General features: G+C 58.2%; 42 protein-coding genes. 9 read left to right on the top strand and 33 right to left on the bottom strand.

The window, feature by feature from the left end; all coding sequences use genetic code 11:
• Positions 1-399: 399 nt before the first annotated feature.
• From hisIE to GTO91_RS15230, 10 genes are all read right to left on the bottom strand, one after another.
• Positions 400-1,086: a bifunctional phosphoribosyl-AMP cyclohydrolase/phosphoribosyl-ATP diphosphatase HisIE gene (gene hisIE, locus GTO91_RS15275; protein WP_161259599.1), complete on the bottom strand. Its 687-nt coding sequence runs from the start codon at positions 1,084-1,086 to the stop codon at positions 400-402.
• Positions 1,074-1,859, bottom strand: a complete 786-nt coding sequence (gene hisF / locus GTO91_RS15270; protein ID WP_161259598.1) for an imidazole glycerol phosphate synthase subunit HisF — start codon at positions 1,857-1,859, stop codon at positions 1,074-1,076. The genes hisIE and hisF overlap by 13 nt, the downstream gene beginning before the upstream one ends.
• Complete coding sequence (gene hisA, locus GTO91_RS15265) at positions 1,853-2,590, bottom strand: 1-(5-phosphoribosyl)-5-[(5-phosphoribosylamino)methylideneamino]imidazole-4-carboxamide isomerase (protein ID WP_161259597.1); 738 nt, start codon at positions 2,588-2,590, stop codon at positions 1,853-1,855. Before hisA ends, hisF begins: the two co-directional genes overlap by 7 nt.
• The gene (hisH, locus tag GTO91_RS15260; protein WP_161259596.1) at positions 2,584-3,198 is read right to left on the bottom strand and encodes an imidazole glycerol phosphate synthase subunit HisH; all 615 of its coding nucleotides are present in this window, start codon (positions 3,196-3,198) and stop codon (positions 2,584-2,586) included. The genes hisA and hisH overlap by 7 nt, the downstream gene beginning before the upstream one ends.
• A 53-nt stretch (positions 3,199-3,251) precedes the next feature.
• A complete protein-coding gene (gene hisB / locus GTO91_RS15255; RefSeq protein WP_161259601.1) occupies positions 3,252-3,839 on the bottom strand; it encodes an imidazoleglycerol-phosphate dehydratase HisB in 588 nt (195 codons plus the stop codon).
• A gap of 10 nt (positions 3,840-3,849) precedes the next feature.
• Positions 3,850-5,127: a histidinol-phosphate transaminase gene (gene hisC / locus GTO91_RS15250; protein WP_161259595.1), complete on the bottom strand. Its 1,278-nt coding sequence runs from the start codon at positions 5,125-5,127 to the stop codon at positions 3,850-3,852.
• 157 nt (positions 5,128-5,284) lie between these two features.
• On the bottom strand, positions 5,285-6,574 hold the full coding sequence (gene hisD, locus GTO91_RS15245) for a histidinol dehydrogenase (RefSeq protein WP_161259594.1): 1,290 nt from the start codon (positions 6,572-6,574) through the stop codon (positions 5,285-5,287).
• A gap of 1 nt (position 6,575) precedes the next feature.
• Positions 6,576-7,235, bottom strand: coding sequence for an ATP phosphoribosyltransferase (hisG, locus tag GTO91_RS15240; RefSeq protein ID WP_161259593.1), 660 nt, complete (start codon positions 7,233-7,235; stop codon positions 6,576-6,578).
• A 14-nt stretch (positions 7,236-7,249) separates the two neighbouring features.
• Positions 7,250-8,743, bottom strand: coding sequence for an ATP phosphoribosyltransferase regulatory subunit (gene hisZ, locus GTO91_RS15235; protein WP_235919633.1), 1,494 nt, complete (start codon positions 8,741-8,743; stop codon positions 7,250-7,252).
• Between the two features lie 90 nt (positions 8,744-8,833).
• On the bottom strand, positions 8,834-9,154 hold the full coding sequence (locus GTO91_RS15230; protein ID WP_161259592.1) for a YerC/YecD family TrpR-related protein: 321 nt from the start codon (positions 9,152-9,154) through the stop codon (positions 8,834-8,836).
• Positions 9,155-9,371: 217 nt separating this feature from the next.
• Between GTO91_RS15230 and tatA the strand changes: the two genes are divergently transcribed.
• Positions 9,372-9,587 carry a twin-arginine translocase TatA/TatE family subunit gene (gene tatA / locus GTO91_RS15225; protein ID WP_161259591.1) on the top strand — a complete coding sequence of 72 codons (216 nt, stop codon included), beginning with the start codon at positions 9,372-9,374 and terminating at the stop codon, positions 9,585-9,587.
• 237 nt (positions 9,588-9,824) lie between these two features.
• Here the strand turns inward: tatA and GTO91_RS15220 are convergent, their stop codons facing one another.
• The 6 genes from GTO91_RS15220 to GTO91_RS15195 form a co-directional block, all read right to left on the bottom strand.
• Positions 9,825-11,342 carry a LysM peptidoglycan-binding domain-containing protein gene (locus GTO91_RS15220; protein WP_161259590.1) on the bottom strand — a complete coding sequence of 506 codons (1,518 nt, stop codon included), beginning with the start codon at positions 11,340-11,342 and terminating at the stop codon, positions 9,825-9,827.
• A 235-nt stretch (positions 11,343-11,577) separates the two neighbouring features.
• Positions 11,578-12,957 (bottom strand): TrpB-like pyridoxal phosphate-dependent enzyme, encoded by a 1,380-nt coding sequence (locus GTO91_RS15215; protein WP_161259589.1) that lies wholly within the window; start codon positions 12,955-12,957, stop codon positions 11,578-11,580.
• A 234-nt stretch (positions 12,958-13,191) separates the two neighbouring features.
• Positions 13,192-13,389, bottom strand: coding sequence for a hypothetical protein (locus GTO91_RS15210; RefSeq protein WP_161259588.1), 198 nt, complete (start codon positions 13,387-13,389; stop codon positions 13,192-13,194).
• A gap of 109 nt (positions 13,390-13,498) precedes the next feature.
• Positions 13,499-14,020, bottom strand: coding sequence for a hypothetical protein (locus tag GTO91_RS15205; RefSeq protein WP_161259587.1), 522 nt, complete (start codon positions 14,018-14,020; stop codon positions 13,499-13,501).
• Positions 14,017-14,160 carry a hypothetical protein gene (locus GTO91_RS15200; RefSeq protein WP_161259586.1) on the bottom strand — a complete coding sequence of 48 codons (144 nt, stop codon included), beginning with the start codon at positions 14,158-14,160 and terminating at the stop codon, positions 14,017-14,019. Before GTO91_RS15200 ends, GTO91_RS15205 begins: the two co-directional genes overlap by 4 nt.
• 168 nt (positions 14,161-14,328) lie before the next feature.
• Positions 14,329-14,757, bottom strand: a complete 429-nt coding sequence (locus tag GTO91_RS15195; RefSeq protein WP_328793823.1) for a YcdB/YcdC domain-containing protein — start codon at positions 14,755-14,757, stop codon at positions 14,329-14,331.
• Between the two features lie 423 nt (positions 14,758-15,180).
• On the opposite strand from GTO91_RS15195, the gene GTO91_RS15190 reads away from it, so the two are divergent.
• Positions 15,181-16,482, top strand: a complete 1,302-nt coding sequence (locus GTO91_RS15190) for a uracil-xanthine permease family protein (RefSeq protein ID WP_235919632.1) — start codon at positions 15,181-15,183, stop codon at positions 16,480-16,482.
• A 141-nt stretch (positions 16,483-16,623) separates the two neighbouring features.
• On the opposite strand, the gene GTO91_RS15185 is transcribed toward GTO91_RS15190, so the two are convergent.
• The 11 genes from GTO91_RS15185 to GTO91_RS15135 form a co-directional block, all read right to left on the bottom strand.
• Positions 16,624-18,627, bottom strand: a complete 2,004-nt coding sequence (locus GTO91_RS15185; protein ID WP_161259583.1) for a coiled-coil domain-containing protein — start codon at positions 18,625-18,627, stop codon at positions 16,624-16,626.
• 138 nt (positions 18,628-18,765) lie between these two features.
• Positions 18,766-19,884, bottom strand: coding sequence for an HD-GYP domain-containing protein (locus GTO91_RS15180; protein WP_161259582.1), 1,119 nt, complete (start codon positions 19,882-19,884; stop codon positions 18,766-18,768).
• Positions 19,885-20,166: 282 nt separating this feature from the next.
• A complete protein-coding gene (locus tag GTO91_RS15175; RefSeq protein WP_161259581.1) occupies positions 20,167-21,357 on the bottom strand; it encodes an ABC transporter permease in 1,191 nt (396 codons plus the stop codon).
• A complete protein-coding gene (locus tag GTO91_RS15170) occupies positions 21,357-22,034 on the bottom strand; it encodes an ABC transporter ATP-binding protein (RefSeq protein ID WP_456318573.1) in 678 nt (225 codons plus the stop codon). The genes GTO91_RS15175 and GTO91_RS15170 overlap by 1 nt, the downstream gene beginning before the upstream one ends.
• Positions 22,035-22,096: 62 nt before the next feature.
• A complete protein-coding gene (locus GTO91_RS15165; protein WP_161259579.1) occupies positions 22,097-23,383 on the bottom strand; it encodes an efflux RND transporter periplasmic adaptor subunit in 1,287 nt (428 codons plus the stop codon).
• Positions 23,384-23,462: 79 nt separating this feature from the next.
• Complete coding sequence (locus tag GTO91_RS15160) at positions 23,463-24,767, bottom strand: amidohydrolase (RefSeq protein WP_161259578.1); 1,305 nt, start codon at positions 24,765-24,767, stop codon at positions 23,463-23,465.
• Between the two features lie 207 nt (positions 24,768-24,974).
• Positions 24,975-25,649: an ABC-2 transporter permease gene (locus GTO91_RS15155; protein WP_161259577.1), complete on the bottom strand. Its 675-nt coding sequence runs from the start codon at positions 25,647-25,649 to the stop codon at positions 24,975-24,977.
• 25 nt (positions 25,650-25,674) lie between these two features.
• Positions 25,675-26,556: an ABC transporter ATP-binding protein gene (locus GTO91_RS15150; protein ID WP_161259576.1), complete on the bottom strand. Its 882-nt coding sequence runs from the start codon at positions 26,554-26,556 to the stop codon at positions 25,675-25,677.
• A complete protein-coding gene (locus tag GTO91_RS15145) occupies positions 26,553-26,936 on the bottom strand; it encodes a GntR family transcriptional regulator (RefSeq protein WP_170294277.1) in 384 nt (127 codons plus the stop codon). The genes GTO91_RS15150 and GTO91_RS15145 overlap by 4 nt, the downstream gene beginning before the upstream one ends.
• 209 nt (positions 26,937-27,145) lie before the next feature.
• Positions 27,146-30,151 (bottom strand): DEAD/DEAH box helicase, encoded by a 3,006-nt coding sequence (locus tag GTO91_RS15140; RefSeq protein WP_161259575.1) that lies wholly within the window; start codon positions 30,149-30,151, stop codon positions 27,146-27,148.
• The gene (locus GTO91_RS15135) at positions 30,148-31,413 is read right to left on the bottom strand and encodes a hypothetical protein (RefSeq protein ID WP_161259574.1); all 1,266 of its coding nucleotides are present in this window, start codon (positions 31,411-31,413) and stop codon (positions 30,148-30,150) included. The genes GTO91_RS15140 and GTO91_RS15135 overlap by 4 nt, the downstream gene beginning before the upstream one ends.
• A 226-nt stretch (positions 31,414-31,639) precedes the next feature.
• On the opposite strand from GTO91_RS15135, the gene GTO91_RS15130 reads away from it, so the two are divergent.
• From GTO91_RS15130 to GTO91_RS15115, 4 genes are all read left to right on the top strand, one after another.
• The gene (locus tag GTO91_RS15130) at positions 31,640-32,179 is read left to right on the top strand and encodes a nitroreductase family protein (protein ID WP_161259573.1); all 540 of its coding nucleotides are present in this window, start codon (positions 31,640-31,642) and stop codon (positions 32,177-32,179) included.
• Positions 32,180-32,612: 433 nt separating this feature from the next.
• Positions 32,613-32,837: a DUF1659 domain-containing protein gene (locus GTO91_RS15125; protein ID WP_161259572.1), complete on the top strand. Its 225-nt coding sequence runs from the start codon at positions 32,613-32,615 to the stop codon at positions 32,835-32,837.
• 81 nt (positions 32,838-32,918) lie between these two features.
• Positions 32,919-33,143, top strand: a complete 225-nt coding sequence (locus tag GTO91_RS15120; protein WP_161259571.1) for a DUF2922 domain-containing protein — start codon at positions 32,919-32,921, stop codon at positions 33,141-33,143.
• A gap of 84 nt (positions 33,144-33,227) precedes the next feature.
• Entirely contained in the window at positions 33,228-33,380 is a 153-nt protein-coding gene (locus GTO91_RS15115) for a YvrJ family protein (RefSeq protein ID WP_161259570.1), read from the top strand.
• Positions 33,381-33,480: 100 nt separating this feature from the next.
• On the opposite strand, the gene GTO91_RS15110 is transcribed toward GTO91_RS15115, so the two are convergent.
• The 6 genes from GTO91_RS15110 to GTO91_RS15085 all read right to left on the bottom strand — a co-directional run bounded on the left by GTO91_RS15110 (position 33,481) and on the right by GTO91_RS15085 (position 39,596).
• Positions 33,481-33,777: a PD40 domain-containing protein gene (locus tag GTO91_RS15110; RefSeq protein ID WP_161259569.1), complete on the bottom strand. Its 297-nt coding sequence runs from the start codon at positions 33,775-33,777 to the stop codon at positions 33,481-33,483.
• Positions 33,778-33,959: 182 nt separating this feature from the next.
• Complete coding sequence (locus tag GTO91_RS15105; RefSeq protein WP_161259568.1) at positions 33,960-34,628, bottom strand: hypothetical protein; 669 nt, start codon at positions 34,626-34,628, stop codon at positions 33,960-33,962.
• Positions 34,629-34,648: 20 nt separating this feature from the next.
• Positions 34,649-35,725 carry a DUF1858 domain-containing protein gene (locus tag GTO91_RS15100; protein ID WP_161259567.1) on the bottom strand — a complete coding sequence of 359 codons (1,077 nt, stop codon included), beginning with the start codon at positions 35,723-35,725 and terminating at the stop codon, positions 34,649-34,651.
• Positions 35,726-35,988: 263 nt separating this feature from the next.
• Positions 35,989-37,305 (bottom strand): FtsW/RodA/SpoVE family cell cycle protein, encoded by a 1,317-nt coding sequence (locus GTO91_RS15095; protein ID WP_161259566.1) that lies wholly within the window; start codon positions 37,303-37,305, stop codon positions 35,989-35,991.
• Positions 37,302-37,637 (bottom strand): PadR family transcriptional regulator, encoded by a 336-nt coding sequence (locus tag GTO91_RS15090; protein WP_161259565.1) that lies wholly within the window; start codon positions 37,635-37,637, stop codon positions 37,302-37,304. The genes GTO91_RS15095 and GTO91_RS15090 overlap by 4 nt, the downstream gene beginning before the upstream one ends.
• Before the next feature lie 282 nt (positions 37,638-37,919).
• Positions 37,920-39,596: an AMP-binding protein gene (locus GTO91_RS15085; RefSeq protein ID WP_161259564.1), complete on the bottom strand. Its 1,677-nt coding sequence runs from the start codon at positions 39,594-39,596 to the stop codon at positions 37,920-37,922.
• Between the two features lie 279 nt (positions 39,597-39,875).
• On the opposite strand from GTO91_RS15085, the gene GTO91_RS15080 reads away from it, so the two are divergent.
• The 3 genes from GTO91_RS15080 (at position 39,876) to GTO91_RS18720 (ending at position 42,135) form a co-directional block, all read left to right on the top strand.
• Positions 39,876-40,388, top strand: a complete 513-nt coding sequence (locus tag GTO91_RS15080; RefSeq protein WP_161259563.1) for a DUF6125 family protein — start codon at positions 39,876-39,878, stop codon at positions 40,386-40,388.
• A 144-nt stretch (positions 40,389-40,532) separates the two neighbouring features.
• A complete protein-coding gene (locus GTO91_RS15075; RefSeq protein ID WP_161259562.1) occupies positions 40,533-40,946 on the top strand; it encodes a hypothetical protein in 414 nt (137 codons plus the stop codon).
• 37 nt (positions 40,947-40,983) lie between these two features.
• Positions 40,984-42,135: a radical SAM/SPASM domain-containing protein gene (locus GTO91_RS18720; RefSeq protein ID WP_328793822.1), complete on the top strand. Its 1,152-nt coding sequence runs from the start codon at positions 40,984-40,986 to the stop codon at positions 42,133-42,135.
• Positions 42,136-42,289 lie beyond the last annotated feature (154 nt).

Genomic DNA, 42,289 nt, shown 5'->3' with positions numbered 1-42,289 from the left:
ATACAAACCTTCAATTTTTAATTCTTTGAGCTTCATTCGAAAACCTCCTTTTTTCATTTACTGTTCCTAAGCGCTTACGGCATCTCTAACCTGACATTAACTGACCGAATAACTGTTAAATGAATTAACGGTAGAGATTTAAATCAAATTCTGCTTCTCCATAAAATTCCTTCATTAAAACATTTCTAGTGATTCAATTAACATTTTACATTTCGACGGGTAAAATTTCAATACTAATATTTTAATTCATAGGAATTATTTCAATGTCCCTCCTTTTCTGTTCTTAAACACAAATCTTGATTAATGAGATGTTATTATTTTCTCAATCTAATAATTAATTTAAAAATAAAAAGCAAGACTAGCAATGTATACTAGTCCTACTTTTATGAATCAAACTAATTATCTCCGGCGCTGTAATTCCTTAGCGATTTCGTCCAACTCAATCCCATGGTTCCGCAGTAGAACCAGCAGGTGATAGATTAAGTCAGACGCCTCATAGACAATCTCGCCCCGTGCATTATTCTTCGAAGCGATGATCACCTCGGCTGCCTCTTCCCCAACCTTCTTTAGGATCTTGTCCTGTCCCTTGGTAAAGAGGTAGGTCGTATAGGATCCTTCCGGCAATTCCTTTTTGCGGGTGGCGATGACGGCGGCTAACTCTTCCAGGGTGGCACCGATTCCGCAGCCGCCCGTAGCCACTTTCTCGACCACGCTTTCAACTTTATCAACACCTGATTTCCCCGCCGCTTCCCCAATCCCCCGGAAGCAGGAGAAAGACCCCTCATGGCAGGCCGCCCCAGCCTGTTCCACTTGAAAGAGCAGGCAGTCGCGGTCACAGTCGTACTCGACGGCGGTCACCTGCTGGAAGTGACCCGAGGTGGCCCCTTTATGCCACAGTTCCTTGCGGCTGCGGCTGTAGAAGTGGGTCTGTCCCGTCTCCAGAGTCTTTTCGATCGATTCCCGGTTCATGTAGGCCACCATCAGGACGCGGCCCGAAGCGGCGTCCTGGATAACGGCCGGGATCAGGCCGTGGGCGTCAAACTTCAGTTCATCGATAAAGGAAGGGGCAACGTTTAGTCCCGCCATTGCCGCACATGCACTCCCCTCTCCCGCAAGTAATCCTTCGTCTCGCGGATGGTGTATTCCTTGTAGTGGAAGATCGAGGCGGCCAGGGCGGCGTCGGCCTTGCCCGCTGTCAGCCCCTCCACGATATGGTCCAGGTTCCCGACCCCACCGGAGGCGATGACCGGGATGGTGACGGCTTCGCTGACGGCTGAGGTCAAAGGGATGTCATAGCCGTCCTTGGTGCCGTCCTTGTCCATGCTGGTCAGCAGGATCTCGCCGGCGCCCAGTTCCTCAACGCGGCGCGCCCATTCGAGCACATCAATGCCGGTCGGTTTGCGGCCGCCATGGGTGTAGACCTCCCAGCCCTCCACCGGGTTTCCTTCGGCGTCACGGCGGCGGCGGGCGTCGATGGCGACGACGATGCACTGGGAACCGAACTTCCAAGCGCCATCGCCGATCAGCTTTGGCGTCTGGACAGCGGAGGTGTTCAAGGAAATCTTGTCGGCGCCCGCCTTGAGCATCTCCCGGATGTCCTCGACGGAGCGGAGGCCGCCGCCGACGGTGAAGGGGATGAAGACCTTCTCGGCGGTGCGGCGGACCACGTCGAGCATGATCGCCCGGCCGTCTGAAGAAGCGGTAATGTCGAGGAAGACCACCTCGTCGGCGCCTTCCTTGTCATAGGCGGCGGCCAGTTCGACCGGGTCGCCGGCGTCGCGCAGGTTGACAAAGTTGGTCCCTTTGACGACGCGGCCGCCATGGACATCGAGGCAGGGGATGATCCGTTTGGCTAGCATGACCTTCCCTCCCTGGCGACGGCGATGGCTTCCGCCACATCGATGGAGCCGGTGTAAATCGATTTGCCCAGGATAGCGCCTTCAATACCGTCACTTTCCAAGGCAGCGGCCGCCTTCACATCATCGATGGTGGCGAAGCCGCCCGAGGCGATGACCTTCAGCCCGGTCGCACGCGCCAATTCGGCTGTCGCCGCCAGGTTCGGGCCGGCCAGGGTGCCGTCTTTGGAGATGTCCGTATAGACGACGCGGCGCACGCCCCGCCCTTTCATCTCCAGGGCCAGTTCCAGCGCCGTCACCTGGGACGTGCCGGCCCAGCCGTCGGTGGCCACCTTGCCGTCGCGGGCGTCGAGGCCGAGGACGATGCGCTGGCCGTACTCCATGCAGGCGGCAGAGAGCAGTTCGGGGTTTTTGATCGCCGCCGTCCCCAGGATCACCCGGGCGACGCCCATGCGCAGGTAGCGATCGATGATGTTCAAGTCGCGGATGCCGCCGCCGAGTTGGACAGCGACGGTCACGGCCTCCAGGATGGCCTGGATGACAGGGAGGTTTTTTGGCTCCCCTTCAAAAGCGCCGTCCAGGTCGACGAGGTGGATCATCTGGGCGCCCTTGGCCTGCCAGGCGAGGGCTTGGCTGACGGGGTCGTCGTTGTAGACGGTGGCGTCTTCCATCCGCCCCTGGTAGAGGCGGACACAACGGCCGCCTTTTAAGTCGATGGCCGGAAAAATCAGCATGAGCCTTCCACCTGCTTTCCGAAGTTCTGAAGGATGCGCAGTCCCAGGTCGCTCGATTTTTCCGGGTGGAACTGGGCGCCGGAGACGCTGCCCCGGCCGGCGACGGCGCAGAAGTCGAAGCCGTAGTCGGCGGTGGCGATCACCAGGTCCGGCTCGGCCGGGTCAACGTAGTAGGAGTGGACGAAGTAGTACTCCGCCCCCGAGGGGATCCCCGCGAGGATGGCGCTTTCGCGGCGCACGGTCAGTTCGTTCCAGCCCATGTGGGGAACTTTGAGGCCCGGCGGCAGGCGGCGCACCATGCCGGGGAAGATGCCGAGGCCCTCAAAATGGCCGCCCTCTTCGCTGGCGTCGAACATCAATTGAAAGCCGAGGCAGATGCCCAAGAAGGGCTTGCCGGCGGCGACGGTTTCCATGATGGGCGGGATCATGCCCGATTGGCGCAGGTTCTCCATGGCGTCGGCAAAAGCGCCGACACCGGGCAGGATGACGCCGGGGGCGCTGCGCACCGCCTCGGGATCGTTGGTGACGAAACCGGCGTAGCCGGCCTTCTCCAGCCCCTTTTGGACGCTTCGCAGGTTTCCCATGCCGTAGTCGATGATGGCGATCATGCCCTTCGCCCCCCCTTTTTGGTCGCTATGTTTGGCAAAGCTAAAACGCTAGATTATAAAACACCCTTCGTCGACAGCACACGGCCCGCGTTGTCCGGGTCGATGGCGATGGCCTGGCGCAAAGCGCGGCCAAAGGCCTTAAAGATGGCTTCGATGATGTGGTGGCCGTTCCCGCCTTCGAGCAGGTGGATGTGCAGGTTCATCCCTGCCGTATTGGAGAGCGCCCGGAAAAACTCTTCCACCATCTCCGTCTCTAGTTGGCCGACCCGCTCCACGGGAATCTTGGCCTTGTAGACGAGAAAAGGACGGCCGCTCAAGTCCAGGCAGACGCGGACCAGCGTCTCGTCCATGGGCACATAGGCGTGGCCGTAGCGGCAGATGCCTTTTTTGTCGCCCAAAGCCTGCGCCAATGCGTTACCTAGGCAGATCCCCAGATCCTCTACCGTGTGGTGGGTGTCCACTTCCAGGTCGCCCTGGCAGCCGATGGCCAGATCAATCTGGCCGTGACGGGCCAGCAGGGTGAACATATGATCGAGAAAGCCGATGCCGGTCGTCCCGTCGAAGACCCCTTTTCCATCAAGAAAAAGGTCGATGGAGATCCGCGTCTCGGCTGTGTTGCGGACATACGATGCGCCTCTCATCGCCGTCATCTTAAACCCTCCATCCCCGAACCAGAGTTGCGGACCCTAAGGACGCAGCAGACCCCGCTGACTCCGGTGATACTGCGGAAGCCGCCAATGCCGGCGATGCTACGGAAGCAGCTAACCCTTCCGACGCAGATACTGACTCAGCTACCGATGCAGCTACCGCCCCAACTGCCGACCCCTCCGCCGCCTCACTCATCTCCTCCAGCGCCGCGATCAAGCGCAGGTTCTCCTCCGGTTGTCCCACGGTGATGCGCAAGGTGCCGTCAAGGCTCGGCCCGCCGCCGAGCTTGCGGATCAGCACGCCCCGGTCCATCAATCCCTGATGGATCGACGCCGCCAGGGCGGCACGGGCTTCCGGCGATTCGCCGCGCAGGCGCAGGAAGACGTAGTTGGCGTCGGTGAGAAAGACGTCCCAGTCGAAGCGCTTCAGTTGCGGGATCAAGGTCTCCCGCTCGGCCAGGATGGTTTCCACCTGATTCTCGAAGGCCGCCCTTTCTTCCAAGGCGATAGCGGCGGATCGCTGGGAGAAGGCGTTCACGTTGAAGGGCTGGCGGACCTTGTGGATCTCGTTGATGATCGCCCGGGAGGCCATCGTGTAACCGACACGCAGGCCGGCCAGGGCGAAAGCCTTCGAAAAGGTGCGCATGACGATCAGGTTCGGGAACTCGCCGATCCGCCCCGCCATCGATTTTCCGTAAAACTCGTAATAGGCCTCGTCGACGATGACGATCTTGTCGGTGCCGCGCAGAACCGCTTCGATGTCCGCTTCGGCGAAGCTGTTGCCTGTCGGGTTGTTGGGGTTGCAGATGATGATTACCCGCGACTCCTCCCGGTTGGCGGCGGCGATCAGCCCTTCCACATCGAGGCGGAAGGTTCCGGCCTCTTCCATCAGGGGTACGTCAATCACCTGACCGCCCATGTAGCGGGTGGCCATGGCGTACATGACAAAGGTGGGGTTGGAGATGACCGTCGCTAGGCCGGGGCCGCCGAAGGTCAGCAGGATCAGTTGGATCGCCTCGTCAGAGCCGTTGCTGACAAGGATCTCGGCGGGGTCGCGCCCCGTGTAGGCGCTCAAGGCCTGGCGCAGGTCTTTCGCCTCCCCGTCGGGGTAACGGGAAAAGGGGTAGGCGGCCAGGTCTGTTTGCAGCTTTTCTACATAAGAGGCCGGCCAGGGGAAGGGGTTTTCGTTGGCGTCCACCTTGACCCCTTCCGGATAGACCTTGGCCTGGTAGGGCACGATGTCGCGGATGTCTTGCCGCACCCAGCGCAACGGATCGTTCATTTGGCGGACGTCCTTTCTACATTACTTTTAAGCGGCTCTACATTGAACGACGTGCTTTTTCAGCCGCGAATCCTTTTCAGCCTGTTACCCTTCAACGCCTGATTTCGGTGAGCGTTCGGCCAAATCAGACGTTAGCGGGATTGATATTCTTGATTTTCTAGCCTTCTTTATTTTCCAGCCGCACCGCCACCGCGTTCGCGTGGGCGTCCAGCCCCTCCGCCTTCGCCAGGGCGATGATATCCCGTGCGTCCCGGTCGAAGCGCGCCTTCGAGTAGGCGATGACGCTCGTCTTTTTCTGGAAGGTGTCCACGTTCAAGGGCGAGTAGAAACGGGCGGTGCCGCCCGTGGGCAGGACGTGGTTGGGGCCGGCGAAGTAGTCGCCCACCGGCTCAGGCGAGTAGGGGCCGAGGAAGATGGCGCCGGCCTGGGTCAGCTTGCCCAGGAGGGCGAAGGGCGTCTCCGTCAGCACCTCCAGATGCTCCGGCGCGAATCGGTTCGACACCTCGCAAGCCTCTTCCAGGTCCTGGACGATGAAGATGGCGCCGTTATCGCGAAGGGCCTGCTCCATGATCTCCCGGCGCGGCAGGACCGCCAGTTGGCGCTCGATCTCCGCCTCGACGGCCTCGGCCAGGGCGGCTGACGGGGTGACCAGGACGGTGGCCGCCCGCACGTCGTGCTCGGCCTGGGAGAGGAAGTCGGCGGCCACATAGGCCGGCGTTGCGCTCTCGTCGGCGATGACGAGGACCTCCGAGGGACCGGCGAGCATATCGATGTCCACAGTGCCGTAGACCTGTTTTTTCGCCAGGGTGACATAGATGTTGCCGGGTCCGGTGATCTTGTCCACCGCCTTCAACCCGACGCCGAAGGCCATGGCAGCCACTGCCTGAGCGCCGCCCATGCGGTAAACCTCGTCGACGCCGGCCTCCTTGGCTGCCACCAGCGAGTAAGGGTTGATCGACCCGTCCTTGCCGGGCGGCGTGGCCATGACCACCTGGGGCACACCGGCCACCTTGGCCGGGACAGCGTTCATCAGCACCGACGAGGGGTAGGAGGCGAGCCCGCCGGGGACGTAGACGCCGACCCGCTCCAGGGGTCGGATCAACTGGCCGAGCATGGTCCCGTCGGCTTCCGGCTCGATCCAGGAGGGCCGGAGTTGTTTTTCGTGGAAGCGACGGATGTTCTCGCAGGCGCGGCGCAGGGCTGCCAGCACGTCCGGATCGACCTGGCTGTAGGCGGCCTCAATCTCGGCCTCGCTGACGCGGAAGTTCGATTCGTTCACATCGGCGCCGTCGAAGCGCTTCGTGTACTCGAAGAGGGCCGCTGTGCCCCGGCTACGGACGTTAGCTACGACCTCGGCCACCCGTTCCGCCACCTGGACATCGTCGAAACTCTTTTTCTGTAGGTAGGCGTCGGCCTCGGCCGACGGATAGCTGATGCGGCGCACCATCCTAATATGTCACCTCTTTGTCTTTCACGAGGCTGCGCACCCGCTCGACGAGGGGCTGGATGCGCTTATGTTTCAAACGGTAGGCCACCCGGTTGGCAACCAGGCGGGCCGTGGCCGTAAAGATCTCTTCCACCGCCGTCAGGTTGTTTTCCTTTAGCGTGCGCCCCGTCGAGACGATGTCGACGATCATGTCAGCGAGGCCGACAGCGGGCGCCAACTCGATGTTGCCGTGGAGCTTGATGATCTCCACCTGCATCCCTTTTTCGGCGAAAAAGGTTTCGGCGACTTTGGGAAACTTGGTGGCGACGCGGCGGTAGTTGAACTGGGTCAGGTCGCGCCCCTTGGCGGCTAAGTCGGGCAGGGCCACGACGAAGCGGCAGAAGCCGAAGCGGAGGTCGACCAGTTCCATGATGTCTTTATCCTGTTCGACGATGGTGTCCTTGCCGACGATGCCGAAGTCGGCGGCGCCATACTCGACAAAGGTGGGGATGTCGGTGGGGCGGCAGATGATGTACTTGACCCGGTCCTTTTCATGATGGATGACCAGCTTGCGGCTGTTTTCGGACAGCCCTTTCGTGTTCAGGCCGGCCTCCTGGAGCAGTTCAATGGCGTCGTCGAAGAGTTTCCCTTTCGGCAGCGCCACCGTGAGCATATCTTTCATCGTCCCAATCCCCCCTATTGTTCCTGTTTGGTCGGACACTGCGGCCCATCCCCGGAAGGTTCCACAGTTCCCGCAACGGGCTTCGGAGCGGTTCCCGCATGGGGCTTTAGAGCGGCCCCCGTATCAGGCGCCTGCACGCCTTCCGTAGCTGGAACCGGCGCGCCTTCTGCATCAGACCCCGGCGCGCCTTCCGCAACCGGACCCCGCGCGGCGTCCGTCGCGTCCACCACCGGCGCCTCCGCCGGCGGGCGCATCAGGTTGCCGATTTCGGACAGGATCGGCCCGTTCTCCAGGTCTACACTCTCCCCTTCTGAATCGCCGCACTGCCCCGCAGGGTAGTAAAACCACTGGGCGATCCCCCGGGCGGCAGCGTACTGTTCCAGTTCCGCCTCGCTCCGGTTCATCAGGTCGATCTCAACGCTGAGGCCGTTCTTGCGCATCCGCGCGGCCTCGGCCATGATCTTGCAGGGGTTGCCGCCGCCGATAACGACGTCAGACGCTGGCGCCGGTTTCGGTTCGCGGGAGCGAGACAGGGCCAACAGCACCCGGTCGAGCCCGAGGGCAAAACCGGTTGCGGGGGTGTCAAAGCCGAACTGGCCAAGCAGGCTGTCATAGCGACCGCCGCCGCAGATGGGAAAGCCGAGACCGACCGTGTAGCCTTCGAAGACAACACCGGTGTAGTAATCAAAGCCACGCAGGACGCCCAGGTCGATGGCCACATAGTCCTCGACGCCGAAGGTCCGCAAGCCTTCGTAGACGGCCCGCAGGTTCTCCAGGCCGCGGCGGGCGCGCTCGTTGACGGCCAGCGGCAGCGCCTGGATGAGCACCTCCCGGCCGCCGTGCAAGGTCGGGAGCTTCAGCAGCAGGTCGGACTGTGCCTTGTCAAGGCCGGAAGTGGCCAGCAACTCTTCGAGACTGACAAAATCCTTCTTCGCCACCAGCGCCCGCACACGGGCTTTCGTGGGGGCGTCGAGGGGAAGTTCTTCCATGACGCCGTTGAAGACCTCGATCTGTCCGAGGGAGATCTGAAAATCCTCCAGCCCAGAGGCGCGCAAGGCCTCGACGGCCATGGCGATCACCTCGGCGTCGGCCAGAGGGCCCGGCGCGCCGACCAGTTCGACGCCGGCCTGGGAAATCTCCCGCTGCCGTCCCGCCTGGGGCTCTTCGTAACGAAAGACGTTGGCGGCGTAAAAGAGGCGCTGCGGAAAGGGACACTGCCGCAACCGCGTCGCCACGAGCCGGGCGATGGGCGTCGTCATCTCGGGACGCAAGGCCAGGATGCGGCCCTGGCGGTCAAAAAACTGGAAGAGCCGGTCCCGGATCTCTTCGCCAGTGTCGAGGGCCAGCGTGTCCAGGTATTCCACCGTCGGTGTGGCAACTTCCTGGTAGCCCCAGGAGGAGAATAGTTTCACCCATTCGTTTTCCAATAAGCGTTTTTCCCGGGCGTTGCCGGGCAGCAGGTCGCGCATCCCCGGCGGGATCTGCAGGAGGTTTCCCTCTTTGGCCATCGTCTCGCCATCCCCTTTTCTCCGTTGCTCTATCACTTAATTGCTTTATCGCTTTAACTAAATGAAGTGAAAAGTGACGTTATTAGCGTATCACGGGGTCTGGGGGGTGTCAACGCTTTTTTTCTCGCGCAACCGCTGGAGGATCAGGCGGTATCCGTCGGCGCCGTAGATGAGGCAGCGCTTGACCCGGGAGATGGTGGCCGGGCTGGCGCCAGTCTTTTCGGCGATATGGGTATAGGTCGCATCCTGTTCCAGCATCTTCGCTACATCCAGCCGCTGGGCCAGCGCCTTCAGTTCGGCGACGGTGCAGATGTCTTCGAAAAACCGGTAGCACTCATCCACATCCCCCAGCAGGAGGATGGCCTCAAAGAGCCTGTCCAAAGCCGGATCCTTCAGTTTCGATGTCGTCAAAGCAGTACACCCCTGCTCTCTTTGGTTCTGTTTATGTGGACTAATTCTTGTTTTCGGCGCGCTTTTCCTTTTTTATGCTGAACCGGTTCCGCATTTTTCGACACCACTGTGACAGGAAACTTGAGACGGCCTCAACCTTCTGGTATACTGGAAGAAATCATCTGAAAAAAGCATCGACAGGGCTGGAACAGAAGCCTGACGGCAGGAGGCATTTGGCGTGTACACCTTCGGATTGTTCACTAGCATATGGCAATGGCTGGTCGTTTTGGGCATCGTGCTGCTCCTCTTCGGCGCAAAGCGGCTTCCCGAGATCGGCAAGGGCCTCGGTCAGAGCATTCGCGAATTCAAAGAGGAAGTCACCCCGGAGAAGACGCCTGGCGACAAAGCCAAGCCGGTCGACGCCCGGGTCGTCGATAGCGAGAAGCGTGAGTAACGTCAAGAGACAACCGGGATCATCCGGTTTGATAGCGATGATAGTGTCAAAAGCCAAGATAAACCAAGCAAGATAGATTTGAAATGTCATCAAACAAAAAGAGCAGGGGCTAGCGTAAAGGCCGCACCTGCTCTTTTCATTTCCTTTTTTCTTTGTCCCTTTTACTTCTACTTCATCATTTGTGACACGATTCGGTGATTAACAAAGCCGTCCGCTAGGCTGCCCTGCAGCTTGTCACTACTCCAGCCCGCCCGCCATCAGCACGCCCACCTGATGAGGCGCGCTGACTGTCGGTTCCGAGTGACCGATGCCGTTGAGGGTGTAAAGATCGATGTGACCATCCATCCCGTTGCCTTTGATCCGGTCATAGTTGGGACCGGCGCCGTAGTTGCCGCTGCGCCAGGACACGTTCGCCAGATAAGGGGCGCTGTCCACACCGGCGTGGGGCATGCCGGAGACGGAGGCGGCGATTTTGCGGCCGTCCACGTACAGGATGAAGGGCCGGCGGTTCCAGGTAAAGCCGCCGAAGATCTCTTTCATGACTTGCGTATCGGCGGCGGTCAGCGTTTCCACATCAGCGTGGTTGGCCCCCATGGTACGCTGGATCATGAAGCTTCGTCCGGTCGCCAAGTCAACGAGCTTGCCCACCTTGCCGGTACTGAATACGTACTGCCCCTGGCTGAACCAATCGAACACCTCGCCGAACTGGGGTCCCAAGAGCGGCTGCGAGGCCACGTTATGGACAGGAATTTTCAGCACCTGGCCGACCTTGAGGTTGGAACCGTCGCCCAGGCCGTTGACAGCGCAGATTTCATCCTTCAGGATCCCATATCGTTCCGCAATCGACCAGACCGTATCGCCGCTGACAACGGTGTAGGACTGGTAGGTCACCGTATCTCTGGAGGTGTCGACAGGGATTTTCGCAGCGAAAATATTGGCCGGCGCCGGGGCGGGGGTGATGTCCTGATTCACCCGGAGGACGGAGCGGTAGAGATAGCCGACCCCGAGATGGGATTGCGCCTTGTACCAGTCGCCTGACTTGCCGAGAACGGTGAGCGTCGTTCCGGGCTGGAGGTAGCCGATGGCAGAGGCGCTAAAATTGGGGCTGCTGAAAAAGGTGCCCGAACTGGACATGGTGGCCGTGACGGTCACCGCCGGCGGGAGTTGGGGCATGATCATCAACTTCTGTCCCACATAGAGGACATCGGAGGTCAACCCGTTGAGGCTCTGGATGGAGGAGATGGTCGTGCCGAACTTTTGGGAGATCCGCCAGAGGGTGTCACCGCTCATGACCGAGTAGGTGATCTTGCCGTTTATGGGCTTGTATACCTGAAGCAGGTCTCCGGTGGCGACGCTGACGAGTCCCAGGGTGTCACAAAGGAAGTCGGCAGGGACCATGAAGCGGTTACTGGCCAAGACCATGGGGGCCGGGGCGGTGATGTGCTTGCCGTTGAAGGTGACCGTCGGCGAGTTCAGCAGAAACACCGCTTCATCATCACCCACTTTAATGGTTCCCTGGTTCGTGTTGGCGTCAAAGAAAAAACTGCCGCCGAGGGCGCTCGCCAGTTCCTTTGCCGGAACCTGCAGGACGCCTTGCTGGTTGACGGGGGCCACGTTGGCGGTAAGGGCCGTGTTGTTGACGTAGACCTGGGGAACAGCCGCATGGGCCGGAGACAGGGGGCTTCCGTTCAGGAACGCCCCAAGCGAGAGTCCACCGATGAGCAACCATTTGCCGATGCCTTGCCTTGCTGCCACGTTGAACAACCACCTTTTTTAATGAAATTTTTTGAAGTGTTCTCGATGATTCAGATAATTCTATGATCACCGAAGCCGAACACCTTGTGAAACACATTAATGATTGGTATGTATAAAACCTGTATCATAGTCATTCGATGAAAACAGGAAAAGAACGGGGGTATTCCCCGTTCTCCCTTTTATTTCCATATTAAGTTCACTTTGGTTCGTCCTATTCTATCTTGAGCGCCCTGTCCTAGACCTTCGGTAGGTTGTTCAGACTCTTCGCCAGTGCCTCTTCCGAGTAGGGCACGTCCTTGAGCCCGCCGGAGAGGTAGGCCTCGTAAGCACCCAGGTCAAAGATGCCGTGGCCGGAGAGGCAGAAGAGGATGGTGCGGGCTTCGCCGGCCTCTTTGGCCGCTTTCGCTTCGGCGATGGCGCCGGCGATGGCGTGGGCCGATTCGGGCGCCGGGATAATCCCCTCGCTGCGGGCGAAAGCAAGAGCGGCTTCGAAGATGGCCGTCTGTCCATAGGCTTGGGCTTCCAGGAAGCCCTCATGGTAGAGTTGGCTGACGAGCGGCGAGTCGCCGTGGTAGCGGAGACCGCCGGAGTGGAAGCCGGGGGGCACGAAGTCGTGGCCGAGGGTGTACATCTTGGCCACCGGCGTCAACTTGGCCAGGTCGCCGTAGTCGTAGGCGAAGACGCCCTTGGTCAGCGTCGGGCAGGCATCGGGCTCGACGGCGACGAGGCGCACCTTCTTGCCCTGGAAGCGGTCGGCCAGGAAGGGGAAGGCGATGCCGGCGAAGTTGCTGCCGCCGCCGCAGCAGCCGAGAACCACGTCAGGGTATTCATCGACCATGGCCAGTTGGGCTTTCGCCTCCAGGCCGATGACGCTCTGGTGCAGGATGACATGGTTCAAAACGCTGCCGAGGGCGTAATTGGTGTCCTCGCGGGAGGCGGCGTCCTCGACGGCTTCCGAGATGGCGATGCCCAGGCTGCCGGGAGAATCGGGATTCGCCTCCAGGACCTGGCGGCCGGAGGCGGTGCGCATCGACGGCGACGGGATGACCTCGGCGCCATAGACCTGCATAAAGGATTTGCGGTAGGGCTTCTGGTTGTAGGAGACCTTCACCATGTAGACGACACATTCCAGGCCGAAGAAGGTGCAGGCCAGCGACAGGGCGCTTCCCCACTGGCCGGCGCCTGTTTCCGTAGCCAGCCGTTTGATGCCGGCCGCTTTGTTATAGTAAGCCTGCGGGAGGGCCGTGTTCAGTTTGTGGCTGCCGGCGGGGCTTGTCCCCTCGTACTTGTAGTAGATTTTTGCCGGCGTGTCGAGGAGCTTTTCCAGCCCCGTCGCGCGGTAGACAGGCGTGGGCCGCCACTGCTTGTACAACTCCCGCACCTCTTCGGGGATCTCGATCCAGCGTTCGGTGCTGACCTCTTGTTTGATCAGTTCCATCGGAAAAATGGGCGTCAGATCGGCCGGTCCCAGGGGCTGCAGGGTGCCGGGATGAAGGGCCGGCTCGGCTGGGTTCGGCATATCGGCCTGTACGTTGTACCAAGCGGTAGGAATGGACTTCTCGTCCAGCATGATTTTGCGAATCGGTTCGCTCACGCTCGTCTCTCCTCTCCTCATATGGAACATTGCTTCAATCTGTCGCGCTTTTTGTCAGCGACCATGGATCCATTGTACAGAGTTGAGGGAGGAGGCGGCAAGAATATTTTTCGGAATTACTAGACAGTTTTCCGATTAACCAGCGATTTTTAATGAACTCAGAATTTGACTGCGCCGAATCGTTCTTCGTAGGGCTACGGCTACAGCAAGCACGCTAAACAGCAAAAAAGCGACCTCACCCGAAGGTAAGATCGCCTATAAGAGCCGATGGGTTCTTCGTCGCCGGATCTCGTTCTGGGAAGACTCGGAGACGGCAATCGCTGTTTCGATCCGTTCTTCCAGCAGTTCCTGAACATCGGGGGGAATGGTGATACCGGCCCGCTGCACTCGTCGCATAAACAGCCGCGTATCCCAGGCCGATTGTTCATAGCTCTGTTGGATGGCCATCAGCAACGCCAGATCTTCCGCTTCGCTCAGACCGGGAGCCTGGTGACGTTCTGCAAAGAAAGCCCATCACCTCCCTTTGTAGGATGCCCGGAGAGGGATGGGCTTACGTACCCCGCTAAAAACCCTTTTCTCGGATTTGTTTTTTTAATTCCTGACTTGCCCGAAAACTCGTAATGTCTCCATACTCAGTGGGGCCGCAAAAATTGACGATATCGGAGCGAGGGTAATAGCGAAAAGGATACACCAATTCGGACGGTTCTCTTTCATAATGGAGTTCATAATAGGGTTCTTTTTTCGGCAGGTCTTTCAGGTTCGTGATGACAAGGGAATCCAATTCATCGGTGATCTTGCGGATCACTGATGGATCATCCGTCAATAGTTGCTTTGGCCCCGCGATGTTTTCGTCCTGATCACAGGCGATGATGGAGATTCTTGTGGGAGGAAGGTGTTTGTCTTTGGCGTTGTCCAAAGGGTTGGATTCTTTCCAACCCAGGGGGCAAAGAAAGAAAAATTTCGAACCGATGACAAAAGCGAAAATCGCGATAAATAGCAACGGCGTTGCGATCGTCAACAAGATTACTTTTCGCCACTTCAACATTCTCTCACCTGCGCTTCCTTTGTCGGCAAAAGGGGTCATTCAGGGACATAGACCAGCCTGGGATCCGGCACCAGCGCGTCATAATAGGAGGGCCAGACATAGTATGGCTGCAGGGCAACATGTTTGAGAAATTCGACTTTCGCTTTTTCCGGCGCGATGACGCCTTTTGCTTGCGGCAAGGGCTCTCTTTTCCCACCTCTTCGCGCGTACGCTATTCGCGTATTTTAGGGCAGGTTTTTTATGGGCATGCCCGTTACGGCGTCAATGGCGATGACGCCCGCTTTCCAATCGCGAATGTAAACGAGTTGCGGCGCCGGCGCGATGAGATTGTAATAGTTCGACCAGGTTTAGGTCACCTGCAGCGGGGTATGTTTGATGTACTCGGCTTTCGCCTTTTCCGGGGTGATGATCCCCTTCGCTTCCGGCAGGGGCGCCTCTTTCACCCCTCGCGTGCTATAACCGACGATCTGGCCGGTGACGGCGTCAACGCTTACCGAATCCAGGCAGCCTTCGATGGGAATACCGTTTTTCGTATGCCTGAAATAATACTCATAGGTCGGCTTCGGGTGGGGATCGAGCTTGCTGCTGTCCACCCAGTCAGGCCGGGGTCTGATTTTCGTCCGCTGCAACAGGTACTCTTTCCGTTCTGGGGATGTGAAAAACTGCATCGCCCTTTTGTCGGCTTCCTCGTCCGTGATCGCCTTCGTCTGATTCCCCTGTTGATCGCTCAGCACATTGTATCGGATGACCCGGCCTGTCTTCGCATCCGTCTCCAGGTTGATCCAGAAGGATTCGACCGGCTTTTTGCTGTAATCAGGACCCCACTCGTAAGTGACGCTGCTTCCGCCGTCACCGTAGGGGTTCTACGACGGGCTGTGGCCCTCGTCCCCTTTCGCGGGAATACCCTCATTGGCAAAACTGATCGGGCTGATCAGGAGGCTAGCTGCTAAAAAGAGGCGATTTTTAGACAATGTGGGAGTTTCATCACACCCATTCCTTTGCATATATTGATAAATATTTCTAAACCAAACGTTTGATTTGATTCGACAGCTTTTGCCTAAATCCTTCTCATGATAAACTGCATGAAAAACCGCCTGTGGCATATTTATTTGCCGGCAGGCGGATAGGAAATAGCGCTCCTTGTTGAGGCATGTTATTGTTTTTGAAGAAATGACGACGAGATGCTTGGAGTGAGCCTGTTGGACAAGCCATCATACCGTTACGGCCTGGATGAACGCCCGCCCTTGGGAGAGAACCTGATTTTTGGCCTCCAGTGGCTGGCCATCACCGTCCCTCTGATCATCATCCTCGGGAAAATCGTAGCCGCGTCGCATTTCGCCGATCCGGCGGCGCAGATCCTGTACCTGCAAAAATTGTTTTTTACGACAGCAGTGATGCTGCTCATCCAGGTCTACCGGGGCCATCGCCTCCCCCTGATCACCGGTCCCGCCTCGGTGTTGCTCATCGGCATCACCGCCAACGCCGGCAGCAGCATCGACGCGATGTACACGGCGACGATAATCGGCGGCGGCTTGCTCACCCTCGCCGGCGCCACCGGATGGCTCGATCACCTGAAAGGTTTGTTTCCCCCTCGCGTGGTGGCCGTCATCCTGCTGCTGATCGCCTTTACGCTCCTGCCGACGATCATGAACCTGATCATCGCGCCGGGAACGGGGGTATCTCCCCCGCTGCACCTGCTCTTTTCCCTGGCCTTTCTGGCGGTTCTGGTGTCGATCAGCCGGGTGCTGACGGGACTGTGGAAATCGACGTTGATCATCTGGGCGATGCTGGCCGGTTCGCTCGTCTATTTCCTCGTCTTCTCCCCTGCCGCCGTCGACATGTCGGGAAGCGCCGGCGCTGTCCCGACCTTCGCCTCTTTTTTTCATGAGTTTACGCTGCATTTCTCCCTTGAACCGGCCTTGATCGTATCGTTTTTGTTTACGTACCTGGCGCTGTTTATCAATGACCTCGGTTCCATGCAATCGGTCGGTTCGATGGTGGGGGCCACTGAAATGCAGGCGCGGATCAGCCGGGGGGTGACGGTGACCGGTCTGATGAATATCCTCTCCGGCTTCCTGGGTGTCATCGGCCCTGTCAATTTTTCCTTAAGCCCCGGTGTCATCGCCTCAACACGCTGCGCTTCCCGGTTCACCTTGGCGCCCACGGCCATCCTCCTGTTCTTGATCTCCTTTTTTCCTGCGGTGATTCATTGGCTCGGCAACATCCCGCCCGTAGTGATCGGCACACTGCTCCTGTACATCATGTGCGCCCAGGTGGCGACGGGCTTGCGGATCATCTATGAATCAGAAAACCCATTGTCGATGGACAATGGGTATATCGTCGGTTTGCCTGTTCTGTTGGGAACGGTGATCTCCTTTTTGCCTCCGGCCGTGACCGCCGGATTCCCGGCGATGTGGCGTCCGATTTTGGGGAATGGGTTTGTCGTTGGGGTGGTGGCGGTTCTCTTGCTGGAACATGTACTATTTCGGAAAAAGGGGTAGCCTCGGTAGTAATAGGCCGTAACCAACAGCCACGCAACCAGCAGAAAAGCCCCCACCCTTATGAAGGTTTTCATATCTCCACCTTCTTTTGCGCATGCGTCTTTAGCAGAGGGTTACGTTCTCGTAGATCTTTACTTCGTTTTACCTCTTCCGCCCCAACCGGAATCCGTGACGGAAAAACTCCACGGCCTTCCCCAGCAGGTCTTCCGTCTGTTCTCCTTGCTCCTGCGTCTCTAGATCCTGGGTCCCTCTCCCCTGCGTCCCTGGCGCCTGTGCCCCTTGCTCCCGGTCACGTTGCGCCGTTTCGCCGGTTTCACCTTTCGTCGTCAGATCGGACGAGGCCGTCAGTCCCGCCACGAATTCGGCTTCATCCCTACGGGACGACTTCTCCGACTGCTTCGAAGCAACTGTGCTTTCCTCGCCTATTCGCGCGCCGCCAATCCCCAGCCGCTCGTCGCGCACCCGCCGCAACTCCTGGCGCATGTTCTCCTGTCCCTTTTGCAGTTCCTCCCGCAAAGCTTCCGAATGCTCCAACTGGGCGCGGGTGATCTCCAATTCGTCTCGCAATGACGTGAGCAAGGCCGGCGAGCAGGACGCCATGAGGTCGCGGAGCCGCTTTACCTCTCGCTGGAGGCGCTCCAGTTCCTCCTTCACCAGCAGGTCGTGGATCTCCTCGTAGAGGCGGGCCTTGCCGATGATCAGTTCCTCCTCGGGAGAGCGGGGGCGGCCATCGGATGGCGTTTCCAGTTCTTCCCGAAAGCCGAGCCGGCCTTTCATTTCGCGGTTCTCCTGCTCCAGCAGGAAGAGAAACTCGGACAACTGTTCGCGCCGCTCCTCCGAGCGGCCCAGTTCCATCTCCGCAACGGCCGCCTTCTGGCGGAGTTCCTCCACCACCAGGGGCGCCGTCTCTTCCAGGCGGGCCAGCAGTCGCTTGTTTTCGGCCTCCAGGCGGTCCCGCTCGTCCTCGACGAGCATGCGGCGGTACTCCTCCTGGCGGCGGACCTTTTCCACCTCGGCCGACAGATCGACGGGCGCTTCCGCGACGATGCCCCCGCCCTCTGACAGGTCCAGCTTGCGTTTTATGTCATCCCGTTCCTGTTCCAGGTCGAACAACTGAGCGAGGATGACACGACGACGCTCCTCAGAACGCTTCAGTTCACCCTCGGCCTCGCTGAGGCGATTCTCCAGTTCCTCGATCCGCTGCGGACTGAGGTTGGCCAACTGGTCTGCAAGTTCACTGTTCTCCCGCCGTAGCCGGCTCAATTCGGAGGCGAAGCGGGAGCGGTCTTTCTGGGTCTGGTCCAGGACGGCCTGTTTCAAACGCTCCTTCTCGCGGGGCCCTTTCCAGATGGACCAACAGCGGCTGACGATGCGTTGCGCGGCCAAATGGGGGTTGTCGAGCCACTCATCAGCCCACCAGTAGCCAAAAGGCTTCACTTTGCAGTCCGGCTGGACGAGGATGGTATAAAGGCGGTTCTGGGACAGCGCCCGCAAGACCGCCGGATCATCAAAGAGCAGGAAATTGTCGGCCTCCTGCTGGACGAGGAGGAGAAACTGTCCGCCGACCCGCGCCGCCTCCGTGATGGCGAGGGCCACCTCATCGGCCTTATTCATGTCAGTCGCATGCACCTGCAACTGAAAACGGCGCCCTTTGCGCAGTTGATGGCGAAGGCCCGGCAAGGCGGTGTCCTTGTCCCCTATCACCAGGTGAAGGCGCACCGACCCGCGCGCAGCGTCGACAGGCCACTCCCGCCGGGGACGGCGACCCAACAGCCCCTCGGCAGCTAGGCGCTTCGCCTGCAGGCGTCGGGGCGTCTCACCCAGGGAGAGCGGTTCCAGGTTCTTCACCTGCAGCCATTCCAGCCGTTTGCCTCGCTTGCTCGAAGGCCAGACGACGGGATGGCCCACGGCGGCAACGACCATGCCCGGCTGAAAACGAGAAGCCAGGTGCTCGGGAACCATCCAGTACATGGTGCGACCTTCCTCGTCAAGGACCGACCAGAGGCATGCCTGGCCGATGGGCATCCGCTCCGGAAGCAGTTCAGCTTTGACGCGGAATTCGATCGCGGCCAGGCCCTCTTTAGCTTCCTTTTCCAGGATGCGATTCATGCCGTCAAAAAAGGCGCGGACCGTAAAGCGTTTCACCTGTTTTCGCTCACCTTTCTGCCGGATTGATCTTCAGTGCTTTAACCCTCCCTTTTCCACGCCGGGCCGGACTTTCCCTGCCGGATAAAAAAGCCACCCCAGAGCCGGGGTGGCTTCCTTCATATGCGCTACTCTCTGCTACGCCTGTTTCCCAGAAAGGATTTCCTGGAGACTTAGTTCCTGCTCCTGACGAAGGTGGACCAGGTAGGGGCTGACCACCTTGCGTCCGAAGGCATCCTGGGTGACGAGCACCGTCGGGCGCAGCGGCGAGCTTTCAAAAAAGTCAACCACATAGCCCTCGTCGCCGGTGTTGAGGCGGACCCGCGTGTGCAGCAGCAGGTCTCGCAGCCGGTTGATCAAAATGCTGACGATGTGCATGTCGAGATGGCTCCGCGACTCCCGGCAGAGGATGTCGATGGCGTGCAACTGGTCCATGGGAGCGCGGTGCGGGCGCCCGGCCGTCAACGCCGAGAACACGTCGGCCACAGCGACGATGCGGGCGAACAGATGGATCCGTGGGTAGCGCAGTCCCTGAGGATAGCCGGTCCCGTCACAGTGCTCGTGATGCTGAAGGATACAATACAACTGAGCGTCGGAGAGGTCCATGCCGGTCTCCTGAAAATACTTGACGCCAAAGACAGGGTGTTTTTTGATCGTCTCATACTCTCTGTTGCTGAGGGCGCCCTTTTTGTTGAGGATGCTGCGCGGGATATAGATCTTCCCCACATCGTGAAGGATGGCGCCGGCAGCCAGTTCATTCAGTTCTTCCCGATCCATGCCGATGCTGAGCCCGATCAGGGTGGAAAGAAGACAAACGTCCACGGAATGGTGCAAGGTGTAGTCATCGGCCTGCCACAGATGGTTCAGCCGAAAACCGACCTTCTCATCGTGGATGACCGACGAAACGATAGCGGATGCTCTTTCCTGGACCGCCTGCTGGTTAAAAACATGCCCTGCGCGGATATCCAGGAAAACATCGCGCACCGTCTCAATCGCTTGATGATAGAGGACATCTTCTTCCTTGCTTTTTCGCCGGGGCAGAAAGCAGATATCTTCACCGTCCGACTCAGGCTCCTGGGCATTGCGAGATCCGGAAGAAGGCACTTTATCAATCAGCACCCCGATCTCCTCCCATTTATGGATTTGCGCCATGAGACGTTCACTGATCATTGCGCCCCGGGGAATCAGCAGGTGACCCTGTAAGGAATAGACATCCTGCTTCAACACATCGCCAACGCCGTACCGTTTGGAAAGCATCATACCAACCTCCATTGTTTCGACCTATCTGCCTATGTTATTACTGCTCTCCTACGTTGTCGTTACGGTCGGCGGCTGAATTTCCCACGGCAAGCAATGATAAGTTTTTTCACAATATTGCTACTTTCCATTTAAATCAGTAAATTCCTGCTTCTACACAAAACTTTCATGACCCTCGGATCACAGGCGATGATGAAAATGGCTTTTCATAAAAAAGCGCCCCTTTCCTCGAAGGGCGCTCCATCCTTTTTCGTTTATCTTTGGCGGTGTCTTAGAGGCGATTTATTCGTAACGGAGCGCATCGATCGGATCCAGTTTCGCCGCCCGGTTGGCCGGGTAGAGGCTGAAAAAGATCCCGATCAGGCTGGAGACGGCGAAGGCTACGATCAGCCCTGTCCAAGAGAAGGCGGCTTCTACGTTGACAAGGCTGGCCAGCGCCCAACTGCCGCCGATGCCCACGATGGCGCCCAGCGTTCCCCCGAAGAGACAGAGGACGACGCCCTCCATCAAAAACTGCAGCAGGATGTGCCGCCGCTCGGCCCCGAGGGCTTTGCGCAGGCCGATCTCCCGGGTCCGTTCTGTCACGGACACGAGCATGATGTTCATGACGCCGATGCCGCCGACCAGGAGAGAAATGGCGGCCACGCCGGAGAGGACGCCGGCGACGGCGCCGGTCGCCTGGTTGATCTGGCCCATGGCGTCCTGGACGCTGCTGATGCGGTAGTGGTCGTGGGTGCGGTGCCGCCGGTTGAGCAGGTTTTTTGCCTTTTCAACAGCTGTTGACACGGACCCGTCGCTCTCGGCGGCCGCCTCGATGGCAAAGATGCGCGAGAAGTCAAAGGCGTACTGGGCAAAGGAGATGGGCACATAGGCGTCCAGGCTCCTGTCCTGATCGAGGGCGAACTTGTCCTCCTGGGAGACGCCGATGATGGTGACGGTGCGGGATTGAAACTTGACGGTCAACCCGACCACATCGGTGTGGCCGAAGATCTCTTTGGCCAGTTCCTTGCTGACGACGGCGACGGCGCGGGCGCCCGAAATGTCGCTGGCGTTCAGGAATCGCCCCTGGCTGATTTTCAGGTTGCGACGGATGGAGAAGTAGTGTTCGTTGACGCCGTAGATGGTAGCCCGTTTTTTGGCTTTGGGGCCTTCCATCATCGTTTGGAACTGGGTCATGGGACTGACATGGGTGAGTTCCGGGATGAGTTCCCTCATGGCGTTCGCATCGTCGATGGTGATGTCTTCGATGTCGATGGGGTTGTCTTGGTCATCCCAGCGCGGGTAGATGGTGAAGATGGTCGATCCAAACTTCCCGACCTGCTGTTTCAGATAGACCTGGCTGGCCTCACTGACGGTGACGACGGTGACGACCGCCGCGATGCCGATGACCAGACCGAGGATGGTCAGGCTGGAACGGAGCTTGTTGACGCGGATCCCCTGCAGGGCCACCTTGAACAGTTCGACCAGGTTCATCACGCGTCCCCCCTTCGGAGGGCGGCGCGGCCGTCCCGGCAGGTGACATGGGTCCGGGCGTAGGCGGCGATGTCCGGCTCGTGGGTGATGATGATGACCGTCGTTCCCTCGGCATTGAGGGCTTGAAAGATCTCCATGATCTCGACGCTCGTCTTGGAGTCCAGGTTGCCTGTCGGCTCGTCGGCCAGAAGGATCAGCGGCTGGTTGACGAGCGCCCGGGCGATGGCGACGCGCTGCTTCTGCCCGCCGGACAATTCGTTCGGCTTGTGTCCCATCCGCTCGGCCAGGCCGACCCGGGCCAAGGCCTCCTCGGCGCGGCGGCGGCGCTCCTTCCCCCCCAGACCGGCGTAGAGCATCGGCAGTTCGACGTTGGCAATGGCGTCGATGCGCGGGAGGAGTTGGAAGTTTTGAAAGACAAAGCCGAGCTTTTTGTTGCGGATGCGGGCCAACTGGCGATCATCCAGGGTGGACACATCCTGGCCGTCAAGCAGGTAGCGCCCCGCTGTCGGCCGATCGAGGCAGCCCAGGATGTTCATCAACGTCGACTTGCCCGATCCGGAGGGGCCCATAATCGCTAGGAAATCTCCGGCAAAGACGTCAAGGTTGACCTCTTTAAGGGCTTCCACAGCCACAGCGCCCGTCTGGTAGGTCTTACCGACGCCTTCGAGGCGCACGATGGGCGCATGGCTGATAACGCTTGGCGCCGTTTCCTCGACCGCTTGATCAGCCTCGTTCACCATCACCTCACCCCCAGGCTGGGCGGGCGGGCGCCAACCGGGAGCACCGCTACAGGAGTCCCCTCCTGGAGATCCTCCGGCGGGTTCAGGATCAACAGGTCGCCGGCTTGAACGCCTGATTTCACCTCAATGACCATGTCGTTGGCCATGCCCGTTTCGACGGGGCAGAGGGCGACCTTGCCGTCGCGGACGACGAGGGTTTCCTTTCCGCTCCGCGATTCGCGGATCGCTTCATGGGGCGCCGTAAGCACGCCGGTCAGCCGGGCCGCTTGGATGCGCAGGTCCACGTTCGTCCCCGGCCGGCCGGCGCCGCCGGGGTTGTCCGCTTCGACAGTGACGGGAACCGTCGTCCGCTCCGTCTGTTCCTTTTCTTTCGTCACGGCCTGCGGGGAAATGACGGTTACCTTGCCGCTCAGTTTCTGATCTCCCAGGGCGGGTCCGGTGACCTGCGCCGCCATGCCGGCGTTGATCAAGGGGAGGTCGGCCTCGCTCACATCGGCTTTGATCTTCAGCCGGTCTGTCCGTCCGAGGACGGCGATCTTCGTCTCCGGCGCGATGTAATCGCCGGGATCGACGGGCACCTCCAAAACCATGCCGTCCATGGGCGCTTTGACGGCTGACTCGTCCAGGTCACGGGCGCTTGTCTCCCACTCCTGGCGCTTTAGACGGATCTGGGCCTCCCGCAGTTTGATCTCTGTTCCCAGGTCGTTCGTCTCAATCGATTCGACGCGCCGCAGGTCGTTGCGGTGCTGGGCGGCGGCGTCTTCATAGGTATGTAATGCTTCTTCGCGTTCCTTTTGGGTGGCGGCGCCGCTGTCATAGAGCGCCTGGACACGGTCGAGGTTTTTCTTTTCCAGGTCCATCTTCTTCCGGCTCTGTTCCGCCGTCTCCCGGGCTTTGGCCAGTTCGTATTCCGCTGTCTTGCGGCTTTTGTCCAGGCTGAGTTGCTCCACTTCCAGGTTGACCCGGGCGTCTGACTCCTTGCGGACCAGGTCTTCTTTGTCGATGAGGGCCAGCACGTCGCCCGCTTTGACCATCTGCCCGGCTTCCACAAGCACCTTCACGAGCCGCCCCCGCACGCGGGCGGTGACGTTCTCCTTGGCATAGGGCTCGATCTTGCCGGAAACGACGACTGATACCTCCAGATCCCCGCTGGTCACCTCCCGGACGCTGACAGGCACGCCGGCCGGTCCCTTGGCGGGCCGCAGCGCCGCCCAGGCGCCCCCGGCGACGGCGACGACCAGGGCCGCTGCGATCCACTTTTTGCGTCGCTTCCACAGACTTTGCAAGCGGGGTTTCCATGATTGCAGCAATTTGGTCAAGTCCTCTCCATTTTTGATGCAACTCCGGTTTGTCCAGCTAAAACGCTTAATCCCGAATGACCCGCCGGGCCGCCGCGGCAGCCTCGGCAAGCACATCGGCTTCATGCATGGTCAGCAACTGGCGGTTTTGCATGACCACCTTCCCATCGATCAAGACGGTGTCCACGTCAGCGCCGTTGGCGGCGTAGGCCAGCAGGGCGCAGATGTCGTTCTGCGGGAACAGGTGGGGTTTGTTCATGTCGATGAGGATCAGATCGGCCTGTTTGCCCGGCTCGATGCTCCCGATCCGGTCAGCGAGCCCCAGCGCCCGTGCGCCCTCGATGGTGGCCATGCGCAAGGCCTGATAGGCTGTCACCGCCGTGGGATCGCCTGTGCGGTTTTTCTGCAGCCAGGCGGCGGCCTTGATCTCTTCGAAGAGGTCGAGGGTTGTGGCGCTGCCCGCCCCGTCGGTGCCCAGGGCGACGGCGACTCCCTTGTCGCGCAGTTCCAAGACAGGCGCTACACCGCAGCCGAGTTTGAGGTTGCTGACGGGGTTGTGGGAGACGCCGCCTCTAAGTCCCTTGAGCAGGTGAATGTCATCGCGGGAGAGGTTGACGGCATGGGCGAGCAGCACATGGTGCTCGGCGAAGAGTCCCAGATCGGCCAGGTAACGGACAGGCGATTTGCCATACCGGTCGAACATCTGGTCCACTTCCTCGACCGTCTCCGAGAGGTGGATGTGGATGGCGGCCTGCAATTCCTTTGCCAGGGCCATGACGGCCTGCAGCTTGTCAGGCGGACAGGTGTAGGGGGCGTGGGGGCCAACCATGGCCTTGATCCGTCCCTCCGCCTTCCCATGCCAGTCGGCGAAAAGCCGGCGGGTAGCCTCCAGCCGCCGCTCGGCCTGATTGTCGATAAAGAGGAGGCCCTGGCAAAGGGTCGCCCGCATCCCCGCATCCCGCACCGCCCGGGCCACGTCGTCCATGAAAAAATACATGTCGGCAAAGGTGGTCGTGCCTGATTTGATCATCTCCGCCGCCGCCAGCATCGTGCCGGCATAGACGGCGTCGCCGTCGAGGCGTTCCTCGGCAGGCCAGATCTTTTGGCTCAGCCATTCCATAAGGCGCAGGTCGTCCGAGTAGCCGCGAAACAGCGCCATCGCCGCATGATTGTGGCAGTTGATTAAGCCTGGCATGACGACCTTTCCCGCCGCGTCGATGACGGTGACGGCGTCGTCCCCAACCATCTTGGCATCGATGCGGCCGATCTCCCGGATGCAGGATCCTTCGATGCCGATGTCCCCCTCCAGGATCTGCGGCGCTTCTGTCGCCATGGTCAAGATCCGCGCGTTTTTGATCACGATCCGGCTCAACGATGCTCCTCCTCCGCTTCATTCTTCCGAACAGTCGCCGGAAGGCATGTCCATCACGACATGACGATCCGGCAGTCATTACCGGAACGTTCCGGCAATCATCGCCGCAACGCTCCGGCAAAAAGCGCCCTACCCACTAGACGCTTGAACGGCAAAAAATGTTACAAGAAAGGTTTACAATCTGGGCGCTTGTTTTCCTTTTTTTCATCAATTTTTTAGCAGACTGTCGAGCCGATCGGCATCCTGAAAACAGTGGATGCTGTAGAGAAAGGCGGCCGATAAAAAGACCGCTACGCAAAGGACAAACCCGGCGACAGTCGCCTCCACATGGGCAGCCATATACATGGCCGGTCCATAAAAGAACCCTTTCAGCCATCCCTTGGGCAAGGCCATGAAAATCAACGGCGACAGGGCGATCAATGCAAAGAACCGCTGCGCTTTCATATAGCCGAAGCGAAAAGACAGCATCAGCACCAACCCGTTGAAGAGCAAGGTCACGCCGAGATAGATAAAGGCCGCGAACGGCGGGATCAGGCTCTCCGGGGGGTAGATCATCTGGGCAATTGTCAGCAGAATGCCCACGATCAAGGTTGTCGCCAGGGCAGACAGCAGCCCGCCCATAAACTTGGCCGCGACGATCTGGCGCGGCGAGAGGGGCAGTGATCGCAAAAAGAGGTAGCCTCGGCTCTTTTCTTCATATAATATCGTCCCGTTGGTATAGCTCAAGGTAAACATGACCGTCAAAATGCCCCAAATGCCTCCAAACAGGGTGGGCTCCGCTTTGCCGCTCAGGATCAACCCGGTGATCCCGAGCAAGAGCAGCCCCAGCGACCGGAGCGATTTTTTCTGGGCTTGAAAATCTTTTTTTACCAGTTGCCACATGCAAGGTCTCTCCCTTCCTTCTCGCTCAGGCGCCCTGTTCTGAGGATTGCTTGGCCAGGGCGATCAGGATCTCTTCTAAACTGATCGCCTCTAGAGCAACGCCGGCAGGGATGCCGCCGGGCCAGGACCGGCGGAGCGCATCCATGTCGCCGGTGACGCCTGCGTATCCACCGAAGCGAGGCTCCACATGGACCAGATGGGGCCGCGCCTCGGGTGGAAAGTCGCCGCTGATCAGGATCCGCCGCCAGGAACCCTGCAGGTCGTCGCGTAATCCCGTGTAGCAGACCCTCCCCTGATGGATCAGGGTCACATAGTCGGCCACCCGTTCTACATCAGCGGTGATGTGTGAGGAAAACAGGACCGACCGGTCTTCCTCCTGGATGACGTCGAGCATCTCCTCCAGCAGTTCCCGCCGCGCGACCGCGTCCAAACCGGCTGTCGGCTCATCGAGGAGCAGAAGTTCCGGGCGGTGGGCCAGGGCCAGGCAGAGGGAGAGTTTCATCCTGTTCCCCTTGGACAGGTCGCCCACCTTTTTATGGGCAGACAGGGCGAAGCGCTTTTGCAGAGCGGCGAAGAGGGCGTCATCCCAGGTGGGGTAATAGGAGGAGACGAAACGGGACAGTTCCGCCACGGTGAGACTGTCGTAAAAGGGGATCTCTTCACTGACAAAGCCGACGCGGCGCTTGATGGCCTGCTCATGACGCCGGTGATCGAGGCCGAAAACGGTAATGGAACCGGTGTCGATGCGCACCAGATTCAGGATGGCCTTGAACAAGGTGCTCTTGCCGGCGCCGTTGGGGCCGATCAAGCCCATGATGGCGCCGGGGGGCAGTGTCAATGACACCTTCTCCAACATAAAGGACGCGTAACGTTTTGTAACGCCGTCGATGGTCAAGATGGATGTCATCGTTCTTCCTCCTTCAGCAGTTCCGCAAAGAGTTGCCGGACCTCTTCCATCGTCATGCCCAGACGTTTTGCTTCAGCCAGGGCCTGCCGCAGCGGGGCCAGCACAGACTCGCGCCGGGTCGTTTCCAAGTGTCCTTTTTCCACCGGGGCGACAAAGCAGCCCAGCCCCTGGCGGGTCAGGATCATCCCCTCCCGCTCCAGTTCCAGGTACGCCCGTTTGACGGTAATCACGCTCGTCCCCAACTCCTGGGCCAGTTGGCGGATGGAGGGAAGGGCCTGACCGGGCGCCAGGTCGCCCCGCAGGATTGCATCCTTGATCTGTTTGGTGATCTGGTCGTACAAGGGTATGGGGGATGTCGGAGAAAGAGTAATCGGAGTCAAAAAGGCACCCCCTCGCTACTGTGTATTTTATCTATACACAGTATAATCACGGTGTCTGGTCAAAGTCAATGGATTTGCCATCATCATCCCAAATGAAAACGCAAAAAAAGCGGCCCTCCCGCAACTTCCTTGTCGCCATTTTCCGACGGTGGGGGCCGCATATCTCTTGCTTTTTTACCTTTTTCGCTTTTTTGAAAGCAGTTGCTTCCTTATTCCCGTCCCACCCACTCACGGCGCAGGGCGAAGATCTCCCGGAGTTCCCGGGTGGACAGTTCGGTCACCCAGACCTCGCCGTTGCCGACGATGCGGTCATTGAGCCCCTGCTTCCGTTCGAGCATCTCATCGATGCGTTCCTCCAGGGTGCCCAGGGTGATCAACTTGTGCACCTGCACGTGGCGGCGCTGGCCGATCCGGTAGGCCCGGTCGGTGGCCTGGTTCTCCACAGCCGGATTCCACCAGCGGTCAAAGTGAAAGACGTGGTTGGCCGCCGTCAGGTTCAGTCCAAAACCGCCGGCCCGCAGGGAGAGGATGAGGATGGCGAAGTCTTTGCCGGACTGGAACCGTTCGATCATGTCATCGCGACGGGCTCTGGGAACGCCGCCGTGAAGAAACTCCGCCCTCTCCCCCAGTTCTTTTTCCAGGTATTCCTGGAGCATCCGGCCCATCTCTACATACTGGGTAAAGATAAGGCAGCCGTCCCCCTCCTGCCGCAGTTCCTCTACCATCTCGATCAGTCGGTCGGCCTTGGCCGAGCGTCGGCGAAAGTCGGCGGGCGATTTTTCCTTGAGCAGCAGCGCCGGATGGTCGCATACCTGCTTTAACCGGGTCAACGTCTTCAGGATCATCCCCCGCCGGGTCATGCCCGCCTCTTCATCGATTCGTTCGAACAGTTCGCCGATCACGTTTTCGTACAGGGCCGCCTGTTCCAGCGTGAGGGGCAAAAATTCCTTCGACTCCTGTTTATCAGGCAGGTCCGGTTCAATAGCCGGATCGCTCTTTACCCGACGCAGGAGGAAGGGACGGACCAGGCGGCGCACCTGCCCGGCTGCCGACTCCTCCCCTTCACGTCCGGCGGAGTGGGCGAACTGGCGGAGAAATTCGCTGGCGCTTCCCAGATAACCGGGGTTGAGAAAGTCCATGATCGACCAGAGTTCGGAGAGTCGGTTTTCCATCGGCGTTCCCGTTAAGGCGACACGGTGGCGCGCCGTAAACTGACGGACGGCGGCCGACTGTTTGGTGTAGACGTTTTTGATGTTCTGGGCCTCGTCGAGGCAGAGGCAGTCCCATTTGACGGCGCCCAGTTCAGCCTCATCGAGATAGGCAAGCCCGTAGGTGGTGAGCGTCAGATCGGCTTGGGCCACCGCCTGGGCGAAGTCCTCCCCTTTTAGCCGCTGGGGACCGTAGTGGAGGTAAACCCGCAAGGAGGGGGCGAAGGCGGCCAGTTCCTTCTGCCAGTTGCCGAGCACGGAGGTGGGGCAGATGAGCAGCGACGGGGCGGCTGGGGCAGATGTCGACGGCGCGGGGGTCGCAGGCGTCGACGAGGGCTGCCCTGTTGCTTGGGCCTTGATCTGCAACAGATAGGCGATCCACTGGATCGTCTTGCCTAGCCCCATATCATCGGCAAGGCAGGCGCCAAAGCCGAAGCGACGCAAAAACCAGAGCCACGTTAGACCCGTGCGCTGGTATGGGCGCAACCTGCCGCAAAATCCGGGTGGTTCTGCCAGGGTCGGCCCAACGGACTGGCGGGAGAGTTTTTCCGCCATGTTCGCCAGTTGTTCGTTCAGTTCGACTTCAATCGATACTGCGGGGAATGGTTCTGTTTCCCTCTTTGCCGGGTCGAAAAAGCCCGGTGAAGGGATGTCAGCCGGATCTGCCGGAGACGCATCGCCGGGAGGCGTGTCACCGGGAGGATCGTCACCGGCGGAGGCGCTTAAAAAATGCAAACGCAAGACCTCGGCGAGGTCCATCTCGCCGCCTTTGCGGTTCATCACCTTGAGGGCCTGGCGAACAAGGTCCGGATCGAGTTGAACCCAGCGGCCTCGAATGCGCAGCAGTCGCCGGTTCTGGCGGGCGGCCTCGCGAAACTCCGCCTCTGTCAGTTCCGTCTCTCCGACGGCAAGTTTCCAATCAAACTGGACAAGGCGGTCCACGCCGAGATAGGATTCTTCGAAATCTCCCGGCATGGAACGAGAGACGGCCTTGAGGCGCAGCCCCTTTTGCTTTAAGTCGTCCCACCAGCGGGGCAGGAGGATTTTTTCGCCCGCCTCAGCCAGGCGGAGGCTGTCCTCGGCGAGAAAGGACCAAGCCTCCCGCTCGGTCAATTCCTCTTTGAGCCTCGGCGGATCCGTCGGATCCGGCGCATCCTCTCGTCCGTCCTCCCCGAACAGACGGGGCGCCAGCGCCTGCCACTTGCGGACAGCGCGCTCGATCCGCCCGGCATAGGGCTTCCACGAGTCGGGCAGGTTTTTTTCTACGTCTTCTACGTCCCCTTCCATCCCCGAAGAAGTCGCCTCGATGACCCGCGATGGATCTTCACGATCAAACAAGACGACCTGGAGCCGCCAGGCCTGATCTTCCTCCGGCTCTGATAACCGCAGGCCGACGGAGAAGGGCGCCCTATCGACGGTCCAGCCGATGGCCTCCAGCCAGTCGGCCTCGTCGAGAAAAGACCCCTCTCTCGGATAATCGGGATGCAGCATCGGGCAGTCAGTGACGAGTTGCTCCCATTGCTTGCGGGCAGTGGGATCACCGGCGACCTGTTCATCGATGAGCAGACCTGTCCAGTCGTTTATCCCCTCATCGATTGGACGGCCATCGCCCAAATCGAGCCGCAAGCCTCTTCGCCCCTGCAGCCATAGCCGGTAATCGGGTTGCCAACGCTTTTCCGCCAGCGCTATCGCCACGGAAAGCGCCAACCGTTGCAGTTCCCGGACATCCGGAGACCAATGCCAGTGAAAAAAGTCGCTCACCGGTGGCTTCAACAAAAAATCCAGGGCCGTCCCGGGCGGCAACAGCAGCCCCGCCTGGCCCTCCCGTTCTTCCACATCGATGAATGAACCGTAAAAGGAGGATTCATGGTTGGCAAAAAGACGGAACTTCCACTCCTGCGCCCGGTCCAAAGGATCGGTGCCATAACCGAAAGGCCGATCGGTCCAGAGGAAAAAGCCCCTGCCGGGAATCCAGCGGATATGCACTTGCATGTTGCTCGCGATCATCGTGAGATCAGCGTTCCTTTCCGCAACTCTTCCATCAACGCCCGGAGGCGGCCATAGCGGCGGGTCAGTTCCCCCAGATACAGATCCCACTCGTCGCCCCGGTTCAGGCGATGGTAGATCCGGCTGAGCCGTTTTAGCAGTTCAGCCGCCTCCCGGTAGGCGGCGCGGTTTTTCCGTTCGATACAGCGGATCGCCTGCTGGTGAAAGAGCGGCAGGAGCAGCGCCGGCTCGTGGGCTTCGACGGCGCGCAACACGTTGCCATCGATCTCCCCAAAGGCGGTCCCATGATGGACCCATAACTGGGTCCAATCCCGATAGAGTTTGCGTTCCACCAGGTAGTGGCTGTAGAGACGGCGGCTGCGGGGAAGCCACCGCCGGAGAACCTCCAAGAACTCCTCCTGCACGTTGCATGTATGGGCCGCCTGGTTCCAATAGAGGCATAGCGCCTCATAGCTGGCCGTATCGGCCGTCCCGGCATAGGGAACGAGCCAGCGCAGCCAGGCGAGCAGGCGCTCCCAAAGGTGAAACCGGCTGAATCCCTCCAGGTAAAAGCGCAGATCCCGCACGATGGTGAATCGGCCCTTTTCACTCAAACGGTTGAGGCGCACCCGTGCGCCTTCATCGTCATCGGCGGCAATGGCGAAATGCGCCCGCGCCAGGATCGCCCGGTCCCGGACCGCAACGGGCGTTGACGGTTTTTCCAGAATATGCTCGAGCCGATCCGCCTCTGTCTCAGCCTGGGCGCTGTCAAAGAGGCGCATCCAGAGCAGCCGGTAGATATACAGCCAATCGACGCCCCAGGCGGAGGAGGAAGCCAGGTATTGCCAACGAAGCGTCTCCGCAGCGGCATCCACGACCGGATCACCCTGCTCCGCCCATCCGCCTGCGCGGATTTCAGCGAGGGAATCGGCCAGTTCTTCCGTGATCCCTTGAATAAAGTCTGTCGTATACGTCCGGCCTTCCAGCCGGTTGCCCTCTTCCATCCGGGAAAGCAGGTATAAGCGCCCATGGAGGCCCAACCAGGCGACAGAGGCAGGAGGCCAGTGGGCGCTGCGGGCCTGCAACACCTCCATGAACCGGTCATAGCGCGCCCAGGCCTCCGCGGAAGTGAAACCGAGCTTTAGCCCGAGGGCTTGGTTGCCGCGCCGAAAGGCCCGATCGAATTCCTGTTGAAAGAAAGCCTGCCAATCTTCGATAGGTCCCGATGGTTTCAGCCGACCGGCCTTCCTGCGCAACGGCGTCGCCGGAGACGATGGACGCATCCTGCCTCCCCCCTTTCACCTTTCAAGATTCCCGTTTCGACCATATCACTTTATGATAGCATATCAGGAAGGGGCCGATACACTTTTTGAATGAGAAGAACCGGAACAGAAAAAGGATTGGAAAAAGCGCTAGAATCAAGCGGGGCAGAAGGACCATCATTGACCGTGGCGAATCAAGTATTACCTATCAACTAACATCCAAAAACCGCTTGAGGAGGGGTTGTTCATGTCCATCCTGCCTGCCGTTGTTCAACGGGAAAGCAAACGCGCCTACCTCCCCACCCCCGTGCCGCCGGATTTTATCGATGAATTGATCGAAGCCTTTCGCTGGGCGCCATCCTGCCGCAACTACCAGCCCTGGCGGTTGATTGCTGTCCGGTCGCAGGAGGGTTTGGACAAGCTCTCCCGTTGTCTCGCCAAGGGAAACGAGTGGGCCGCCGCCGCCCCCCTGGCCTTTATCGTCTTTGCTAACCCGAAAGACGACGCCACTATCGATGGGAAACCCTACTACCTCTTTGACTGCGGCTTGGCGGTGCAAAACCTCCTACTCCAGGCGACAGAAATGGGCCTGCGCAGCCACCCCACAGCCGGGTGGAGTGAGCCGTCCATCCGGGAGGCCTTCGGCATCGGCGAAGAAGCGCGGGTAATCTGCGTCGTCTTCGTTGGGTTTCCAGGGACAGACAATCTGCTCGATCCGGAAACACGAGCCAAGGACGCGACGCCTCGCACCCGCAAACCGGCTGAGACCTGGGTGCGTTTTGCCTAGTTCAGCAAATTAAATTCTAAACCAATCTGTATAACTCCAATTTTATCCTTTTCCGGCTGCTGATAATGTCAGCGGCCTTTTTTTGTTCCTCGAGCTTACTTCCAGGCTTATCGTCAGGGCTATTGTCGGGCTTAACTTGGGGCTTATCAGTCAGGCTTAACTTGGCTTTTCGTCAGGCTTATTGACAGCCCAAACGCCCTAAAACGACCTAAATTGAACCTATCCGCAAACTTATTCCAGCCAAAACAATCGAAGAAACTCGAATCCCGAAATATGGAATTCTTCAATCGAAAGAGAAAGACAGCGAAAACCGAACATATGTTCGTACTCGTTTCCTCTCCTGGCGTTTCTCCAGGTTTGTCCAATTCCCACCCGGCTGGTAAGCTGTAACCGTGGCAGACACGAACAAACGTTCGAAAGGAGGTGGTCAACAATGGCAGTCAGCAAAAACCCCATCAGCGCCAGCCTGCGCCTCATCGCCCAGACGGGAACGAGCGCCAAAGGAGAGCCCCTGTTCCAAAACCGAGACTTCAAAGGCTTGAAACCGTCGGCGACCGATGACAGCGTCTACGCCGCCGCTGAAGCGCTGTCCAGTCTGATGAATGTCCCCGTCAGCCGGATCGCCCGCATCGACACGAACCAACTGATCGAAGCCTAATCCCCCGCCCCCCGCCTGCGCAACTGTCCCATGGTTGCTTCAAAGCAGGCCATAAAAGGCAAGCAAAGGAGGTGATTTTAAGTGGCTTCAAAAGAGACGCTGGAACTGGTCTTTACCAACCAACTCGGCCGGGAAGTGGTTCTGCGAGTCAAAGACCCCAAAGCGGATCTCACCCCCGCCCAGGTGACGGCGGCCATGGACACGATCATTGCCTCGAACGTCTTCACCACCGCCGGCGGCGACCTGGTCAACAAAAAAGACGTCCGACTGGTGTCGTCCAACGTGACCGACCTCTGGAACCCCTAATCGTCACACCCCGACCCAATCCTTTTTCAGTTTAGCCTTCAGCCCTTAACACTCGAAAAGCCTTGACATAACGGAGGTGCGCACGTGGACACCGTTCTCCAATCCGTCGCCAACGTGGGTTTTCCTGTGGCCCTTGCCGCCTACCTCTTGGTTCGCATGGAGGGGAGACTGGAAGCGCTCACCGGCGCCATCAGCGAGTTGACCAAGTTGGTGGAAATCCTCAAGGAACAGGTCTGACAGAAAACGAGAAAAGCAAAAGGGAGAGCTGTCAACGGCTCTCCCTTTCGCTTGTGAATGATCCATACGCCTTTGTGATTTAGAAGGAACACTCGTAGCATCATTGCTGTTTCAATAATATTACCTTCGCGGGAATCCGGGCATACGTTATCGGCATGGGCACATCGCGGCTGAACAACACTGTCTTTCCATCGGGAGAGAATCCTAACACCTTGTCCGCATTTCTTGTCACCCGCACCGGGCTTCCCCTGCCGCCTTGGAACAGCCATATGCCTCGGTTTTTCAGGTTGCCGAAATAGAGGTTATACGGCCCATATTCATTTGATAATTTTGAAAAAGCAATCCAGCCGTCATCTCCGACAGAAAAATCATCAAGACCCGAATCCCATGTCAGCAAGGTTTTCCACCCATATTCAGGATGGTCCGCTTCGCAAACATCAATATACCTGCCGCCTTGACCGATCCGATCGTGGAACGTCATGGGCCGTTAAAGCAACCGCTGCGTTTTTGCCAGTGCTCCCATCGCGTCTTAGAAGACCAGTTCGTCTTCGGTCAGGCCCATATTGGCGTTTTACGAGTTTACGCCCCTGCGATCTCGTGACAATTCATCCGGTCTCCCCGCAAAGTATCCGCCGTCTGCCGGTACGTAAAGGCCGGATTCACCGCTTCGACAAAAGCGCCGATCCAGATTTGGTACAACTGCTTCATAAGCGATTCATCTGCGCCGGCTTTCCGCCAGTTTCCCTGCTGGAGGCAAATGGTCGTCTCCCAGCACACCTTGTCACTGCCGTTCTCTCTAACCATATCCGCCTGATCGCAGGGCATCCCGTTCAGCAGATAGTTGTTCAAAAGCTTGTAGATCTCGTTGGCCCCACCAGCGGCGGTGGCATTGCCTTTGGCCGCGTCGTGGCCGCAGATGGCACCGTGCTCACGAAATGCCTTCTCAACGGCTTCCCGTCCCGCATCCCCGCAGGTTTGGACGATCTCTTTGATCAACGCCGCTTCGCGCGTCTCGGCAATGTTGATCTGACGCTGCAGCCAGCCGTGAATGTTTCCTTGATCAATGAGTTGGTCGAGCGGCATGTCAGGCAACGGCTCGCCGTAAATCTGCCATACCTGCGCACGCAGTTCGTCTGCGGTGTCGTTGCATAGTTCCGCCGCTTTTTCATAGACCATTTGTTCCCGTTCTACGACACGGCGGATTTTGCTGTACAGCCAGTAATGAATAGGGCCGAGAAATGCGCTCATTGTAGGACCTCCTCATTTTTTTATTCGGGCCTGCTTCCAGTTTGATTCGCGACACCCTCATTGAGCGCACGCAACAGCGCCTGTATATCGATGCCGTGAATATCAGCCGCTTTTGCAATCGACTCTCCCGTCGCCGAAGGGCAACCGAGACACCCCATGCCGAAGGAACGAAGCACCGGAATCGTTTGCGGATACACCCGGATGATGTCGCTAACGATGCTGTCCGCTTGGATCGGTTCGCTTGCCGCGAGAGGCCCTCGATGGGCAGGCTCTGCCACCTTGGTACTCTCTCCTGCTTTGTTTGAGTTTACTGCCTTGTCTGACTTTACTGCCTCGTATGGCGTTGCTTCCTTATTACGCGCTGTTGCCTCGCTGCTCTTCATTGCCTCAACACGCTCTGCTTCACGACCACACCCTGTTTCCCGTCCGCTCTCTGCTTCATAAAGCGCCAGCACGTCCGATGAAAAACGCTCCCAGCCGATGCGGTCGATGAACTCGCCAACCCGCTCGATTTCCCCATGCTGCTGGTAATAGCGGACGATGACAGCGATGAGGCGCAACACTTCTTCATAAGTCAGATCGGAGCGCAACTTCTGCGCCAACCGGGGATGGGCGCCGCAACTGCCGCCGACGTAGACATCCCAACCGTTGTCTGTGCCGAGAACGCCGATGTCTTTGATGTGCACTTCGGCGCAAGAGTTTTGACAGCCTGCCACCCCGATTTTCATGCGCGAGGGCATCTCTTTTTTATGGTAAAGGCGATCCAACTCCAAGCCCAACTTGATGCTGTCCTGTTTCCCCCGTTTGCAGAAAGCGATGCCGGGACAGAGCTTGATGCTGCGCACGCAGTTGGCAAATCCCATGGCCGGTTGCATCCCTAAGTCTGCCCAGACGTGCTCCACGTCTTCCGCCTTCAACCCGGTGATCATAATCCGCTGGGCCGAGGTCAGTTTCAACACACCGCCGTACTTTTCGGCCGCATCGGCATACTTGCGCAGGATCTCTGGTTTGACAAACCCACCTGGCAGGTGGGGCGTTATCGCGTAAGTCCGCTTCCCATTGCGGATCTTCTGTAGATTGGCGCCTATCGGGATCATGGGATCCCCTCCTTCTCATCAAACATACTCGTTTCTTCGTGTTAATTATAAGTTATTTAGTAAGTTATTTATGTGATCGATGTCATGCTTTTGATTATCAGCGTGCTTCTCGCCTTTCGCGCTCTCCACCGGCCAGGATCACCTCCCCTTTCTTTGCGCCCTCCTACGCATGGAAAACGCCGCAGTGCCTTTTTCACTGCGGCGTCCTTCGCTTTTGTCGTTCGGTTTTCAGGGGCCTCTTCAATAGGCCCTTTCGAGAGTCGTCAATTCTTTTTCGGATTCATTTCATCCACTCGGATCAAGTCTTTTCGCCGGAAGACGCTGAGCACCAGCCCCGTCGCCGCCAGGTTGATCAGCAGTTGGGAGCCGCCGTAGCTGATGAAGGGCAGGGAGATGTAGATGCCCGGCGTGAGCCCGCTGCCGCAGAGGATATTCCAGAGCAAGGCAAAACCGATGAGGCCGGTAAACCCGAGGATGAGATGGCGTCCGAAGGGGTCTTTGATCATCCGGGCCGCAGAAACCATGCGGTAGATCAGCAGCATGACGGCGGTCAGAAGGAGCGCCCCAAAAGCCCAGCCAAAGGTGTAGAGCATGTATGGGAAAATGAAGTCCGTATGGATTTCGGGAAGCCAAAGGGCGGAAAAGGTAAAACCGTGTCCCCACCACCCTGCCGTTGCAATCGTTTCCTGGAGCCGCACATGCAGCCAACCGGCGCCCTGGGGATCAGCAGCGGGGTTGAGGAAACTGAAAAACACCTGGGGGTAGCGGGGGTCGGAAAAGATAACGAAACCGGCGAAGGCGCCGATACCTGCAATGAAGGAAACCCACTGGCTTCGCCTGGCCCCCGACAGCGCCATTAAAACGAGAAAGGCGACGAGATAGAGCAAGAACGAGCCTTCATCGCGGTTGAAGAAATACAGCGCTAACGGCAGGGTCAGCAGACCGAGGGCTTTGCCGAATCCGACAGCATCCCATTTCCATTGGCAGAAGAGGCCTGCCAGCGCGACCGTCAACAGATAGGGGCTGATGCCGGAAAAGTCGATTTGGAAGGGACCAAGAATCAAGTACATCTTGCCGTAATAACCCGTGCCCGTGAAATGGAGGGTCGTCAAGACCATGACGACGGCGCCGTACAGGAAGGCTGAGCGCTTTCTCAACTTACGGTAGTCGTAGAAATATAGGCCGACGGCTGCTGCCAGCCCGATGAAAAGCCAGACGAGTGTTCTTTGGAACGGCAAGACAGCAGTGAAGTTTTCCAACAAGCCTTGCGCCTGAATGGAGTGCAAGGTCAGAAGCCCGATGCCCAGAATCAACGAGACGAGCGCCACCAGCCCCCACTCTGTCCGAGGTCGGTGGGCCTTATGTAACTGCCGACCCACCACAGCGGCATCACCCATCTGGCGGAGGGCCTTTTCGATGGCGGCCTGCTCGCTCTGCCCCCCGGCCACCTCTTCCTCCACCACCGCTTCGATATGGCTGAGGAACTCCATCCGGATCTGCTCGTGGACCTCCCGGCAGCGGATGTGGGCGCAGACGGCGTCGAGATAGGCGGCCACTCCGGCATGTTTCTCCAGCATCATAGGATCCCCTCCCCGATGATTCGGTTGACGGAGGAACTGAACAAGATCCACTCCGCGCGCTTTTCTTTCAGCCGCGTCTTTCCGGCCCCGGTGATCCGGTAGTACTTCCTCCGTCTCGCCCCCTCTTCCCCCATCCAGAAGGACTCCACGAGTCCCTCTGATTCGAGGGCGTGCAGGATCGGGTAGAGGGTGCCCTCCTTGAAGGCGAAGACGCCGTCAGAGAGTTTCTCCAACTCTTTGATCATCTCATAGCCGTACATGGGCTGTCTATCCACCAGTGACAGGATCATGGTGACGGTGCTTCCTTTGAGGAGTTCCTTGTTGACGTTCAACGGGAGCACGCTCCTTTCCTCGCCTTTTTTTGGGCGGAGAGGGTATGCCTTTCTCATACTCGCCTAAGAACGCGATGCATGTTGCCCCTATGCATTCTGTCTCTATGCATTCCATCACTATGCATTCTGATTCAATGCATCGTTATCCTATGTATTGAGAATACTGCGTCCTCCTCTTTTTGTCAACTGCCGAAGGCTGCTTTCCGAAAAAAATACCATGGCATCGGCCATGGCGCACAAAGCGATTCGATTGTCTTCACCGTTCTCAAAGAGGCGCACCGGTCATGCCGTCTCCACCTTCTGCGCCTCTGTCAATCCCAGTTCCTGAATGTACAACTCCTTTAATTTATATTTCTGGATCTTGCCCGATGCGGTCATGGGGTACTTGTCGACGAAGCGGATGTAGCGGGGGATCTTGTACCTCGAGATTTTCCCCTGGCAGAACTGGCGCAGTTCCTCTTCTGTCATCGTCTCGCCGTCATTGAGGATGATGCAGGCGAGCACCTCTTCGCCATACTTCATGTCAGGGACGCCGACGATCTGCACATCCCGGATTTTCGGGTGCCTGTAGAGGAATTCCTCGATCTCGCGCGGATAGATGTTCTCTCCCCCGCGGATGATCATGTCCTTGGCCCGCCCGGTGATCTTGTAGTAGCCCTCGCTGTCACAGACGGCCAGGTCTCCCGTGTGCAGCCAGCCCTCTTCATCGATGGCGGCGGACGTCGCCTCCGGATTTTTGTAGTAGCCCTGCATTGTGCCGAAACCGCGGGCGCAGAGCTCTCCCTGCATGCCCGGCGGGACTTCCTCCCCTGTGGCCGGATTGACGATTTTCACCGCCACGCCCGGCAGGGCTTTGCCCACCGTCGTCACCCGCCGCTCCAGGGGGTCATCCGTCGTCGTCTGGGTGATGACTGGCGAAAACTCGGTCAACCCGTAGGCGATGGTGATCTCGCTGGCGCCCATCCGGTTGACGACCTGGCGCATTACCTCGATGGGACATGGAGAGCCGGCCATGATCCCCGTGCGCAGCGACGAGAGGTCGTAGCGGTCGAAATCGGGCTGGGCCAGTTCGGCGATGAACATGGTCGGAACGCCGTAGAGGGCCGTGCAACGTTCCTGATGGATCGCTTCCAAGACGGCCTTCGGGTCGAAGGTCTCCAGGGGAACCATGGCGGCGCCTTTGACCACGCAGGCGAGGGAACTCATGACACAGCCGAAGCAGTGAAAAAGGGGCACGGGGAAGCAAAGCCGGTCCGCTTCAGTCATTTTCTGGCTCTCGGCCACGGCTTTGGCGTTGTTGATGATGTTGAAGTGGCTCAGCATGACGCCCTTGGGAAAACCGGTCGTCCCTGAGGTGTACTGCATGTTGATTGTCTCGTCACAATGCAGCAACCTTTGACGGTCCGCCAAGGCTTCCTCAGTGATCCCTTCCCCTGATCGCAGGAGTTCGTTCCAACTGTACATCCCGGGGCGTTTAACCTCCGGATCGCGGCCGATGAAGATGACATTTCGCAGCAAGGGAAGGCGGGCGCTCTCTAACCGGCCGGGCTCGCTCTCGCGTAGTTCCGGGCAGATTTCGTAAAGCGTGTCGGTGTAACTGTTGTCGCGGACGCCGTCGATCAGAAAAAGGGTCGTCGCGTCGGACTGGCGCAACAGGTACTCCAATTCGTAGGCGCGGTAATTGGTGTTCACGGTGACCAGCACGGCGCCCATCTTGGCGCTTCCGAACTGGACATAGAGCCACTCCGGGTAGTTGGTGGCCCAGATGGCCACATTCTCCCCTTTTTTGACGCCAAGGGCAATCAACCCCTTCGCCACCTGATCGGCCTTCTCTTTAAACTGCCGGTAGTTGAGGCGTATCTCCCGGTAATCGGTGTAGATCAGGGCGTCCCGGTCGGCAAACCTATTTGCCCTGTCGTCCAGCAAGTCCCCGATGGTGCAACGCAGAAACCCTGCCATGAACATCCTCCTCATTACATACTTGGAGATAGGCCTACATGGTTTGGACAATCACTATTGTAATAATTTTCGAAAAATTTTGTCAACAGTTTAGCCAACGGTAGAAAGGTTTTTCCTATTCTTGCTCGTATATGTTTCTGAAACGATTCAGCACCAAGCGGGGAAAGACGAAGGACTGACACGAGGACCTTAATGGAGACTATGAGGGGCGAAGACGAGGACCAAATGGGGACCATGATGGAATCTATGATGAAAATGACGATACGGGGGGTATGGATGATGAAACAGTTAGACTGGGACAAAGAGAAGTTTTCTGCATTCATTGAGGACTTGGCCAAACGCTGGCTGGCCCATGACGGCCTCTGGTTTCAAGCGATCGAGAAAAAATACGGCATGGCTGCCGCGATGGAAGCTGACGCGGCCGCCTGGGAGCGCTTCAGTCCCATCGAAGCCCAACGGATCAAAGCCTTTTTGGGCCTCCCGGAGAATGGCGGACTCGACGCCTTGGCGCAGGCGCTGCAGTACCGTCTCTACGCCTTCATCAACGAGCAATCGATCGTCCGCGAATCGCCCGATAAGCTGATCTTCCGGATGATCGCCTGCCGCGTGCAGACGGCGCGGGAGAGAAAAAAGATGGACCTCTTCCCTTGCAAAGAGGTGGGCATCGTCGAATACAGCACCTTTGCCAAGGCCATCGATTCCAGGATCGAGACGCGCTGCCTCCAGTGCCCACCTGATCCGAAGAGCGACTGTTACTGCGCCTGGGAGTTTACATGCAATCGTGATGAGTAAAGACGATCCAGTAACTTACTATGCTTTTTAGGCAATAACACTATAAAGTGATTGAAGCGAATAGTTAGTTATTGTATTCTCATATCAGGAAAAATATCCAACGTTCGACATTTGCGTTTATTCTAAGAAAAGGAGGGGTGCTTTATGGCGGCCAAGGAAAAGATCCCTGGACCTATTTCGGGTATGATCGACCCCGGACCTATTGCGGGTTTAATTGGCCCGGCCCTGAAAGACAGCGTGAAGCAAGTCGAGGAGTTTATCCACAAACACCAAATTCCCTCCATCGACCATCTCGTAACGAGCTATACAATGAAAGGCGTTGACGCAAAAAAGCTAGAGCTGCCTGTTGATCGACATATCTCGTTGCAATTAAAAAACGGAGGTATGAAAATCCCACATCTGCACTTGAATGATCACATTTATGTGCTCAATCAAGAACAATGGAAAGAATTTTCGGGCATCATGCTAGCGAAATTGCGGGAGAGGATCAACCAGACCAACTCCGTTTCCTTCGAACAGCTCGTCGAACTTTCATCTGCCGTCGATAAACTTACATAAGCGATTTAAACCAGGGATGTGACAACCTCCCTGGTTTATATTTATCAACCAAGGAAAGGGGAATACGATGAAATATACGCTCTTAGTCACCCAGGAGTGCAACCTGCGCTGTCCTTACTGTTACATACAAAAGCGCCCCATTTCCATGAGCCTCGATGTCGCCCAAAAAATTGTTGACTTCATGTATACCAATACCCCGCCGGGAGAAAAAATGGATATCGGTTTTTTTGGCGGTGAGCCGCTTTTGGCTTTTGAGCGGATTCAAGAAATCACCGCATTAATCGAATCCCATCGCTCCTACCGGGACTATTCCATCGAACTCAGCATCGTCAGCAACGGAACTGTTTTTTCGGATGCTATCGCCGACTTTATCAACCGTCATAACATCAGCTTCTGCATCAGTTGTGATGGTCCCGGCGACCTGCACAATATGTCCAGGAGCTTCCCCAACGGTGAGGCCGCGTCAGCGATTGTGGAAGCAACGATCAAGCAGGCCAGAAAAACTTTGCCTGTGGTTTTAGTCAATGCGGTCTACGGACCTCAGACTTTCCGCGCATTGCCCCGCACTGTCGAATATTTCCGCTCCCTTGGATTGAAGCGCATTTTTTTAAATCCCGACTTTTCGGCGCCATGGACGCAAGCGGACACCGACGACATCGCCGCCGTATATGAACAAATTAGCGCTATCTATATCGACAGCTACCGGAAGGGACGTCCGCTCTATATCAGTCTGATCGATGGCAAAATTGCCATTATTTTGCGGGGCGGTTATCAACCAGAGGAACGTTGCCATATGGGAAGAAAAGAATTTGCTTTTACGCCGGATGGCTATATCTTTCCCTGCGAACGACTGGTTGGCGATGGCGCCGCAGACAACCGTCACTGCATCGGTCATGTCGAACGTGGTTTGCAATTGGATAAACTAAACTGTAACGTCTATCCCTCAGAAGCGATCAACAAGTCCTGTATCACCTGCGGTTTGCGCGATTATTGTATGAACTGGTGCGGTTGCTCCAATTACCAATCATCAGGATACTATAACAGGGTTGGACCTTTTACCTGCGCATCGGAAAAGGCGGCGATTACCGTCGCGTTGAATGCCTATCAGATGTTGGAACGCCAGTTGGGGGCAACCTTTTTTGAGCATCTGGCGGGAAAACCGAGCATGAATGCTATTGGAAGCCGCTGATCAGAGCGTATACTTTTCTTCATAAAAAGAGGGATCCCTTTTATTTTCTTTGTATATATTTTCCTGACTAAAGCCTACTCTGATAAAAACCGCAACGGCTGACAAATCGAGTAAAGGCAAAAGCCCACCGCTTCGCTAAAAGCAGTGGGCTTTA

The organism is Heliomicrobium undosum (genome assembly GCF_009877425.1).
Classification (GTDB): domain Bacteria; phylum Bacillota; class Desulfitobacteriia; order Heliobacteriales; family Heliobacteriaceae; genus Heliomicrobium; species Heliomicrobium undosum.
The sequence above is the reverse complement of the archived record's forward strand: the minus strand, read 5'-3'. Positions and strand labels throughout refer to the sequence as shown.

Coding starts and splice junctions, on each gene's coding strand:
- hisIE (WP_161259599.1), bottom strand. CDS start 1,086: ATGGCGGGACTAAACGTTGCCCCTTCCTTTATCGATGAACTGAAGTTT.
- hisF (WP_161259598.1), bottom strand. CDS start 1,859: ATGCTAGCCAAACGGATCATCCCCTGCCTCGATGTCCATGGCGGCCGC.
- hisA (WP_161259597.1), bottom strand. CDS start 2,590: ATGCTGATTTTTCCGGCCATCGACTTAAAAGGCGGCCGTTGTGTCCGC.
- hisH (WP_161259596.1), bottom strand. CDS start 3,198: ATGATCGCCATCATCGACTACGGCATGGGAAACCTGCGAAGCGTCCAA.
- hisB (WP_161259601.1), bottom strand. CDS start 3,839: ATGAGAGGCGCATCGTATGTCCGCAACACAGCCGAGACGCGGATCTCC.
- hisC (WP_161259595.1), bottom strand. CDS start 5,127: ATGAACGATCCGTTGCGCTGGGTGCGGCAAGACATCCGCGACATCGTG.
- hisD (WP_161259594.1), bottom strand. CDS start 6,574: ATGGTGCGCCGCATCAGCTATCCGTCGGCCGAGGCCGACGCCTACCTA.
- hisG (WP_161259593.1), bottom strand. CDS start 7,235: ATGAAAGATATGCTCACGGTGGCGCTGCCGAAAGGGAAACTCTTCGAC.
- hisZ (WP_235919633.1), bottom strand. CDS start 8,743: ATGGCCAAAGAGGGAAACCTCCTGCAGATCCCGCCGGGGATGCGCGAC.
- GTO91_RS15215 (WP_161259589.1), bottom strand. CDS start 12,957: ATGAGGAGAGGAGAGACGAGCGTGAGCGAACCGATTCGCAAAATCATG.
- GTO91_RS15205 (WP_161259587.1), bottom strand. CDS start 14,020: ATGACCCCTTTTGCCGACAAAGGAAGCGCAGGTGAGAGAATGTTGAAG.
- GTO91_RS15180 (WP_161259582.1), bottom strand. CDS start 19,884: ATGCTTTCCAAACGGTACGGCGTTGGCGATGTGTTGAAGCAGGATGTC.
- GTO91_RS15175 (WP_161259581.1), bottom strand. CDS start 21,357: ATGAACCTGGTCGAACTGTTCAAGGTGGCCCTGCAGGGGATCCGCGTC.
- GTO91_RS15155 (WP_161259577.1), bottom strand. CDS start 25,649: ATGTGGCAACTGGTAAAAAAAGATTTTCAAGCCCAGAAAAAATCGCTC.
- GTO91_RS15150 (WP_161259576.1), bottom strand. CDS start 26,556: ATGACATCCATCTTGACCATCGACGGCGTTACAAAACGTTACGCGTCC.
- GTO91_RS15140 (WP_161259575.1), bottom strand. CDS start 30,151: ATGATCGCGAGCAACATGCAAGTGCATATCCGCTGGATTCCCGGCAGG.
- GTO91_RS15135 (WP_161259574.1), bottom strand. CDS start 31,413: ATGCGTCCATCGTCTCCGGCGACGCCGTTGCGCAGGAAGGCCGGTCGG.
- GTO91_RS15130 (WP_161259573.1), top strand. CDS start 31,640: ATGTCCATCCTGCCTGCCGTTGTTCAACGGGAAAGCAAACGCGCCTAC.
- GTO91_RS15125 (WP_161259572.1), top strand. CDS start 32,613: ATGGCAGTCAGCAAAAACCCCATCAGCGCCAGCCTGCGCCTCATCGCC.
- GTO91_RS15105 (WP_161259568.1), bottom strand. CDS start 34,628: ATGAGCGCATTTCTCGGCCCTATTCATTACTGGCTGTACAGCAAAATC.
- GTO91_RS15100 (WP_161259567.1), bottom strand. CDS start 35,725: ATGATCCCGATAGGCGCCAATCTACAGAAGATCCGCAATGGGAAGCGG.
- GTO91_RS15095 (WP_161259566.1), bottom strand. CDS start 37,305: ATGATGCTGGAGAAACATGCCGGAGTGGCCGCCTATCTCGACGCCGTC.
- GTO91_RS15085 (WP_161259564.1), bottom strand. CDS start 39,596: ATGGCAGGGTTTCTGCGTTGCACCATCGGGGACTTGCTGGACGACAGG.
- GTO91_RS15080 (WP_161259563.1), top strand. CDS start 39,876: ATGAAACAGTTAGACTGGGACAAAGAGAAGTTTTCTGCATTCATTGAG.
- GTO91_RS15075 (WP_161259562.1), top strand. CDS start 40,533: ATGGCGGCCAAGGAAAAGATCCCTGGACCTATTTCGGGTATGATCGAC.